Annotated in this window: 52 protein-coding genes, 1 tRNA gene and 1 pseudogene (1 of these 54 running past the window's edge); 21 read left to right on the top strand and 33 right to left on the bottom strand. The window is 71.9% G+C overall.

Translation table 11 applies throughout. The annotated features are described in order from the left end of the window. Window positions 1–129: 129 nt before the first annotated feature. Window positions 130–2,814, bottom strand: a complete 2,685-nt coding sequence (polA, locus tag ACZ4WV_RS18660; RefSeq protein WP_465748139.1) for a DNA polymerase I — start codon at window positions 2,812–2,814, stop codon at window positions 130–132. 243 nt (window positions 2,815–3,057) lie between these two features. On the opposite strand from polA, the gene ACZ4WV_RS18665 reads away from it, so the two are divergent. From ACZ4WV_RS18665 to ACZ4WV_RS18690, 6 genes are all read left to right on the top strand, one after another. After that, entirely contained in the window at window positions 3,058–3,522 is a 465-nt protein-coding gene (locus tag ACZ4WV_RS18665; protein WP_350749472.1) for a PaaI family thioesterase, read from the top strand. 593 nt (window positions 3,523–4,115) lie between these two features. After that, on the top strand, window positions 4,116–5,354 hold the full coding sequence (locus ACZ4WV_RS18670) for a branched-chain amino acid ABC transporter substrate-binding protein (RefSeq protein ID WP_465747951.1): 1,239 nt from the start codon (window positions 4,116–4,118) through the stop codon (window positions 5,352–5,354). A 182-nt stretch (window positions 5,355–5,536) separates the two neighbouring features. Next, window positions 5,537–6,466, top strand: coding sequence for a branched-chain amino acid ABC transporter permease (locus ACZ4WV_RS18675; protein WP_465747953.1), 930 nt, complete (start codon window positions 5,537–5,539; stop codon window positions 6,464–6,466). Between the two features lie 5 nt (window positions 6,467–6,471). Continuing rightward, entirely contained in the window at window positions 6,472–8,403 is a 1,932-nt protein-coding gene (locus ACZ4WV_RS18680) for a branched-chain amino acid ABC transporter permease (protein WP_465748141.1), read from the top strand. Between the two features lie 8 nt (window positions 8,404–8,411). Beyond that, window positions 8,412–9,233, top strand: a complete 822-nt coding sequence (locus tag ACZ4WV_RS18685) for an ABC transporter ATP-binding protein (RefSeq protein WP_465748143.1) — start codon at window positions 8,412–8,414, stop codon at window positions 9,231–9,233. Continuing rightward, window positions 9,230–9,946: an ABC transporter ATP-binding protein gene (locus tag ACZ4WV_RS18690; RefSeq protein ID WP_465747955.1), complete on the top strand. Its 717-nt coding sequence runs from the start codon at window positions 9,230–9,232 to the stop codon at window positions 9,944–9,946. The genes ACZ4WV_RS18685 and ACZ4WV_RS18690 overlap by 4 nt, the downstream gene beginning before the upstream one ends. A 68-nt stretch (window positions 9,947–10,014) precedes the next feature. Here ACZ4WV_RS18690 and ACZ4WV_RS18695 read toward each other — a convergent pair whose 3' ends face one another. Then, the gene (locus ACZ4WV_RS18695; RefSeq protein ID WP_465747957.1) at window positions 10,015–10,701 is read right to left on the bottom strand and encodes an ANTAR domain-containing response regulator; all 687 of its coding nucleotides are present in this window, start codon (window positions 10,699–10,701) and stop codon (window positions 10,015–10,017) included. Window positions 10,702–10,771: 70 nt separating this feature from the next. Here ACZ4WV_RS18695 and ACZ4WV_RS18700 point away from each other — a divergent pair. Continuing rightward, a tRNA-Leu gene (locus ACZ4WV_RS18700) sits at window positions 10,772–10,844 on the top strand. Window positions 10,845–10,963: 119 nt separating this feature from the next. Beyond that, window positions 10,964–11,752, top strand: a pseudogene (locus ACZ4WV_RS18705) (helix-turn-helix domain-containing protein). 43 nt (window positions 11,753–11,795) lie between these two features. On the opposite strand, the gene pyk reads toward ACZ4WV_RS18705, so the two are convergent. Next, on the bottom strand, window positions 11,796–13,226 hold the full coding sequence (pyk, locus tag ACZ4WV_RS18710) for a pyruvate kinase (protein ID WP_465747959.1): 1,431 nt from the start codon (window positions 13,224–13,226) through the stop codon (window positions 11,796–11,798). Window positions 13,227–13,536: 310 nt separating this feature from the next. Here pyk and ACZ4WV_RS18715 point away from each other — a divergent pair, with 310 nt between their 5' ends. The 7 genes from ACZ4WV_RS18715 (at window position 13,537) to ACZ4WV_RS18745 (ending at window position 21,564) form a co-directional block, all read left to right on the top strand. Then, the gene (locus ACZ4WV_RS18715) at window positions 13,537–14,616 is read left to right on the top strand and encodes a hypothetical protein (RefSeq protein ID WP_465747961.1); all 1,080 of its coding nucleotides are present in this window, start codon (window positions 13,537–13,539) and stop codon (window positions 14,614–14,616) included. Continuing rightward, window positions 14,613–16,259 (top strand): extracellular solute-binding protein, encoded by a 1,647-nt coding sequence (locus ACZ4WV_RS18720; protein WP_465747963.1) that lies wholly within the window; start codon window positions 14,613–14,615, stop codon window positions 16,257–16,259. The genes ACZ4WV_RS18715 and ACZ4WV_RS18720 overlap by 4 nt, the downstream gene beginning before the upstream one ends. Beyond that, the gene (locus ACZ4WV_RS18725) at window positions 16,246–16,779 is read left to right on the top strand and encodes a hypothetical protein (protein ID WP_465747965.1); all 534 of its coding nucleotides are present in this window, start codon (window positions 16,246–16,248) and stop codon (window positions 16,777–16,779) included. Before ACZ4WV_RS18720 ends, ACZ4WV_RS18725 begins: the two co-directional genes overlap by 14 nt. 259 nt (window positions 16,780–17,038) lie before the next feature. Continuing rightward, window positions 17,039–18,874, top strand: a complete 1,836-nt coding sequence (locus ACZ4WV_RS18730; protein ID WP_465747967.1) for a bifunctional metallophosphatase/5'-nucleotidase — start codon at window positions 17,039–17,041, stop codon at window positions 18,872–18,874. Between the two features lie 86 nt (window positions 18,875–18,960). After that, entirely contained in the window at window positions 18,961–19,521 is a 561-nt protein-coding gene (locus ACZ4WV_RS18735; protein WP_465747969.1) for a Uma2 family endonuclease, read from the top strand. 135 nt (window positions 19,522–19,656) lie between these two features. Further along, window positions 19,657–20,583 carry an NADP-dependent oxidoreductase gene (locus tag ACZ4WV_RS18740; protein WP_465747971.1) on the top strand — a complete coding sequence of 309 codons (927 nt, stop codon included), beginning with the start codon at window positions 19,657–19,659 and terminating at the stop codon, window positions 20,581–20,583. Window positions 20,584–20,604: 21 nt separating this feature from the next. Further along, window positions 20,605–21,564, top strand: a complete 960-nt coding sequence (locus ACZ4WV_RS18745; protein WP_465747974.1) for an AraC family transcriptional regulator — start codon at window positions 20,605–20,607, stop codon at window positions 21,562–21,564. 58 nt (window positions 21,565–21,622) lie between these two features. On the opposite strand, the gene ACZ4WV_RS18750 is transcribed toward ACZ4WV_RS18745, so the two are convergent. The 19 genes from ACZ4WV_RS18750 to hisI form a co-directional block, all read right to left on the bottom strand. Next, window positions 21,623–23,080, bottom strand: coding sequence for an aldehyde dehydrogenase family protein (locus ACZ4WV_RS18750; protein ID WP_465747976.1), 1,458 nt, complete (start codon window positions 23,078–23,080; stop codon window positions 21,623–21,625). A 48-nt stretch (window positions 23,081–23,128) separates the two neighbouring features. Further along, window positions 23,129–23,995 (bottom strand): helix-turn-helix domain-containing protein, encoded by an 867-nt coding sequence (locus ACZ4WV_RS18755; protein ID WP_465747978.1) that lies wholly within the window; start codon window positions 23,993–23,995, stop codon window positions 23,129–23,131. 440 nt (window positions 23,996–24,435) lie between these two features. After that, window positions 24,436–25,896 carry a glutamate synthase subunit beta gene (locus ACZ4WV_RS18760; RefSeq protein WP_465747980.1) on the bottom strand — a complete coding sequence of 487 codons (1,461 nt, stop codon included), beginning with the start codon at window positions 25,894–25,896 and terminating at the stop codon, window positions 24,436–24,438. Continuing rightward, window positions 25,889–30,520, bottom strand: a complete 4,632-nt coding sequence (gltB, locus tag ACZ4WV_RS18765; RefSeq protein ID WP_465747982.1) for a glutamate synthase large subunit — start codon at window positions 30,518–30,520, stop codon at window positions 25,889–25,891. The genes ACZ4WV_RS18760 and gltB overlap by 8 nt, the downstream gene beginning before the upstream one ends. Before the next feature lie 430 nt (window positions 30,521–30,950). Further along, window positions 30,951–31,673, bottom strand: coding sequence for a VIT1/CCC1 transporter family protein (locus tag ACZ4WV_RS18770; protein WP_465748145.1), 723 nt, complete (start codon window positions 31,671–31,673; stop codon window positions 30,951–30,953). A gap of 150 nt (window positions 31,674–31,823) precedes the next feature. Next, window positions 31,824–32,918 carry a prolipoprotein diacylglyceryl transferase gene (gene lgt / locus ACZ4WV_RS18775; protein WP_465747984.1) on the bottom strand — a complete coding sequence of 365 codons (1,095 nt, stop codon included), beginning with the start codon at window positions 32,916–32,918 and terminating at the stop codon, window positions 31,824–31,826. Between the two features lie 131 nt (window positions 32,919–33,049). Further along, window positions 33,050–33,913 (bottom strand): DsbA family protein, encoded by an 864-nt coding sequence (locus ACZ4WV_RS18780; protein ID WP_465747986.1) that lies wholly within the window; start codon window positions 33,911–33,913, stop codon window positions 33,050–33,052. A 65-nt stretch (window positions 33,914–33,978) separates the two neighbouring features. Then, window positions 33,979–34,497 (bottom strand): MauE/DoxX family redox-associated membrane protein, encoded by a 519-nt coding sequence (locus ACZ4WV_RS18785; protein ID WP_465747988.1) that lies wholly within the window; start codon window positions 34,495–34,497, stop codon window positions 33,979–33,981. A 138-nt stretch (window positions 34,498–34,635) separates the two neighbouring features. Continuing rightward, on the bottom strand, window positions 34,636–34,881 hold the full coding sequence (locus ACZ4WV_RS18790; RefSeq protein ID WP_465747990.1) for a hypothetical protein: 246 nt from the start codon (window positions 34,879–34,881) through the stop codon (window positions 34,636–34,638). Between the two features lie 255 nt (window positions 34,882–35,136). After that, a complete protein-coding gene (gene trpA / locus ACZ4WV_RS18795; RefSeq protein ID WP_465747992.1) occupies window positions 35,137–36,006 on the bottom strand; it encodes a tryptophan synthase subunit alpha in 870 nt (289 codons plus the stop codon). Between the two features lie 2 nt (window positions 36,007–36,008). After that, complete coding sequence (trpB, locus tag ACZ4WV_RS18800; protein WP_465747994.1) at window positions 36,009–37,259, bottom strand: tryptophan synthase subunit beta; 1,251 nt, start codon at window positions 37,257–37,259, stop codon at window positions 36,009–36,011. A gap of 53 nt (window positions 37,260–37,312) precedes the next feature. Beyond that, window positions 37,313–37,462: a tryptophan biosynthesis modulator TrpM gene (trpM, locus tag ACZ4WV_RS18805; RefSeq protein ID WP_355673186.1), complete on the bottom strand. Its 150-nt coding sequence runs from the start codon at window positions 37,460–37,462 to the stop codon at window positions 37,313–37,315. 10 nt (window positions 37,463–37,472) lie between these two features. Further along, window positions 37,473–38,279, bottom strand: coding sequence for an indole-3-glycerol phosphate synthase TrpC (gene trpC / locus ACZ4WV_RS18810; RefSeq protein WP_465747996.1), 807 nt, complete (start codon window positions 38,277–38,279; stop codon window positions 37,473–37,475). A 193-nt stretch (window positions 38,280–38,472) separates the two neighbouring features. Next, complete coding sequence (locus tag ACZ4WV_RS18815) at window positions 38,473–38,913, bottom strand: DUF2752 domain-containing protein (RefSeq protein ID WP_465747998.1); 441 nt, start codon at window positions 38,911–38,913, stop codon at window positions 38,473–38,475. A gap of 149 nt (window positions 38,914–39,062) precedes the next feature. Beyond that, window positions 39,063–39,338, bottom strand: coding sequence for an HGxxPAAW family protein (locus ACZ4WV_RS18820; RefSeq protein WP_465748000.1), 276 nt, complete (start codon window positions 39,336–39,338; stop codon window positions 39,063–39,065). A gap of 191 nt (window positions 39,339–39,529) precedes the next feature. Then, window positions 39,530–40,120, bottom strand: coding sequence for a TIGR02234 family membrane protein (locus ACZ4WV_RS18825; protein ID WP_465748002.1), 591 nt, complete (start codon window positions 40,118–40,120; stop codon window positions 39,530–39,532). Further along, window positions 40,117–40,608, bottom strand: a complete 492-nt coding sequence (locus ACZ4WV_RS18830; protein ID WP_465748004.1) for a Uma2 family endonuclease — start codon at window positions 40,606–40,608, stop codon at window positions 40,117–40,119. The genes ACZ4WV_RS18825 and ACZ4WV_RS18830 overlap by 4 nt, the downstream gene beginning before the upstream one ends. A gap of 65 nt (window positions 40,609–40,673) precedes the next feature. Continuing rightward, window positions 40,674–42,197 (bottom strand): anthranilate synthase component I, encoded by a 1,524-nt coding sequence (locus ACZ4WV_RS18835; RefSeq protein WP_465748006.1) that lies wholly within the window; start codon window positions 42,195–42,197, stop codon window positions 40,674–40,676. A gap of 52 nt (window positions 42,198–42,249) precedes the next feature. Continuing rightward, window positions 42,250–42,621, bottom strand: coding sequence for a phosphoribosyl-AMP cyclohydrolase (gene hisI / locus ACZ4WV_RS18840; RefSeq protein ID WP_350741272.1), 372 nt, complete (start codon window positions 42,619–42,621; stop codon window positions 42,250–42,252). A 122-nt stretch (window positions 42,622–42,743) separates the two neighbouring features. Between hisI and ACZ4WV_RS18845 the strand changes: the two genes are divergently transcribed. The 3 genes from ACZ4WV_RS18845 to ACZ4WV_RS18855 all read left to right on the top strand — a co-directional run bounded on the left by ACZ4WV_RS18845 (window position 42,744) and on the right by ACZ4WV_RS18855 (window position 45,137). Next, on the top strand, window positions 42,744–43,313 hold the full coding sequence (locus ACZ4WV_RS18845) for a hypothetical protein (protein WP_465748008.1): 570 nt from the start codon (window positions 42,744–42,746) through the stop codon (window positions 43,311–43,313). 167 nt (window positions 43,314–43,480) lie between these two features. Continuing rightward, window positions 43,481–44,125, top strand: a complete 645-nt coding sequence (locus ACZ4WV_RS18850; protein WP_465748011.1) for a TIGR03085 family metal-binding protein — start codon at window positions 43,481–43,483, stop codon at window positions 44,123–44,125. Between the two features lie 232 nt (window positions 44,126–44,357). Further along, a complete protein-coding gene (locus tag ACZ4WV_RS18855; protein ID WP_465748013.1) occupies window positions 44,358–45,137 on the top strand; it encodes a VOC family protein in 780 nt (259 codons plus the stop codon). A 75-nt stretch (window positions 45,138–45,212) separates the two neighbouring features. Here ACZ4WV_RS18855 and hisF read toward each other — a convergent pair whose 3' ends face one another. Genes hisF through hisD form a run of 8 tightly spaced genes read right to left on the bottom strand, consistent with a single transcriptional unit; the run spans window position 45,213 to window position 50,970 of the window. Next, on the bottom strand, window positions 45,213–45,983 hold the full coding sequence (gene hisF / locus ACZ4WV_RS18860) for an imidazole glycerol phosphate synthase subunit HisF (RefSeq protein ID WP_465748015.1): 771 nt from the start codon (window positions 45,981–45,983) through the stop codon (window positions 45,213–45,215). Beyond that, window positions 45,980–46,411: a Rid family hydrolase gene (locus tag ACZ4WV_RS18865; protein WP_465748018.1), complete on the bottom strand. Its 432-nt coding sequence runs from the start codon at window positions 46,409–46,411 to the stop codon at window positions 45,980–45,982. The genes hisF and ACZ4WV_RS18865 overlap by 4 nt, the downstream gene beginning before the upstream one ends. Further along, window positions 46,408–47,130, bottom strand: coding sequence for a bifunctional 1-(5-phosphoribosyl)-5-((5-phosphoribosylamino)methylideneamino)imidazole-4-carboxamide isomerase/phosphoribosylanthranilate isomerase PriA (gene priA / locus ACZ4WV_RS18870; protein ID WP_465748020.1), 723 nt, complete (start codon window positions 47,128–47,130; stop codon window positions 46,408–46,410). The genes ACZ4WV_RS18865 and priA overlap by 4 nt, the downstream gene beginning before the upstream one ends. A gap of 20 nt (window positions 47,131–47,150) precedes the next feature. Next, window positions 47,151–47,786 carry an imidazole glycerol phosphate synthase subunit HisH gene (hisH, locus tag ACZ4WV_RS18875; RefSeq protein WP_465748022.1) on the bottom strand — a complete coding sequence of 212 codons (636 nt, stop codon included), beginning with the start codon at window positions 47,784–47,786 and terminating at the stop codon, window positions 47,151–47,153. A gap of 30 nt (window positions 47,787–47,816) precedes the next feature. Beyond that, entirely contained in the window at window positions 47,817–47,969 is a 153-nt protein-coding gene (locus ACZ4WV_RS18880; protein ID WP_465748024.1) for a hypothetical protein, read from the bottom strand. Beyond that, window positions 47,966–48,559: an imidazoleglycerol-phosphate dehydratase HisB gene (gene hisB, locus ACZ4WV_RS18885; RefSeq protein WP_189915019.1), complete on the bottom strand. Its 594-nt coding sequence runs from the start codon at window positions 48,557–48,559 to the stop codon at window positions 47,966–47,968. Before hisB ends, ACZ4WV_RS18880 begins: the two co-directional genes overlap by 4 nt. A 6-nt stretch (window positions 48,560–48,565) precedes the next feature. Continuing rightward, window positions 48,566–49,666 (bottom strand): histidinol-phosphate transaminase, encoded by a 1,101-nt coding sequence (locus ACZ4WV_RS18890; RefSeq protein WP_465748027.1) that lies wholly within the window; start codon window positions 49,664–49,666, stop codon window positions 48,566–48,568. Then, window positions 49,663–50,970 carry a histidinol dehydrogenase gene (hisD, locus tag ACZ4WV_RS18895; RefSeq protein ID WP_465748029.1) on the bottom strand — a complete coding sequence of 436 codons (1,308 nt, stop codon included), beginning with the start codon at window positions 50,968–50,970 and terminating at the stop codon, window positions 49,663–49,665. Before hisD ends, ACZ4WV_RS18890 begins: the two co-directional genes overlap by 4 nt. A gap of 90 nt (window positions 50,971–51,060) precedes the next feature. Here hisD and ACZ4WV_RS18900 point away from each other — a divergent pair, with 90 nt between their 5' ends. The 3 genes from ACZ4WV_RS18900 (at window position 51,061) to ybaK (ending at window position 54,082) form a co-directional block, all read left to right on the top strand. After that, window positions 51,061–52,638, top strand: coding sequence for an oxidoreductase (locus ACZ4WV_RS18900; protein WP_465748031.1), 1,578 nt, complete (start codon window positions 51,061–51,063; stop codon window positions 52,636–52,638). Window positions 52,639–52,796: 158 nt separating this feature from the next. Further along, window positions 52,797–53,534, top strand: coding sequence for an LON peptidase substrate-binding domain-containing protein (locus ACZ4WV_RS18905; RefSeq protein ID WP_465748147.1), 738 nt, complete (start codon window positions 52,797–52,799; stop codon window positions 53,532–53,534). 53 nt (window positions 53,535–53,587) lie between these two features. After that, window positions 53,588–54,082, top strand: coding sequence for a Cys-tRNA(Pro) deacylase (gene ybaK, locus ACZ4WV_RS18910; protein ID WP_465748033.1), 495 nt, complete (start codon window positions 53,588–53,590; stop codon window positions 54,080–54,082). 110 nt (window positions 54,083–54,192) lie between these two features. Here ybaK and ACZ4WV_RS18915 read toward each other — a convergent pair whose 3' ends face one another. The 3 genes from ACZ4WV_RS18915 to ACZ4WV_RS18925 form a co-directional block, all read right to left on the bottom strand. Then, window positions 54,193–54,906, bottom strand: coding sequence for a hypothetical protein (locus tag ACZ4WV_RS18915; RefSeq protein WP_465748035.1), 714 nt, complete (start codon window positions 54,904–54,906; stop codon window positions 54,193–54,195). Window positions 54,907–54,994: 88 nt separating this feature from the next. Beyond that, on the bottom strand, window positions 54,995–55,804 hold the full coding sequence (locus tag ACZ4WV_RS18920; protein WP_465748037.1) for an ABC transporter permease: 810 nt from the start codon (window positions 55,802–55,804) through the stop codon (window positions 54,995–54,997). Further along, on the bottom strand, window positions 55,801–56,627 hold the 3' portion of the coding sequence (locus ACZ4WV_RS18925) for an ABC transporter ATP-binding protein (RefSeq protein WP_465748039.1). 172 nt of this gene lie beyond the right edge of the window; the window shows 827 of its 999 coding nt (coding positions 173–999); its start codon lies off the right edge, out of view — the gene reads right to left on this strand; its stop codon occupies window positions 55,801–55,803. The genes ACZ4WV_RS18920 and ACZ4WV_RS18925 overlap by 4 nt, the downstream gene beginning before the upstream one ends.

The raw sequence follows: 56,627 nt of genomic DNA on the forward strand, positions 1-56,627 counted from the left end.
CGCCCCCACCCCGCCCCCCTCGTGTCCTGCGGTGGGGGTGCGGTGCGTGGTGGACGGGGGGGGGGGGGGGGGGGGGGTGGGAGGCGCGACCCCCCCCCCCCCCCCCCCCCCGCCGAGAACCGCGGCGCGTCAGTGGGCGGCGGCCTCCCAGTTGGGGCCGACGCCGACGGAGACGTCCAGGGGGGCGCGCAGCGGGTAGGCGCCGGCCATCTGGTCGCGGACGATCGCCTCGACCTGTTCGCGTTCGCCCGGGGCCAGTTCGAGGACGATTTCGTCGTGGACCTGGAGCAGCATCCGGCTGGTGAGGCCGGCGGTGCGCAGGGCGTCGTCCACGCGGAGCATGGCGATCTTGACGATGTCGGCGGCCGAGCCCTGGATGGGGGCGTTGAGGGCCATCCGCTCGGCCATCTCGCGACGCTGGCGGTTGTCGCTGTTGAGGTCGGGCAGGTAGCGGCGGCGGCCGAGGAGCGTCTCGGTGTAGCCCGTCGCCCGGGCTTCGTCGACGACGCGGCGCAGGTAGTCGCGCACGCCGCCGAAGCGTTCGAAGTAGGTGTCCATGAGGCCCTGTGCCTCGGCCGGCTTGATGCCGAGCTGCTGGGAGAGCCCGTACGCGGACAGGCCGTACGCCAGGCCGTAGGACATCGCCTTGATCTTGCGCCGCATCTCGGCGTCGACGGCGGTGCCGGGGACCTCGAAGACCTGGGAGGCGACGGTGGTGTGCAGGTCCTCGCCGGTGGCGAAGGCCTCGATCAGCGCGTCGTCCTCGGACAGGTGCGCCATGATGCGCAGCTCGATCTGCGAGTAGTCCGCGGTGAGCAGCGACTCGTAGCCCTCGCCGACGATGAAGGCGCGGCGGATCGCGCGGCCCTCCTCGGTGCGGACGGGGATGTTCTGCAGGTTCGGGTCCTGCGAGGAGAGCCGGCCGGTGGCGGCGACCATCTGGTTGAAGGTGGTGTGGATCCGGCCCTGGGGCGAGACGGTCTTGAGCAGGCCCTCGACGGTGGTGCGCAGCTTGGCCTGGTCGCGGTGGCGCAGCAGGATGACCGGCAGTTCGTTGTCGGTCTGGGTGGCGAGCCAGGTGAGCGCGTCGGCGTCGGTGGTGTAGCCGGTCTTGATCTTCTTGGTCTTGGGGAGGGCGAGTTCGCCGAAGAGGATCTCCTGGAGCTGCTTGGGCGAGCCGAGGTTGAACTCGTGCCCGGCGGCGGTGTGGGCCTCCTCGACGCAGCGCTGGATCTCGGCGGCGAACTGCCCCTCCAGGCGGGTGAGCCACTCGCGGTCGGCGGCGATGCCGTAGCGCTCCATGCGGGCGAGCAGGGCGGCGATGGGCAGTTCCATGTCGTGCATCAGGCCGGCGGCGCCGACCTCGCCGAGGCGGGTGTCGAAGAGCGCGGCGAGGTCGAGCACGGCGCGAGCCTGGAGCATCAGCGCCTGGGCGTGCGCGGTCGGGTCCTCCTCCGGAGCGTCGAAGGCGAGTTGGCCGCTCTCGGCGGCGGGGGCCGGGGTGAGCGAGCGGGCCAGGTACTCCTCGGCGAGCACCTCCAGGGTGAAGGTGCGGCGGCCGGGCTTCTCCAGGTAGGCGGCGAGCGCGGTGTCGGCGGCGACGCCCTCGATGGTCCAGCCGCGCTCGGCGAAGGCGCGCATGACCTGCTTGGCGATGTGCAGGGCCTTGGGGGCGGCCGGGTCGGCGAGCCAGCCGGCGAAGGCCCGCTCGTCCTCCTCGGCGAGCAGCGCCGGGTCGAACCAGGCGGCCGTCTCGCCCGCGGCGAGGGCGACTTCGGTGACCTCGCCGGTGCCGAGCGCCCACTGGTAGACGGCGGCCAGGGCGACGGTGGTCTTGCCGTCGGAGGCGTGCTCGCGCAGCCAGGCGGCGAGCGTGCCCGGGTCGGTGAGCAGTTCGCCGTCGACCTCGACGCCGGGGGCGAGTTCGGCGGCCTCCTCCTCGCCGACGGCCGGGTCGATGCCGAAGACGCGGTCGCGGAAGTTGGCGTTGCGGAACTCCAGCGACTCCATCAGGGTGCCGACGGCGGCCTTGTCGAACGGCCGACGGCCCAGGTCGGCGATGCCGAGCGGGAGTTGGACGTCGCGGACCAGCTCGGTGAGCACCCGGTTGCGCTTGACGGAGTCGAGGTTGTCGCGCAGCTTCTCGCCGATCTTGCCCTTCACCTCGTCGGCGCGGGCGACGAGTTCGTCGAAGGAGCCGAACTGGTTGACCCACTTGGCGGCGGTCTTCTCGCCGACGCCGGGGATGCCGGGCAGGTTGTCGGACGGGTCGCCGCGCAGGGCGGCGAGGTCGGGGTACTGGCGCGGGGTGACGCCGTACTTCTCGGTGACCTTCTCCGGGGTGAAGCGGGTCAGCTCGGAGACGCCCTTGGTGGGGTAGAGCACGGTGACGTGGTCGGTGACCAGTTGGAGGGAGTCGCGGTCGCCGGTGACGATGTCGACGTCGTAGCCGGCCGCCTCGGCGGCGGTGGCCAGGGTGGCGATGATGTCGTCGGCCTCGAAGCCCTCGACGGTGAGGCGGGGGATGTTCATGGCGTCGAGGAGTTCGCCGATCAGGCCGACCTGGCTGCGGAACTCGTCCGGGGTCTTGGCGCGGTTGGCCTTGTAGTCGGGGAACTCGACGGAGCGGAACGTCTGCCGGGAGAGGTCGAAGGCGACGGCGAGGTGGGTGGGCGCCTCGTCCCGGACGGTGTTGGCGAGCATCGAGGCGAAGCCGTAGACCGCGTTGGTGGGCTGGCCGGTGGAGGTGTTGAAGTTCTCCACGGGCAGGGCGTAGAAGGCCCGGTAGGCCATCGAGTGCCCGTCGAGCAGCATCAGCCGGGGTCGCGGGCCGGCCCCGCCGCCACCCGTCGCGCCCTTGTCCGTACTCTGCGTAGCCACGTCAACGTCCGTTCCTGCCGATTCCACTACAGGCCACCGATCCTATGGCCCGGCACCGACAAAAGGGGCACGCCCGCGGCCGCGCCCGGAGCGGGCCACGGGCACTACCGGCGAGTAGGGCGGTCGTACCATCACAGGCAGCACGACGACGTGATCCCCGAGCGGCAGGAGTTCCCCATGACCGACGCGGCCCCCGGCACCGCCCCCGTCCTGAAGGTCCCGCAGGACGTGCTGGACCACTTCGCCAAGCTCGGGGTGAGCCCGGAGACGTTCTCCGGCGGCCACCTCGGCGAGAAGCTCGGCATCCGGATCGTCGAGGCCTCCGGCGACCGCGTGGTCGGCACCATGCCGGTGGAGGGCAACCAGCAGCCGTACGGGCTGCTGCACGGCGGCGCTTCGGCGGCGCTCGCCGAGACGCTGGGGTCGATCGGCGCGATGCTGCACGCGGGCCCCGGCCGGTACGCGGTGGGCGTGGACCTCAACGCCACCCACCACCGCTCGGCCACCTCCGGCCTGGTCACCGGGGTGGCGACGGCGGTGTTCAAGGGGCGCACCGCGGCCACGTACGAGATCGCGATCACCGACGACACCGGCAAGCGCGTCACCAGCTGCCGACTGACCTGCATGCTGCGGGATTTGTAATACCGGCTGGCCAAGAACGGTGCGGCCACCGACAGTTGTGTCCCAGCCGACTCAAAACCCTTTTCCGCCCCCTTGTTTGACCTCGCGCCCCACTGGGCAGGCGTTGGTCGGGACGAGGGGGCGGCGGCATGTCCAGGGGGTGGTCGAGACGCCCCGACCCCGTAACGGTGCGTAACAGACAGGGCATCCACAAGACGGCGGTCCCGGGGCCTCCAGGCGCCCCGGGGCCCCTTCGCCGCGCACCTCCTGTCCGAAATCCGGACGCGTACGGCCGAAAGCAGCGCATCGGACGGTCATGTCCGATTACCGACGTTGCCAGCTGCAACCCGCATTTCTGGCCCTTACATAGTCCTGCCAGCACGTAAACGCCCGAAAGTCGGGGATCGGTCGGGCCGGAACGGCCACATGCTGAGACAAATGCTCCGTGTGCTCATAACAAGAGAATCACAGCCTGCCCACAGCACTGCCGAGCCGCCCCGACGACGCCTAGAGTCACGGCCAGTCACCGCGCCATCCGGAATGGGCCAGGCCCTCCGCGCACTCCGGCTCCCGCCACTTTGGCGCGGGCGCCTCCTGACCCGAAGGGGACCCTCGTGCGTCACCGTTCAGCAATTGTCGTGAGCATTGCCGTGATCGGCGCCCTCAGCCTCAGCGCCTGCGGCTCCCGCGGTTCCAAGTCCGGCGACAACGCCGGCGGCAAGGGCGACAGCGCAAGCACCGTCGTCATCGGCGTCGACGCCCCGCTCACCGGCGACCTCTCCGCCCTCGGCCTCGGCATCCGCAACTCCGTCGACCTCGCCGTCAAGAAGGCCAACGAGACCAACGAGGTCCCCGGCGTCAAGTTCGAGATCAAGGCCCTCGACGACACCGGCAAGCCCGCCCCCGGCCAGCAGAACGCCACCCAGCTCGTCGCCGACGACAAGGTCCTCGGCGTCGTTGGCCCCCTCAACTCCAGCGTCGCCCAGTCCATGCAGCAGATCTTCGACGACAAGAACCTCGTCGAGATCTCCCCCGCCAACACCGGCGTCGCCCTCAGCCAGGGCGAGAAGTGGGCCAGCGGCGACAAGAAGCGCCCCTTCAAGTCCTACTTCCGCACCGCCACCACCGACGCCGTCCAGGGCCCCTTCGCCGCCCAGTTCCTCTACAACGACGCCAAGAAGAGCAAGGTCTTCCTCATCGACGACCAGAAGACCTACGGCGCCGGCCTCGCCGCCACCTTCAAGGGCGAGTTCACCAAGCTCGGCGGCACCCTCGCCGGCGAGGAGCACGTCAACCCCGACGACCGCGACTTCGCCGCCATCGTCACCAAGGTCAAGAGCTCCGGCGCCGACGCCGTCTACTACGGCGGCGAGTACCCCGCCGCCGGCCCGCTCTCCCTCCAGCTCAAGGAAGCCGGCGTCAACATCCCCCTCATGGGCGGCGACGGCATCCAGAGCGGCGACTTCATCAAGCTCAACCCCAAGAGCCAGGGCGACTTCGCCACCGCCGTCGGCCTGCCCGTCGAATCCCTCGACACCGCCAAGAAGTACATCGCCGACTACAAGGCCGCCGGCTACAAGGACGCCTACGAGACCTACGGCGGCTACTCCTACGACAGCGCCTGGGCCATCATCGAGGCCGTCAAGAACGTCGTGAAGGACAAGGGCAAGCTGCCCACCGGCGCCGACGCCCGGACCGCCGTCCGCGACGCCGTCCAGAAGGTCTCCTTCGACGGCGTCACCGGCAAGGTCTCCTTCGACGAGTTCGGCGACACCACCAACAAGCAGCTCACCGTCTACACGGTCAAGGACGGCAAGTGGGCCGTCGAGAAGTCCGGCACCTTCAACGGCTGACCCAACGGCCGGTCCGACGGCCAGTCCAGCGGCCAGTCCAAGGGCCGGTCACGGGCCGGTCCGACGGCCGACGGACCTCACCCACACCACCACCAGCGCGCGGGGGCGCCACGAGTGCCCCCGCGCGCCCCCACATCCACCACCCACGCGGACACCCCCGAACGCACAACGGAGGCCCAGCGGTGCACGACCTACCGCAGCAGCTGGCCAACGGCCTGATCCTCGGCGCCCTCTACGGACTCGTCGCGATCGGCTACACGATGGTCTACGGCATCGTCCAGCTCATCAACTTCGCCCACGGCGAGATCGTCATGGTCGGCGGCTTCGGCGCCCTGACCGCCTACCTCGCCCTCCCCGGCGGCACCACCCTGTGGCTGGCCCTACCCCTCATGCTGATCGCCGGCATCCTGGTCTCCACCCTCACCGCCGTCGCCGCCGAGCGCTTCGCCTACCGGCCCCTGCGCAACGCCCCCCGCCTCGCCCCGCTCATCACCGCCATCGGGCTCTCCATCTTCCTCCAGCAACTCGTCTTCTCCTTCTACCCCGACGCCAAGAAGGCCCGCGTCTTCCCCAAGATCCCCGGCGACCCCTTCAACCTCGGCTCCGTCACCATCCAGCGCAGCGACCTCTTCCTCATCATCGCCGCCCCGCTGTGCATGCTCGCCCTCGGCTGGTTCGTCACCCGCACCCGCTCCGGCCGCGCCATGCAGGCCACCAGCCAGGACCCCGACACCGCCAAGCTCATGGGCATCGACACCGACCGCATCATCGTCCTCGCCTTCGCCATCGGCGCCGCCTTCGCCGCCGTCGCCGCCGTCGCCTACGGCCTGCGCAGCGGCCAAGTCGACTTCCGCATGGGCTTCATCCTCGGCCTCAAAGCCTTCACCGCCGCCGTCCTCGGCGGCATCGGCAACATCTACGGCGCCATGCTCGGCGGCATCGCCCTCGGCCTCGCCGAAGCCCTCGCCACCGGCTACATCCAGCACCTGCCCGGCATGCACCTCTTCGGAGGCGGAGCCTGGAAGGACGTCTGGGCCTTCGTACTCCTCATCCTCGTGCTCCTCGTCCGGCCCCAAGGCCTGCTCGGCGAGCGCGTCGCGGACAGGGCGTGACCACCATGACCACCACCACCGAGACCACCCCGGTCATCCCCCTGCCGGCCCCCGCCGCCACCGCCCTCACCGGCCTCGGCGCCCTCGCCGTCGCCGCCTCCGCCGCCATGTCCTGGACCTGGACCAGCGACTTCCCCGGCGACCTCACCTACGACGGCTCACCCGCCGGCCTCCAATGGCTCGCCCTCGCCGCCGGCGTCCTCACCCTCGCCCTCCTCCTCGCCGCCCGAGGCGTCCCCGGCCTGCGCTGGGCCGCCCCCACCCGCAGCAACAACACCGTCCTCTACGCCGCCACCGGCGCCCTCGCCGTCGCCGCCTACTCCGTCGCCGCCATCTCCGTCGAACTCGGCGGCCTCGCCAACCTCGAACCCGGCGGCTGGATCCTCGCCGCCGGCGGCCTCACCACCGTCCTCGGCGCCCTCGGCCTCCCGCTCGACCGCCGCACCCACGTCCCCCTGCGCACCCTCGACAAGCGGCTCTTCCTCCTCGTCCCCGCCGCCCCCATCGGCTGGTTCGCCGCCCACGCCATCCCCGACGACCAGCCCGTCGCCCCCGTCATGACCGCCCTCGCCGCCGCCCTCGCCATCGCCACCGGCGCCGTCCTCATCCTCCAACTCGGCCACCTCGCCAACAGCGCAATACGCCTCGGCACCATCGAGCGCCCCCTCCCCGCAGCCCGCGAACTCCCCTCCTGGGCCGAGGTGCTGCTCATCGTCCTGGCCTTCGGACTCGGCCTCTACGCCATCACCTTCGGCATCGACACCGAATACGGCGAACTCTTCACCGGCTACCTCCTCCTCACCGCCTTCACCATCGCCGCACTCGCCAAATCCGGTCTGCTCGCCCGACTGCGCGCCCTCACCGTCAAATACCGCCCCGTCACCACCGGCGCCGCCTTCGCCGCCGCCGCCAGCTTCCCCTTCACCCAGAGCAGCGACCAGTACACCTCCGTCGCCACCAACATCCTGATCTTCGCCACCGTCGCCCTCGGCCTCAACATCGTCGTCGGCCTCGCCGGCCTGCTCGACCTCGGCTACGTCGCCTTCCTCGGCGTCGGCGCCTACGCCGCCGCCCTCGTCTCCGGCTCCCCCGCCTCCCCCATCCACGTCCAGTTCCCCTTCTGGGCCGCGATGCTCACCGGAGCCGTCGTCTCCATGATCTTCGGCGTCCTCATCGGTGCCCCCACCCTGCGGCTGCGCGGCGACTACCTCGCCATCGTCACCCTCGGCTTCGGCGAGATCTTCCGCATCACCATGCTCAACCTCAACGGCACCACCGGCCCCAAGATCACCAACGGCTCCAACGGCATCCCCCGCATCCCCGACCTGCAGATCCTCGGCTTCGACCTCGGCAAGACCCACACCATCGCCGGCATCGAACTCGGCCGCTTCTCCAACTACTACCTGCTGATGCTGCTCGTCACCGCCCTCGTCGTCCTCGTCTTCGCCCGCGTCGGCAACTCCCGCATCGGCCGCGCCTGGATCGCCATCCGCGAAGACGAAACCGCCGCCGAAGCCATGGGCATCAACGGCTTCCGCCTCAAACTCCTCGCCTTCGCCATGGGCGCCTGCCTCGCCGGCCTCGCCGGCACCGTCCAAGCCCACGTCAGCTACACCGTCACCCCCGACCAGTACACCTTCGCCGAAGCCCTCCCCCCCAACTCCGCCTTCCTCCTCGCCGCCGTCATCCTCGGCGGCATGGGCACCATCAGCGGACCCCTCGCCGGCGCCACCCTCCTCTTCCTCATCCCCAAGAAACTCGAATTCCTCTCCGACTACCAGCTCCTCGCCTTCGGCGCCGCCCTCATCGTCCTCATGCGCGTCCGCCCCGAAGGCCTCATCCCCAACCGACGCCGGCAACTCGAATTCCACGAAGCCGCCATCCCCGCCCAAACCACCGGCGACGACGCCACCGCACTCACCACGGCAGGGGCGTGACCCACCAGATGACCACCACGGCTGCTCCCCTGCTCGAAGTCACCGGCGTCACCATGCGCTTCGGCGGCCTCACCGCCGTCAACGACGTCTCCCTCACCGTCGGCGAAGGCGAGATCATCGGCCTGATCGGCCCCAACGGCGCCGGCAAGACCACCTTCTTCAACTGCCTCACCGGCCTGTACGTCCCCACCGAAGGCACCGTCCGCTACCGCGACACCCAACTGCCGCCCAAACCCCACCTCGTCACCCAGGCCGGCATCGCCCGCACCTTCCAGAACATCCGGCTCTTCGCCAACATGACCGTCCTCGAGAACGTCCTCGTCGGCCGCCACACCCGCACCAAGGAAGGCGTCCTCTCCGCCATCCTCCGCGGCCCCGGCTACAAGCGCGCCGAAGCCGAGAGCCGCGCCAGGGCCATGGAACTGCTCGCCTTCACCGGCCTCGCCGACAAGGCCGACCACCTCTCCCGCAACCTGCCCTACGGCGAACAGCGCAAGCTGGAGATCGCCCGCGCCCTCGCCTCCGACCCCGGCCTGCTCCTGCTCGACGAACCCACCGCCGGCATGAACCCCCAGGAAACCCGGGCCGCCGAGGAACTCGTCTTCGCCATCCGCGACAAGGGCATCTCCATCCTCGTCATCGAGCACGACATGCGCTTCATCTTCAACCTCTGCGACCGGACCGCCGTCCTCGTCCAAGGCCAGAAGATCGTCGAAGGCGACCGCGAAACCGTCCAGAACGACGAACGCGTCATCACCGCCTACCTCGGCGCCCCGCTCGAAGCCACCAGCCCCGCCGCGCCGGAGACCGTTACGGAGAACGACCAGTGACCGCACTCCTCGAGGTCGAGGACCTCCGCGTCGCCTACGGCAAGATCGAAGCCGTCAAGGGCATCAGCTTCACCGTCAACCAGGGCGAGGTCACCACCCTCATCGGCACCAACGGCGCAGGCAAGACCACCACCCTGCGCACCCTCTCCGGCCTGCTCAAGCCCACCGCCGGCCGGATCACCTTCGACGGCCAGGACCTCACCACCGTCCCCGCCCACAAGATCGTCGCCCTCGGCCTCGCCCACTCCCCCGAGGGCCGGCACATCTTCCCCCGCATGACCATCGAGGAGAACCTCCTCCTCGGCGCCTTCCTCCGCTCCGACACCGCCGGCATCACCGCCGACGTCGAACGCGCCTACACCCTCTTCCCCATCCTCGGCGAACGCCGGAAGCAGGCCGCAGGCACCCTGTCGGGCGGCGAACAGCAGATGCTCGCCATGGGGCGGGCGCTGATGTCCCGGCCCAAGCTGCTCATGCTGGACGAGCCCTCGATGGGGCTCTCGCCGCTGATGATGCAGAAGATCATGGCGACCATCGTCGAACTCAAGGCCGGCGGGACGACCATCCTGCTGGTCGAGCAGAACGCCCAGGCGGCGCTGTCGCTGTCCGACCGCGGCTACGTCATGGAGACCGGCCGCATCGTCCTCTCCGGCACCGGCACCGACCTCCTGCACGACGAGTCCGTCCGCAAGGCGTACCTCGGCGAGGACTGAGGCCCCCGGTACGGGAAAGGGCCCGGCGGACGCTGTCCGCCGGGCCCTCCTTCTTTGTCCTGTCCGCGCTACTCGGACGTGCCCTCGTCCGCCTTCTTGCGGTCCTGGGCCTCGCCCTCCTCGATGACCGCCTCGGCCACCGCGGCCATCGTCATCCGCCGGTCCATCGAGGTCTTCTGGATCCACCGGAACGCGGCCGGCTCGGTCAGCCCGAACTTCGTCTGCAGCACGCCCTTCGCCCGGTCCACCAGCTTCCGGGTCTCCAGCCGCTGGGTGAGATCCCCGATCTCCTTCTCCAACGCCCGCATCTCGGTGTACCGCGACACCGCCATCTCGATCGCCGGGACCAGATCCGACTTGGAGAACGGCTTCACGATGTACGCCATCGCCCCGGCGTCCCGAGCCCGGTCCACCAGCTCCCGCTGCGAGAACGCCGTCAGCATCAGCACCGGAGCCAGGTGCCGCTCGTGGATCCGCTCAGCCGCGGAGAGCCCGTCCAGGACCGGCATCTTCACATCGAAGATCGCCAGATCCGGCTTCAGCTCCTCCACGAGCTTCACCGCCGTCTCCCCGTCCCCCGCTTCGCCGACGACGGTGTACCCCTCCTCCTCGAGCATCTCCTTGAGGTCAAGGCGGATCAACGCCTCGTCCTCGGCGATCACGATCCGGGTGATCTGGGGCGTATCGGTCTCAAGCGGCTGTGCCTGCTCGTCGGCGGTGCTCACTGCGCTCCTAGTTCCGGCGGGGTACTGCATGCACGAGGGTACCTAGACAAGGTATGTTTGAACTCGGCAGGGTCGGGGGGCAACCTTCGAATCTGCGGATGCCCCGGTAGTCCAGCGGAAGAGACACGGCGCTCAAACCGCCGCCAGCGTGGGTTCGAATCCCACCCGGGGTACTTTTCCTTCGATTTCAAAGTCACTTAGGGTCGCCTGACCATTGGTGATCTTCATCCGTTCGGATGGCAACTACGTCATTCGTCCGCGCGTTCGGCCTGCGGTGTTCAAGATCACCCATGTGGCAGTCCGATCCACTCGCGAAGAAGCCGTTCTCCTACTCCGGCGAGGCGTCCGCAACGCCGAGGTGGCCCGTCGGCTCGGCGTCCCGAAAGGGACCGTCGGCGCCTGGAAGCACCATGACCGCGCCAGGCACGGCAAGCTCCCCGGCCGCAAACGCTCCACCTGCCCGCACTGCTACGGCGACCAGCTGAACCGCCCCATGTACGCCTATCTCCTGGGCCTCCACCTCGGCGACGGCCACATCCTGCTCCCCAACGAATACCGCAGGACCCAGAGCCTCCAGATCACCTGTGACGAGAAGTGACCAGGAATCATCGGCTCCGTCGAGCACGCCATGCGGAGAGTCCTCCCCAACAACACCCCTTGCCTGGTCCGCCGGACCGGCTGCCGCGACGTCAAGGTCTACTCGAACCATCTCACCTGCCACTTCCCGCAGCACGGCCCCGGCAAGAAGCACGAGCGCACCATAGCCCTGGAACCCTGGCAGCAGGAGATCGTCGACGCCCACCCCTGGGAGTTCCTGCGCGGACTCATCCACTCCGACGGCTGCCGCATCACCAACTGGGCGACGAAGACCGTCGATGGTGTCGTCCGCCGCTACGAGTACCCGCGGTACTTCTTCACCAACACCTCGACCGACATCATCGGCCTCTTCACGGCCGCCCTCGATGCCGTCGGCGTCCAGTGGAAGGCCTCGATCCCCCGCTCCACCGGCCAGGTCAACATCTCCATCGCCCGCAAGGACTCCGTAGCCCTCATGGACGCCCACATCGGCCCCAAGTACTGACAGCGGCGCGGCCCCTGGCGAGGCCGCGCCGCCCTGAGGAATCTCAGTCGTCCAGGGTGCCCACGTGGTGGACGCGGACGAGGTTGGTGGAGCCGGCGAGGCCGGGGGGTGAGCCGGCGGTGATGATGACGATGTCGCCCTTCTGGCAGCGGCCCAGGGACAGCAGGGCCGCGTCGACCTGTTCGACCATCTGGTCGGTGGTGGGGGCGAAGGGGCCGAGGAAGGTCTCGACGCCCCAGGTGAGGGCGAGTTGGCTGCGGACGGCGGGTTCGTAGGTGAAGGCGAGGACGGGGATGGGTGAGCGGTAGCGGGTGAGTCGGCGGGCGGTGTCGCCGGACTGGGTGAAGGCGATGAGGTACTTGGCGTGCAGGAAGTCGCCGATCTCGGCGGCCGCGCGGGCGACGGCGCCGCCCTGGGTGCGGGGCTTGCTGCCGGTGGTGAGCGGGGGCAGGCCGGCGGCGAGGATGTCGTTCTCGGCGGCTTCGATGATCCGGCTCATGGTCTTGACCGTCTCGACGGGGTACTTGCCGACGGAGGTCTCTCCGGAGAGCATCACCGCGTCGGTGCCGTCCAGGACGGCGTTGGCGACGTCGGAGGCTTCGGCGCGGGTCGGCCGGGAGGCGTTGATCATCGAGTCGAGCATCTGGGTGGCGACGATGACCGGCTTGGCGTTGCGCCGGGCCAGCTTGACGGCGCGCTTCTGGACGAGCGGGACCTGTTCGAGGGGCATCTCCACGCCGAGGTCGCCGCGGGCGACCATGATGCCGTCGAAGGCCTCGACGATGGAGTCGAGGTTGTCGACGGCCTGCGGCTTCTCGATCTTGGCGATGACGGGGACGTGCCGTTCTTCCTCGGCCATCACCCGGTGGACGTCCTCGACGTCGCGTCCGCTGCGGACGAAGGAGAGGGCGATCAGGTCGGCGCCGGTGCGCAGTGCCCAGCGCAGGTCGGCGATGTCCTTGTCGCTGAGTGCGGGGACGGAGACGGCGACGCCGGGGAGGTTGAGGCCTTTGTGGTCGGAGACGAGGCCGCCTTCGATGACGAGGCATCGGACGTGTGGTCCGTCGACGGCGAGGACTTCGAGGGTGACGCGTCCGTCGTCGACGAGGATGCGTTCGCCGCGGGTGACGTCGGCGGCGAGGCCGGGGTAGGTGGTGCCGCAGATGTCCTTGTCCCCCACGACGCCGTTGTCGGTGGAGATGGTGAACTCGTCGCCGCGTTCGAGGAGTACGGGCCCGTGGGCGAAGGTGTCGAGCCGGATCTTCGGGCCTTGAAGGTCGACGAGGATGCCGACGCTGCGGCCGGTTTCGTCGGCGGCCTTGCGGACGTGGCGGTAGCGTTCTTCGTGTTCGGCGTGGGAGCCGTGGCTGAGGTTGAACCGGGCGATGTCCATTCCGGCGTCGACCAGGGTTTTGATCCGGTCGTACGAGTCGGTGGCGGGCCCGAGGGTGCAGACGATTTTTGCTCGGCGCATACAGCTGAGGGTAGGCATTACCGGCGCGTAACCACGACGTGGGTCCGGGCTGCGGGATGACCTTTGCGGTAAGGCGAGTTGAACAATCTGACACGTACTCGGACCGGTGTGCGACGGCGGTGCGGGGAGTCGGCCGGGGTGCCTGCCGGGGTTGCTCCGTCGATGCGATTCCGTGAAACGGTGTTCACCTCCGGTTCACCGTTCCTTCCGTCGGTGCTCCCCGCCCGGCGGGACGCTCGTCACCCCGGGTGACCACCCGGATGACGGAGCGGACGAGGGGGAGGTGCTCGGCATGAGACGCGCTCTGGGGGTGCTCGCGGCCTTGGTGTTGTTGGGCGGAGTGACGTACGCGTTGATCCCGGATGACGGGCCGGGTTCCGGCAAGCCGGTCACGGTCACCGGGCTGATCGGTTCGGAGAAGCGGGCGTTCTTCGAAAGTCCTGAGGTGAAGGCCGAGTTGGCGAAGCAGGGGCTGGAGGTGCACGCCGACTCGACCGGGTCCTGGACGATGAGCGAGCAGGCGCAGAGCAGTTCGGGGCTGGATTTCGCGTTCCCGGCGAGCACGGCGCCGGCGCGCGAGATCCAGCGCAACTGGGGTCAGCAGGACTCGCCGCTGGTGCCGTTCTACTCACCGCTGGTGGTGGTGGCGCACGCGCCGGTCGCGCAGATCCTCCGGGACAACAAGCTGGCCGCCCAGGACGAGCCGTCGGGCGTGTGGACGTTCAGGATGGACGAGTACGTCAACGCCCTGAAGGCGAAGCGCAAGTGGCAGGATCTGGTGAACGTGCAGGGTCACGGTGAGCTGTCCGGCCCGATCTTCGTCACCACGACAGATCCGGAGAGTTCCTCCTCGGGTGCGCTGTACATCGCGTTGCTGTCGTACGTACTGAACGGCGACCTGGTGGTGTCGGACGATGCGGGGGTGGACGCCGCCCGCCCGTGGCTGTACCAGGCGACGGCCTTGCAGGGTGGGCAGAAGAGCAGCAGTGACGAGCCGTTCCGGGATTTCCTGGCGGGTGTCGGCAATCCGCTGATCTTCGGCTACGAGTCGCAGGTCGCCGCGATGGCGGTGCAAGGGCAGCCGACCGGGGACATGGTGGTGATGTATCCGGACACGACGGCGTACTCGGACCACACGATCATCGCCCGGACGGAGAACGGGCGGAAGCTCGCCGGCCTGTTGCAGAACGACGTGGCGCTGCGGGCCCTGGAGGTGAGGTTCGGTTTCCGTCCGCAGGCCGGGGGTGAGGCTTTCGCCGGCCAGGTGCGGGGCATCAGGCAGCCGGTGTTCGCGCAGGACCTGAACGCGGCGAAGGTGAGGCAGGCGACGGTGCCGTCGTTGGACAACCTGCTCAAGCTGACCAGGGCGGCGAAGGGGAGCGCGAAGTGAACGTCTGCTTGAAGCATCGCGGTTGGGGCGCGGCGGTGGTGGCGGCCGTGCTGGCGGCGGTATCGGCGTGCACGTCCTCGGGCGTGAATCCGGATCCGGGGCCGACTCCGGGCCCGTCGGCGAGGGCGGGGGTGTTGCGCGTCCTGGCGGGCAGTGAGCTGCAGGATCTGCAGCCGGTGCTGGACGAGGCGCGGAAGGCGACCGGTGTGACGGTGCGGTTCGCCTGGACGGGCACGCTGGACGGCGCGGACGCGGTCTCCTCGGGCCGGGCGGACGGCAAGTACGACGCGGTGTGGTTCCCGTCGAACCAGTACTTGCGGCTGGATCCGGCGGGGAGGTCCAAGGTGCTGTCGGAGACCCCGGTGATGGTGTCGCCGGTGGTGGTCGGGGTGCGTTCCTCGGTGTTGGGTGATCTGGGCTGGGGGGACGGTTCGAAGGTCACCTGGGCGCAGATCGGCGATGCGGCGGCGGCGGGGAAGCTGTCGTACGGGATGTCCGATCCGTCGCGTTCGAATTCGGGTTTCTCGGCGCTGGTCGCGGTGGCGGCCGCGTTCTCGGGCGCGGGCGCGGCGCTGACCGATGCGGACGTGCAGAAGGCGACGCCGCAGTTGAAGCAGTTCTTCGCCGGTCAGAAGCTGACCTCGGGGTCGTCGGGGTGGCTGGCGCAGGCGTACGCGAAGGCGGAGCCCGGCAAGGTGGGCGCGTTGGTGAACTACGAGTCGGTGCTGTTGTCGTTGAACCGGACGTTGCCGGCGGCGCAGCAGCTGACGGTGGTGCGCCCGCAGGACGGGGTGGTGTCGGCGGACTATCCGCTGTCGCTGCTGTCGTCGGCGGCCCAGGGCGAGCGGGAGTCGTTCCAGCGGCTGACGTCGTACTTGCTGAGGCCGGAGGTGCAGCAGCGGATCTCGGAGTCGACGTTGCGCCGTCCGGTGGCGGCGGGTGCTTCGCCGGCGGCGGGGCTGCCGACGGATCGCCGTCGTGAGCTGCCGTTCCCGGGGACGCGGGCGGTGGCGGACGGCTTGTTGGCGTCGTACCAGAACGAGCTGCGGCGCCCGTCGCGGACGGTGTACGTGCTGGACACTTCGGGGTCGATGGAGGGTTCGCGGCTGGATGCGCTGAAGGCGGCGTTGAGCCGGCTGACCGGTACGGACGACACGCGTGGGGTGCGCCGGTTCCGGGACCGCGAGGAGGTGACGCTGCTGTCCTTCGCTTCCAAGGTGAAGTGGGTGAAGACGCACGCCGTTCCGGCGTCCGGCAGTCAGCCGGGTCCGGCGGCGGAGTTGGCGGCGATCAACGGGGACGTGCAGTCGTTGTCGGCTTCGGGGGGTACGGCGGTGTACGACTCGTTGGAGGAGGCGTACCGGGTGATCGAGCGGCAGCAGAGCGCGGCGAACGACGACCGGTTCACCTCGATCGTGCTGATGACGGACGGGGAGAGCAACGAGGGTGCCTCGGACGGCGACTTCAAGCGTTTCCATGACGCGTTGCCGGCGGCCGAGAAGTCGATTCCGGTGTTCCCGATCAAGTTCGGCGAGGCGGCGGTCGGCCAGTTGCAGGGGGTGGCGGATCTGAGCGGCGGGAAGCTGTTCGACGGCTCGGGGTCGCTGGACGGGGTGTTCGAGGAGATCCGTGGCTACCAGTGACGGGGTGGGCCGGCTGGTCCTGCGGTACCTGGAGTCGACCCGGAACCTGGTCGGCTGTGCGGGTGGCGCGGTCGGTCTGGGGCTGCACTTCGCCGGGTTGGGCGGGGCGTGGTGGCCGGGGGTGGTGGCGGGGCTGTACGGGATCGGCGCGCTGCTGACCCCGTCCCCGCCGCCTGCACCGCCGCCGTCGTCGCCACGGCCTTCGCCGCCGCCTCCGCAACCCGGACCGCCGGTACCGGAGTCGGTGCCCGCGGTGCCCCGGCCCGAGCTGGAGGCGCTCGCCGACTACCTGGGCACCGTCCCGTTGCCCGCCTCCGCCGGGGTGGACGCGCTGCTGGCCGCGTTGCGCGGGGCGGGCTCCGGCCCGGTGGCGGAGCGGATCGTCGGGTACCGGCTGCCGGTCGCGGTGGACGGCTACCTGAGGGCGCGCACCTGGCTGCCGTGGGCGGGCCCGGACGCGCCGGATCCGGCGGTGCAGCTCGGCCGTGAGGTGCGGCGGCTGGCCTCCGAGCTCGACTGACCGGGCGCGTTCCGGTCGGGCCGGTTTCGACCGTCCCGACCGGATACCGCCCCCTTTCCCCTGCGCCCGCGTCATGAACGAGTCGCCAAGATCTCACCTGTTGGACGCGTCGAGGGGCTATCCATTCCCCGGGCCCGCACGGCACACTTCTACGCGCGTCCTTCTACGCGCGTCACCGCATCCGCGTCCGCGCCACGGGCCCCGTACGTACACCAGTTGACGGCGCATCCGCCGTCGTCCCCCCTCGGGAGAGTCATCCATGCCCCTGAACCGCCGTGACTTCGTCACCCGGTCCGCGGCCACCGCCGCCGGCGCCGCCCTGACCGGCGGAGCCGTCGTCGCCGCCGCCCCCGCCGCCGCGGCCGCCGAGCCGGACGCGGCGGCCGCCAAGGGCACCGAGCGCAAGCCCCGCCGCCAGGCCTTCACCGTCATGGGCACCACCGACCTGCACGGCCGGGTGCTCAACTGGGACTACTTCACCGACGCCGAGTACGTCGACCAGGCCCACAACGCGGTCGGCCTCGCCAAGATCTCCACCCTGGCGAACCAGGTGCGCGAGGAGAAGGGCTGGGACCGCTGTCTCCTGATCGACTCGGGTGACATCATCCAGGGCACCCAGCTGACCTACTACTACGCCCGCATCGAGCCGATCGCCACCGACGGTGACAACGTGCCGGACCACCCGATGGCCGTCGCCATGAACCTGATGGGCTACGACGCCGCCGCGCTCGGCAACCACGAGTTCAACTACGGCATCCCGACCGTGAAGGCCTTCGAGGACCAGTTGGAGTTTCCGCTGCTGGGCGCCAACGCGCTGCACGCGAAGAACGAGAAGCCGGCCTTCAAGCCGTACGTGATCAAGGAGGTGTGGCTGGACGAGGACACCCCGCTGAAGGTCGGCATCCTCGGACTGACCAACCCGGGCATCGCGATCTGGGACAAGGCCAACGTCAGCGGCAAGATGGTCTTCCCGGGCATCGTGGAGACCGCCGCCAAGTACGTGCCCCGGATGAAGGCGGCCGGCGCGGACGTCATCGTCGTCTCCGCCCACTCGGGCATCGACGAGCCGACCACCTACGGCGACCAGCTGCCCTGGCCCGAGGACGCCTCCGGCGAGATGGCCGCGACCGTCCCGGACATCGACGCGGTGCTGGTGGGCCACACCCACAAGGAGGTCGCGCAGCGCCTCATCGTCAACAAGAAGACCGGCAGGACGGTCGTGCTCTCCGAGCCGCTGTGCTGGGGCCAGCGCCTGAGCTGCTTCGACTTCGAGGTCGAGTTCGCGGACGGCCACTGGAAGGTCGCCTCGGTCTCCTCCCGGGTGCTGAACTCCAACACCGTGCCGGAGAACCCGGAGATCGCCGACGCGATCCTCGGGCAGCACAAGAAGGTCGTCGAGTACGTCAACCAGAACATCGGCACCAGCAAGATCGAGCTGTCGATCGCCGAGGCCCGGTTCAGGGCCACCCCGATCATCGACCTGATCGGCAAGGTCCAGGCGGACGCCGTGAAGACCGCGTTGGCGGGCGGGCAGTACGCCAACCTCCCGGTCCTGGCCCAGGCCGCCCCGTTCAACCGCACCGCGCTGATCCCGGCCGGCCAGGTCAAGCTGCGCGACGCCGCGGGCCTGTACATCTACGAGAACACCCTGGAAGCCCGCATCCTGACGGGCGCCCAGCTCAAGGACTACCTGGAGTTCTCCGCGAAGTACTACTACCAGCTCGCCCCGGGTGCCCCGGTCGACAAGGCGGCCATGACCGGCGCCGAGACCACCCCGGACTACAACTACGACTCGGTCTACGGCCTGAGCTACGACATCGACATCGCCCAGCCCAAGGGCCAGCGGATCGTCAACCTCAGCTACCAGGGCAAGCCGGTCGACCCGGCCGCCCAGTTCGTGCTCGCCGTCAACAACTACCGCGCCAACGGCGGCGGCAACTTCCCGCACGTGGCCAGCGCCAAGGTGGTCTGGTCGAACTCGGACGAGATCCGCAACACCATGATCACCTGGGTCAAGGCCAAGGGCACCATCGACCCCGCCGACTTCTTCACCGACTCCTGGCGCCTGGTCCGCGCCGGCCAGCCGGTGTTCTAGGCGAACCTCCCGCGAAGGCCGCCGACGCCGGACGAGCAGTCCCGCGCCGACGGCCTTCGCGCCGTCCTCGGTGGAAGGATGACTCCATGAGCGAGTTCCGGATCCCCGAGCGCCACGCGCGGCTGCTGGCGTACGCGCAGAGCCTGACGCCCCCCGCCGGATGGAAGATCGAGATCTCGGGCGACGAGATCATCATGATGGCCGGGCCGCCGGTGATCCATCAACGCAACCTCCTGCTGATCCGCCGGCAGTTCGAGGCGCACGAACCCGCCGACATGATGCCGAGCGAGAACACCGACCTCGCCTCGCCGAACGTGGGCAAGCTGCGCAACCCCGACCTCGCCTACATCCCTCTGGAGTCGCGCGGGAGCCAGGTGCCGGCCGAGCAGGCCGCCATCGCGGTGGAGATCGTCTCGCCGTCGAACCCGGAGAACGACCTGGTCGGCAAGGTCCGCGACTACCCACTGATGGGCATCCCGCTGTACCTGCTGATCGACCCGCGCGAGGGCGACATCACGCTGTACTCCGAGCCCTCCGAGACCGGCTACCACCAGCAGTGGAACGGCAAGTTCGGCGACCGCGTGCCCGTCCCGGCGCCCTTCGACTTCGAGCTCGCCACCGACGGCCTCGTCCGTTACTCCGACTGATCCGCTCGCTTCGCGAGACGTTCGGACATCCATCCGAGACTGGAGGATATTCATCCGCTCACTCGATCTTCCTATCGTTGAGGGCATCGAGCACGGCCCCGCGGGGGCCGGTGGTGACCGGATGAGGAGAGTTCGATGCGCGCGATCATGCAGACGGAGTTCGGCGGGCCCGAGGTCATGCAGGTGGCCGAGGTGGAGCGGCCGGAGCCGTTGAGCGGTGAGGTGCTGGTGCGGGTGAAGGCCGCCGGGGTGAACCCGGTGGACCTGATGGTGCGGGCGGGGACGTTCCCACTGCTGGGCGAGCCGCCGTTCACCGTGGGCTGGGACATCTCCGGGGTGGTCGAGGAGGTCGGCCCGGGGGCCCGCTACCGGGTGGGCGAGGAGGTCTACGGGATGCCCTTCTTCCCGCGCTCGGCCGGCGGCTACGCCGAGTACGTCACCTCGCCCTCCCGCCAACTGGCCCGCAAGCCCGCCACCTTGGACCACACGGAGGCCGCCGCGCTGCCGCTGGCCGCGCTGACCGCCTGGCAGGGCCTGGTGGACCTGGCCCGCATCGGCGAGGGTCAGCGCGTGCTGATCCACCGGGCGGCGGGCGGCGTCGGCCACCTCGCCGTGCAGATCGCCAAGGCCCACGGCGCGTACGTGATCGCGCTGGCCAGCGAGCCCAAGCACGCCTTCCTCAAGGAGCTCGGCGCCGACGAGCCGATCGACTACCGGACCACCGACTACACCCAGGCGGTCAAGGACGTCGACATCGTCTTCGACTCCTCCTCCGAGGGCACCCGCGCCCTGGAGGTGCTCAAGCCGGCCGGCGTGCTGGTCAGCATCATGGAGCACGGGAACCGGGAGCTCGCCGCCGCGATCGAGGCCGCCGGGCGGCGCTTCGCCGGCGTCTTCGTCGAGCCCGACTACACCTCGCTGGAGGCGATCGCCGCCCTGGTCGACGAGGGCCGGATCCGCCCGCACGTCGCCGCGGCCTTCCCGCTCGCCGAGGCCGGCCGGGCGCACGAGCTGGTGGGCTCCGGTACCGTCCAGGGCAAGGTCGTGCTGACCGTTGACTGACGAGACCGCTGGGGGCGGGCGATGGACATCCTGACCGAGGCACTGGGTTCGATGCGGACGGCGCACCCGGCGTCCGTCCGCACGGACGGCCGGGCGCCCTGGGCCCTGCGCCTGCCCCCGGTTGCCGGGGCCGGCTTCCACGTGGTGCTGTACGGCACCTGCTGGCTGGTCCCGGCGGGCCCCGTCGCTCCGGCGTCGGCTGCTCCGGTGGCCGGCCGCGGGCCCGTCCCGCTCAGCCCGGGGGACGTGGTGTTCCTGCGGGACGGCCGCGGCCACGTCCTGGCCGACCACCCGGACACCCCGGCGGTGGACGCCGAGAGCTGCCGGGTCGACGGCGGCTCGCCGATCGGCACCATCTCCCTGGGCGGCGACGGCGCCCGCACCACCCTGGTGTGCGGCAACTACCACCTGGACCAGGGCCGCCCCCACCCGATGGTCCGGCAGCTGCCCGAGCTGATCCACCTGCCGACCCGGCACGGACGGCACCCGGAACTGGCGGCCGCCGTCGAACTGTTGGGCTCCGAGCTGGAGAACCCGCGGATCGGCTCGACCGGGATCGTCCCGGCGCTGATCGACTCGCTGCTGCTGTACATCCTGCGGGCCTGGTTCGAGGACCAGCCCGCCGCGACCGCCGCCGGCTGGGCGGCGGCGCTGCGGGACACGGCCGTGGCGCCCGCCCTGACGGCGATCCACGAGGCCCCGGCCACCCCGTGGACGGTGGAGTCCCTCGCGGACCGGGCGGGCCTGTCCCGGGCGGCGTTCGCCCGCCGGTTCACCTCGATGGTGGGCGAGCCGCCGATGGCGTACCTGACCCGGTGGCGGATGACCACCGCCGCCCGGCTGCTGCGCGAGTCGGAGGCGCCGCTGACGGCGGTGGCGGCGCAGACCGGGTACGGCTCGGAGTACGCGTTCGCGAAGGCCTTCAAGCGGGAGTTCGGCCGGGCCCCCGGCAGCTACCGCCGGGAGGCCCGGGCCGCGTGACTCCTCACGGCAAGTCCTGGAACGGGAGCCCTGGAACGGGAGCCCTGGAGCAGGAGCGCTAGAACGGGAACGGCGCCCGCCCGTGCTGCACGGAGATCCACTTCACGGTGGTGAAGGCGTCCACCGTGGACTCGCCGTTGAGCCGGCCGACGCCGGAGTTCTTCTCGCCGCCGAAGGGCACCCCCGGCTCGTCGGCGATCGTCCCGCCGTTGACGTGGATCATGCCGGTCTCGATCCGCTGGGCGACCCGCACGCCGCGCTCCACGTCCGCGGTGTGCACCGCGCCGCTGAGCCCGAAGGGCGTGTGGTTGGCCAGCCGGACGGCCTCCTCCTCGCCGTCGAAGGGCACCAACAGGACGACGGGCCCGAAGAGTTCGCGCTGCAGGATGGGCGCGTCCGCGGGCAGGTCGGTGAGCACGGTCGGTGCCATCAGGCTGCCGGTGGTGGCGCCGCGCAGCAGTGCGGTGGCGCCGCCGGCGATCGCCTGGTCGACCTGGGCGGTAATGGTGTCGGCCTGGACGGAGTTGATCAGCGGGCCGATGTGGGTGGCCGGGTCCCTGGGGTCGCCGACGGTCAGCGAGGCGGTCTTGGCGACGAACTTCTCGGTGAACTCGGCGAGCACCGCGCGGTCGACCAGCACCCGGTTGGCGGCCATGCAGACCTGGCCCTGGTGGATGAAGCGGCTGAACACGGCGGCGTCCACGGCGTAGTCGAGGTCGGCGTCGTCCAGCACGACCAGCGCGCTGTTGCCGCCGAGTTCCAGCACGGTCCGCTTGAAGTGGGCGGCGGCCACGGTGGCGACGTGCCGGCCGATCCGGTCGGAGCCGGTGAAGGAGATCACCTTGGGCACGGGGTGTTCGATGAAGCTGTCGCCGATCTCCGCGATGTCGGTGATCACGACGTTCAGCAGGCCGGGCGGCAGGCCGGCGTCCTCGAAGATCCTGGCGATCAGGGAGCCGCCGACGACCGGGGTCTCCTGGTGCGGCTTGAGCACGACGCCGTTGCCGAGGGCGAGCGCCGGGGCGACGGCCTTGAGGGCCAGGAACAGCGGGAAGTTGAACGGGCTGATCACGCCGACCACGCCGACCGGCAGCCGGTAGAGCCGGTTCTCCTTGCCGGGGGCGGGCGAGGGCAGCAGCCGGCCCTCCGCGGCCACCGACAGGTGCAGGCACTCGCGCAGCAGGTCCTTCACCAGGGACAGTTCGAAGCCGGCCTTGAGCGCGGTGCCGCCGAGTTCGGCCGCGATCGCCCGGACGATCTCCGCCTCGCGCTCCTCCACCAGCCGCAGCGCGCGCTCGAAGACGAGTCGGCGCTGGTAGGGGTTGGTGGCGGCCCAGCCGCGCTGGGCGCGCTCGGCGGCCCGGTAGGCGCGGTCGACCTCGGCGACGGTGGCGACGGTGATGGTGGCCAGTTTGTCGCCGGTGTAGGGGTCGACGTCGACGATGTCCCAGGAGCCGCTGCCGCTGCACCATTCGCCGTCGATGTACTGCAGCGCCAACTCGGAGAAGTACGACATCTGATCCCTCTCGTGCCCGACCTGATGGGACCTCATCGTACTGACGTGTCAAAGCTCTTGGCGTACGGAGTGCAAAAGGTCGCGGGTCCTTTCGGGGCTGAGGCTCTCGGCCTGGAGGCCCTCCATCGCCTGGCGGTAGGAGGCGACTTCGGCGGGCTTGTCGACGTAGAGCGCGGTGGTGAACTGCTCCAGGTAGACCACGTCGGCGAGCTCGGCCTCGGCGAAGCCCAGCACGCTGAAGGCGCCGCTCTCGGCGGCGAGCCCGGCGGTGCCGAGCGGCAGCACCTGCAGCCGCACGTGGGGCAGTTCGGCGAGTTCGAGGAGCCGGTCGAGCTGGCCGCGCATCTGCGCGGGGCCGCCCCAGGGGCGGCGCAGCGCGGCTTCGTCCAGGACGGCGAGCAGGTGGGGCGGGTGGTCGGCGGTGAGCAGGTCCTGGCGCTTGAGGCGTACGTCGACCCGGCGTTCGATGTCCTCCTCGGGGACGCCGTGGCAGCCGGCGGTGATCACGGCGCGGGCGTAGTCGGCGGTCTGGAGCAGCCCGTGGACGAACTGGACCTCGTAGCTGCGGATCTCGGCGGCGGCTTCCTCCAGGCCCAGGTAGTTCTGGAACCAGGCGGGCAGCACGTCGCCGTACTCGTGCCACCAGGAGCCGGCGTTGGCGTCGCGGACGAGTCCGAGGATGCCGGCGCGTTCCTGTTCGGCGTCGACGCCGTAGAGGGTGAGGAGGTCGGCGACGTCGCGTTCCTTGAAGCCGACGCGGCCGAGTTCCATCCGGCTGATCTTCGATTCGGAGGCGCGGATCGAGTAGCCGGCCTCCTCGCGGCTGACTCCTCTGGCCTCGCGGAGTTTGCGCAGCTGGTTGCCGAGCAGCAGACGCCGTACCGTCGCGCCCCCGCCTGCCTGAGTCGTGCCCATCGAAGTCACCCTCCGCACTCGCGCAGCCCCCCGGCCGTCGGCGGCAGTCTGCCACCTGGCACCGACGAACAACAGCCCGTGCCGGGGGCTTTCCGGCGGGGGTGCCAAGGCTGGGAGAACGCTGGGAGCCGCCCTTCGGGGCGTGGACGAAAACGCTGGTGGGAGCGCTGGTGGGAGCCCGGGCGGGGGCGGAGGTGAGAGCCGGGTGAGAACACCCGGGGAACGGCCGGGAACGCACCGGCGCCGGGCGGGAACGCGACGGCGCCTCGAACGCGACCGCGCCGGGCCGGGAACGCGACGGCGCCCGCCCTCCGACTGGTCGGGGAAGAGGGCGGGCGCCAGGAGACCGCGTTGGCCCGGCGACGCTGGCGGGGGCAGCGGGTTGAGCTCCCGGCGATGCGGCACCGGGGGTTCGGGGGCCGGTCGGACCGTCCGTGCCGTCAGACCACCAGGGGGCGGTCCGTGGGCCGGATCGGGGCGGGAAGCGGGGTCTTGCCGCCCAGGTACTTGTCCACCGCGGCAGCGGCCGAGCGGCCTTCCGCGATGGCCCAGACGATCAGTGACTGGCCACGGCCGGCGTCTCCGCAGACGTACACGCCATCGACATTGGTGGCGAACCGGCCGTCGCGGGCAATGTTACCGCGCGCGTCGAGGTCGACGCCGAGCTGCTCGACCAGGCCGTTCCTGACGTCCGTCCCGGTGAAGCCCATGGCCAGGGTGACGAGCTGGGCGGGGATGGCGCGTTCGGTGCCGGGGACGGGCTCGAACCGACCGTCCTTGAACTCGACCTCGACGAGGTGGAGTTCCTGGACGTTGCCGTGCTCGTCGCCGGTGAGGTGGGTGGTGCTGACGGAGTAGATCCGCTCGCCGCCCTCCTCGTGCGCGGAGGTGACCTTGTAGGTCATCGGCATGGTCGGCCACGGCTGGTGGCCGGGGCGGTCCTCGCCGGGGCGGGGCATGATCTCCAGCTGGGTCACCGACAGGGCGCCCTGGCGGTGGGCGGTGCCGACGCAGTCCGCGCCGGTGTCGCCGCCGCCGATCACGACGACGTGCTTTCCCTTGGCGCTGATCGGCGATTCGACGAGGTCGCCCTCCTGCACCTTGTTGGCCAGCGGCAGGTACTCCATGGCCTGGTGGACGCCCTTGAGCTCGCGTCCGGGCACCGGCAGGTCGCGGGCCGTGGTGGCGCCGGCGGCGACGACGACGGCGTCGAAGCGCTCGCGCAGCTGCTGGCCGGTGATGTCCTCGCCGACGTGCACGCCGGTGCGGAACCGGGTGCCCTCCGCCCGCATCTGTTCGATGCGGCGGTTGATGTGGCGCTTCTCCATCTTGAACTCGGGGATGCCGTAGCGCAGCAGCCCGCCGATGCGGTCGGCGCGCTCGTACACCACCACGGTGTGTCCGGCGCGGGTGAGCTGCTGGGCGGCGGCGAGGCCGGCCGGGCCGGAGCCGATGACGGCGACGGTCTTGCCGGAGAGCCGTTCCGGGATCTGCGGGGTGACCCCGCCGCGGTCCCAGGCCTTGTCGATGATGGTGACCTCGACGTTCTTGATGGTCACCGCGTCCTGGTTGATGCCGAGCACGCAGGCCGACTCGCAGGGCGCCGGGCACAGCCGCCCGGTGAACTCCGGGAAGTTGTTGGTGGCGTGGAGACGCTCGATGGCGCCGGTCCAGTCGTCCCGGTAGGCGAGGTCGTTCCACTCGGGGATGAGGTTCCCGAGCGGGCAGCCGTTGTGGCAGAACGGGATGCCGCAGTCCATGCAGCGGCCGGCCTGCTTGCTGATGACCGGCAGGAGGCTGCGTTCGACGTAGACCTCGTTCCAGTCCTTGATCCGGACGTCGACCGGGCGGCGCTCCGCCAGCTGCTTGGGCGTGGTCAGGAAGCCCTTGGGGTCAGCCATTAGCCGCCTCCATCATCTTCGCGGTGGTCTCGGCCTCGGAGAGGCCGGCGCGCTCAGCGGCGTCCTTGGCGGCGAGCACTGCCTTGTAGTCGGTCGGCATGATCTTGGAGAAGCGGGAGACCCCACCGCCCCAGTCGGCCAGGAGTTCGGCGGCGACGGTGGAGCCGGTCTCCTCGTAGTGCTGCTGCACGGTCTCGCGCAGCCATTCGCGGTCGGCGGCGGTGGGGGCCTCGATGCCCACCATGCCGTCGTTGACGTTGGCGGGGCGCAGGTCCAGGACGTACGCGATGCCGCCGGACATGCCGGCCGCGAGGTTGCGTCCGGTCTCGCCGAGGATGACGACCCGGCCTCCGGTCATGTACTCCAGGCCGTGGTCGCCGACGCCTTCGACGACCAGGGTGGCACCGGAGTTGCGGACGGCGAAGCGCTCACCGGCCTTGCCGCGCAGGTGGATCCGGCCGGAGGTGGCGCCGTAGCCGATGGTGTTGCCGGCGATCACGTGGTTCTGCGCGTCGTTGCCGATGGCCGCGGCCTCGCGGGCGGGGCGGACCACGACGACGCCGCCGGAGAGGCCCTTGCCGACGTAGTCGTTGGCGTCGCCCTCGAGCCGCAGGGTGATGCCGCGGGGCAGGAAGGCGCCGAAGGACTGGCCGGCGGAGCCGGTGAAGGTGACGTCGATGGTGCCCTCGGGCAGACCCTCGCCGCGGTACCGCTTGGTGACCTCGTGGCCGAGCATGGTGCCGACGGTGCGGTTGACGTTGCGGATCGGCAGCTGGATGCGGACGGTCTCGCCGCGTTCGAGGGCGTCCTCGGCGAGCGTGATCAGCTGGTTGTCGAGCGCCTTGTCGAGCGCGTGGTCCTGGGTGGTGGTGCGGTGCCGGGGGGCGCCGTCGGGCAGCTGCGGCACGTGGAACAGCGGGGCCAGGTCGAGCCCGGCGGCCTTCCAGTGGTCGATGGCGGCCTGGGCGTTGATGTGCTCGGCGCGGCCGACGGCCTCCTCGATCGAGCGGAAGCCGAGGGAGGCGAGGATCTCGCGGACCTCTTCGGCGATGAACTCGAAGAAGTTGACGACGAATTCGGGCTTGCCGGAGAACCGCTCGCGCAGCACCGGGTTCTGGGTGGCGACCCCGACGGGGCAGGTGTCCAGGTGGCAGACGCGCATCATGATGCAGCCGGAGACGACCAGCGGCGCGGTGGCGAAGCCGAACTCCTCGGCGCCGAGCAGGGCGGCGATGACGACGTCGCGGCCGGTCTTCAGCTGGCCGTCGGTCTGGACGACGATGCGGTCGCGCAGCCCGTTCAGCAGCAGGGTCTGCTGGGTCTCGGCGAGGCCGAGCTCCCAGGGGCCGCCGGCGTGCTTGAGCGAGGTGAGCGGCGAGGCGCCGGTGCCGCCGTCGTGTCCGGAGACCAGGACGACGTCCGCGTGCGCCTTGGAGACGCCCGCCGCGACGGTGCCGACGCCGACCTCGGACACCAGCTTCACGTGGATGCGGGCGGCGGGGTTGGCGTTCTTGAGGTCGTGGATCAGCTGCGCCAGGTCCTCGATCGAGTAGATGTCGTGGTGCGGCGGCGGCGAGATCAGGCCGACACCCGGGGTGGAGTGCCGGGTCTTGGCGACCCACGGGTAGACCTTGTGGCCGGGCAGCTGGCCGCCCTCGCCGGGCTTGGCGCCCTGGGCCATCTTGATCTGGATGTCGTCGGCGTTGACGAGGTACTCGGAGGTGACGCCGAACCGGCCGGAGGCGACCTGCTTGATCGCCGAGCGGCGCTCGGGGTCGTACAGGCGGTCCGGGTCCTCGCCGCCCTCACCGGTGTTGGACTTGCCGCCGAGGCGGTTCATCGCGATGGCGAGGGTCTCGTGGGCCTCGCGGGAGATCGAGCCGTACGACATGGCGCCGGTGGAGAAGCGCTTGACGATCTCGGAGACCGGCTCGACCTCGTCGACGGGGATGGGCTCGCGGCCGAGGCCGTCCAGCTGGAACAGGCCGCGCAGCGTCATCAGGCGAGCGGACTGCTCGTTCACCCGGTCGGTGTACTGCTTGAAGATGTCGTACCGGCGGTTGCGGGTGGAGTGCTGCAGCCGGAAGACGGTGTCCGGGTCGAACAGATGCGGTTCGCCCTCGCGGCGCCACTGGTACTCGCCGCCGATGTCCAGCGCGCGGTGCGCGGCGGGGATGCCGGAGGCCGGGTAGGCCTTGGCGTGCCGGGCGGCGGTCTCCTTGGCGATCTCGTCGAGGCCGATGCCGCCGAGCTTGGTGGTGGTGCCGGAGAAGTAGCCGTCGACCAGTTCCTGGGAGAGGCCGATGGCCTCGAAGACCTGGGCGCCGCGGTAGGAGGCGACGGTGGAGATGCCCATCTTGGACATCACCTTGAGCACGCCCTTGCCGAGCGCCTTGATCAGGTTCCTGATCGCCTTCTCGGCCTCGATGCCCTCGATGCCCCCCTGGTTCAAATACGTACCCTGGGCGACGAGGTCCTCGACGGACTCCATCGCCAGGTAGGGGTTGACCGCGCCGGCGCCGTAGCCGATCAGCAGGGCGACGTGGTGCACCTCGCGGACGTCACCGGCCTCGACGAGCAGCGACACCTGGGTGCGCTGCTTGGTGCGGATGAGGTGGTGGTGGACGGCCGAGGTGAGCAGCAGCGAGGGGATCGGGGCGTGCTCGGCGTCGGAGTGCCGGTCGGAGAGCACGATGATCCGGGCGCCGTCGGCGATCGCGGCGTCGGCCTCGGCGGCGATCTCGGCCAGGCGTGCGGCCAGGCCCTCGCCGCCGGTGGCGACCTTGTAGAGGCCGGACAGCGTGACGGCCTTCAGGCCCGGTTGGTCGCCGTCGGCGTTGATGTGGACGAGCTTGGCCAGCTCGTCGTTGTCGATCACCGGGAAGGTGATGCCGACGGAGCGGCAGGAGGCGGCTTCGGCGGCGAGCAGGTTGCCCTCGGGGCCGAGGTTGGACAGCAGCGAGGTGACGAGTTCCTCGCGGATGGCGTCCAGCGGCGGGTTGGTGACCTGCGCGAAGAGCTGCACGAAGTAGTCGAACAGCAGGCGCGGCTTCTCGCTGAGCGCGGCGATCGGGGAGTCGGTGCCCATCGAGCCGAGCGCCTCGGCGCCGGTGCGGGCCATCGGCGCCAGGATGACGCGCAGTTCCTCCTCGGTGTAGCCGAAGGTCTGCTGGCGGCGGGTGACGGAGGCGTGGGTGTGGGCGATGTGCTCGCGCTCGGGCAGCTTGGCGAGCTGGATCTGCCCGGCGGCGACCCACTCCGCGTAGGGGTGTTCGGCGGCGAGGGCGGACTTGATCTCCTCGTCCTCGACGATGCGGCCCTCGGCGGTGTCCACCAGGAACATCCGGCCGGGCTGCAGGCGCCCCTTACGGGTGACCTTCTCCTGCTCGATGTCGAGCACGCCGACCTCGGAGGAGAGGACGACCAGGCCGTCCTCGGTGATCCAGTAGCGGGCGGGGCGCAGGCCGTTGCGGTCGAGCACGGCGCCGATCTGGGTGCCGTCGGTGAAGGTGACGCAGGCGGGGCCGTCCCAGGGCTCCATCAGGTTGGAGTGGTACTGGTAGAAGGCGCGGCGGGCGGGCTCCATGGTGGCGTGGTTCTCCCACGCCTCCGGGATCATCATCAGCACGGAGTGCGGCAGCGAGCGGCCGCCGAGGTGGAGCAGCTCCAGGACCTCGTCGAAGGAGGCGGAGTCGGAGTGGTCGGGGGTGCAGATCGGGAAGATCCGCTCCAGGCCCCGGCCGTTCGCGTCGGCCGGGATGAGGTCGGTGGCGAGCTGGGATTCGCGGGCGCTCATCCAGTTGCGGTTGCCCTTGACCGTGTTGATCTCGCCGTTGTGCGCGACGAAGCGGTACGGGTGGGCGAGCGGCCAGCTCGGGAAGGTGTTGGTGGAGAAGCGCGAGTGCACCAGGCCGATCGCGGACGCGTAGGTGCGGTCCGACAGGTCGGGGAAGAAGGGCTCCAGCTGGCCGGTGGTCAGCATGCCCTTGTAGACGATGGTGCGGGCGGACAGCGACGGGAAGTAGACGCCGGCCTCGCGCTCGGCGCGCTTGCGGACCACGAAGGCGATCCGGTCCAGCTCGATGCCCGTCCGGTCCGGGTGGGACAGGAAGAGCTGGCGGAAGCGCGGCATCACGCTGCGCGCGGTGGCGCCGAGGAGGTCCGGAGTCACCGGGACGTCGCGCCAGCCGAGGACGGTGAGGTTCTCCTCGGCGGCGATGGCCTCGATCCGGGTGACGGCGGCGGCGTCGGCCGCGTCCTCGTCGGGCAGGAAGGCGATGCCGACGGCGTAGGAGCCGGCCGCCGGGAGTTCGAAGGTGACCTTGCCGCGCAGGAAGGCGTCGGGGATCTGGGTGAGGATGCCCGCGCCGTCGCCGGAGTCGGGCTCGGCGCCGGTGGCGCCGCGGTGCTCCAGGTTGCGCAGGACGTTCAGCGCCTGCTCGACGATGGTGTGGTCGGCGATGCCGGTCAGCGTGGCGACGAAGCCGACGCCACAGGCGTCGTGCTCGTTTCGCGGGTCGTACAGGCCCTGAGCAGCAGGTCGCGCATCCGGCACGAGCGCGTAGGGCGGGCGGGGGGCGCCGGCCTGGGGCTCGTTGGCGGAGTGCATGGATGCAGACAGCATCGGCTCTCCCGTCGTCGTCTTTCGGCAAGTTGGTGCAAGTAGGGACGACGTTGGCCCTGATGCGGTGGTGCGGTGGGGGTGGTGCGATGGTGCGGTGGTGGTGCAAGTTACATGATGCCCAGGATCCCGAGAAGCGGAATATCCCGTCCACATGGCGGACGGATGCGCAGGTCAGGCGGGGGGAAGGGGGGACGTGCCACGGCGCACGTCCAGACGATTGTGCCCAACCGTCAGCGGCCTGAAACAGGGGCGAAACCGGTTCGCCACACAAGCCGATCACGGGTGCCTGCGAATCCAATTCCGGAGCCCGGTCCGCGGATGCGAATCCGCGGCCGTCGGGGCTCGGATGATGAGACTATGCCGGGCACCGCGAGGACGCCCATGTGTGAAACGTCACGCGTTGCCCGGCATAATCATGCAGGCTTTCGGGTCATCCCACATGCCCGCCGATCAGCGAGCCGAGCAGGTAGGTGACCCCGGCCGCGGCGCCGCCGAGCACCAGCTGTCGCAGTCCGCTGAACCACCAGCTGCGCGCGGTGACGCGGGCCACCACCGCGCCGCAGGCGAACAGGCCGACCGCGGCGAGCAGCAGCGCGGGCAGCAGCGAGGTCGCTCCCAGCAGGTACGGCAGCAGCGGCAGCAGCGCGCCGAGCGCGAAGCACAGGAACGACGAGCCCGCCGCGACCAGCGGCGAGGGCAGATCGTTGGGGTCGACGCCGAGCTCCTCGCGGGCATGGATCTCCAGCGCCAGTTCGGGGTCGCGGGACAGCTGCCGGGCCACCTCGTGGGCCAGCTCCGGGTCCACTCCGCGCGAGACGTACAGCTGCGCCAGCTCCGCCAGCTCCCCGTGCGGGTTGCGGCTCAGCTCCAGCCGCTCGGCCTCGATCTCGGCCTGCACCAGCTCCCGCTGCGAGGCCACCGAGGTGTACTCCCCCGCCGCCATCGAGCAGGCACCGGCCGCCAGGCCGGCCAGTCCGGTGAGGATCACCGTGCCGTTGGACGCCGCGCCGCCGACCACACCGGTCATCAGCGCGAAGTTGGAGACCAGGCCGTCCACGGCGCCGAACACCGCGGGCCGCAGCCAGCCGCCGTTGACGTCCCGGTGGTGGTCCGCCGCGGGTATCCGCGGGTGGTGGGCCGGTTCGGCTTCCAGGGTGGTCGTACTCACGGTTCTTCCCCTCGTCTTCGTTCGTCGCCTCGACCGTAGCCCGCTTGACCTGGGCATTTCCAGCAAAGTAAGGCTGTCCGAACAGCACTGAGGCCACCCTTGGCGAGGGTGGCCTCAGTCGGGGGAAGCCGCAGGTCAGACCGGGTTCTCGGCGTCCTCGCCGCCCTTGCCGCCCGGGTCGGCGACCGCGGCGGCCGGTTCGGCGGGCTTCCTCTCGTCCACGGGCTGAGACGACTTCGCCGGCTGGGACGGCTTCTCCCCGACCGCCGTGCGCTCGGCCTCGCCGGCCTTCGTCCCGCCCTCGCCGTCAGCCGGGCCGTCAGCCGGGCCATCAGCCGGGCCGTCGGCCTTGTCCTCGGCCCCGCCCGCCGGGTCGTCCGCCAGCTCGTTCGCCAGCTCGTACGCCGCCGGGTCGATGCTCGCCGGGTCCTCGCGGCCGGGCCGCGTCCTGCCGACGATCACGAAGTACGCCACGGCCCCGATGAACACCACGATCGAGGTCCAGTCGTTCAGCCGCAGGCCGAAGTAGACGTGCGCCTCGTCGATGCGCAGCCACTCGGTCCAGAACCGGCCCACCGTGTACGCGGCCACGTACAGCGCGAAGGCCCGGCCGTGGCCCAGCTTGAACCGGCGGTCCGCCCAGATCACCAGCAGGGCGACGGCCACGTCCCAGATCGACTCGTACAGGAAGGTCGGGTGGAAGACGCCGTCGACGACCGTGCCGTCGGGCAGCGTCTTGTGGATCTCCAGGCCCCACGGCAGGGTGGTCGCCCGCCCGTACAGCTCCTGGTTGAAGTAGTTGCCCCAGCGGCCCAGCGCCTGCGCCAGCGCGATGCCGGGCGCGATGGCGTCCGCGTACGCGGGCAGCGGCACGCCCCGGCGGCGGCAGCCGATCCAGGCGCCGACCGCGCCCAGCGCGACCGCGCCCCAGATCCCGAGGCCGCCCTCCCAGATCTTGAAGGCGTTCCAGGGGTCCTTGCCCTCGGCGAAGTACAGCTGGTGGTCGGTGAGCACGTGGTACAGCCGGCCACCGACCAGGCCGAACGGCACGGCCCAGACGGCGATGTCGCCGACGGTGTGCTTGGCACCGCCCCGGGCGACCCAGCGCTTGCTGCCGAGCCAGACGGCGGCGACGACACCGAGGATGATGCAGAAGGCGTAGGCGCGCAGCGGGATCGGTCCGAGGTAGAGGACGCCCCGCGACGGGCTGGGAATGTAGGCGATATCCATGGCGGTTCCGACGCTACAGGGTCCGACGCCCCGGTCGGACACCCCTGGGGTCACAGAAGCCGAACAACGGCGCCCGCGGTCACGTCACGCCCCCGCCCCCTCCGGGCGGGGGCGGGGGCGGCGCGGGGTGTTCAGCCGGCCGCGGGCGACGGGTTGTTGGCTTCCGAGGCGGTGCTGGTCGGTGCCGGGCTCTGGCCGTGGGAGCCGGCCGTGCCCAGCTGCTTGCCCTGGTTCGCGGCGTCCACCCACTTCACCAGGTTGGCCGGGGTGATCTCCTCGTCGCCGTTCTTCGGGTAGACCGGCTGGCCGTTGAGCAGCACCGTCGGCGTGGACTTGAAGCTGGACTTGTCGAAGTCCTGCTGCACCGCGGACACCCAGCCGCCGTACTTGTTGTCGTTGACGCAGGCCTGGAAGGCCGGGGTGTCCAGTCCGTCGACCTGCTTCGCGAGGTTGAGCAGGACGGCCTTGTCGCCGAAGGCGTCGCTGGTCTCGTCCGGCTGGTTGCGGTACAGCACGTCGTGGAAGTCGCGGAAGTGTCCGGCGTCCTGGGCGCAGGCGAGCGCGTTGGCGCCGGTCTTGGAGCCCTTGCCGGGCACCGCCCGGTCGATGAACGAGACGACGTGGACGTTGGCGTAGACCTTCCCGGCGTCCTCCAGCTGGTCGACGGTGGAGGAGAACTCGCGCTCGAAGATCCCGCAGGCGGGGCAGCGCGGGTCCTCGTACACCGTGAGGACGGAGGGCGCGTTGCTCGCGCCGACCGGGATGACCAGGTTCTTGTCGCCGATGGTCCCGGCCGGGGCGGCGGTCGGGGTCTCCGGCTTGGAGCGCTGGTCCTGCACCACGACGCCGACGACCACGGCGGCGGCGATCACCGCGAGCACGGCCCCGCCCACGATCAGCTTCTTCCTGCGCTTGGAGGTGGCCTCCTCGGCCGCCCGCTGCGCCAGCATCCGCTCGCGGGCGGTGCGCTTGCCTTCTCGGTTCTTCTCGCTCATTGCCTTGACATTCACGGTCGGGGAGCCTTCGTCGGGTGCGGGAGTGGGGGGCGGGGCCGGACGGGTCAGCTGGCCAGCCAGCCGTCGGCCGAGAGCCGGGTCCGGGGCCGCCGGAGCAGCCACCCGGCCAGCAGCAGGAACCCGGTGTCGCGCAGGATCTCCTGCAGGTACTCGGTCTGAGAGGCGTCGACGTGCCCGCCGCCGCCGAAGCAGCCGCAGTCGATCGAGATGCCGCGCGCCCAGGCCGAGGCGATCCCGGCGATGAAGGTGAGCAGGAGCAGCGCGGAGACCCCGGCGACCAGCCGGACGCCGAGTCCGATCACCAGCAGCAGGGCGAGCGCCAGCTCCAGGAAGGGCAAGCCGTAGCCGATCGGCTTGACCAGGCCCTCGGGCAGGATCTCGTAGGCGCGGACGGCCTGGGCCGCCTCCGCCGGGTCGGCGATCTTGGCCAGTCCGGCCCAGCCCCAGACCACGGCGAGGCCGAGCCGGACGGCGAGGCCGAACCACTCGCTCCAGGCGGGCACCGGCCGCCGCGCCGTCGGCTCCGGCGCCGGGTCGCCGGGCTGCGCTGCCGGGCCGGCCATCAGGGAACCCCCCTCGGGAAACTCGTTCACTTTCTGACGAACCGTAGGGGACGAGGGGTGGTTCCTCCGGATTCGCGAATTAAGCCTCATGGGTGACGCGACATGGTGTTCTGTCCGAATTCGGAGAACACCCGTGCGTCAGTGGCACCCCGGCATCCGCCCCGGGTCGAACAGCTCGGGGCGTCCCTCGCGCGGCGTCCGGGCGGCCCGCTCGGCCGCGTCCCACCGCGCCGCCTCCGCGCAGGCGACCGCCTCCCGCTCCGCCCGCTCGGCGCCGCGTTTGGCCAGCGCCTGCCCGACCTCGGTGTGCGCGCCGACCGCGGCGCCCAGAGCCAGCGCGGCGGCCGCCGCCCGCAGCAGCACGGCCCGATGAAGACCAGCCACCGACTCACCCCTTCGCTCGCTCGGCAGACCCCCGTGCACGTCGTTCGTGCAGTCGTCCCTCCACTCAACGCCGGTCAACCCCGGCTGGTGCGTGTCGCCGCCGCTGTTCACTCGTTCGGGGCTGTTCCCAGGCTGACGGCCGCTCATCCGCCCACGAAAAAAGGTGGCGGCCCGCCACCCCCGAGGGGTGGCGGGCCGTCACCTCATCCGCGCGTCGGCGCCTGGCGTCGGAGTCCGCGCGTCGGCGACCGCGGGTCAGCGCCTGCGCACGCCCTCGGCCAGCTCGCCCGCCAGCGCCCGCACCGCGTCCAGTGCCGCCGCCTCGTCGTCGCCCGCGTCGAGGATCCGCTTCACGAAGGCCGACCCCACGATCACGCCGTCCGCGAACCGGGCGACCTCGGCCGCCTGCTCGGCGTTGGACACCCCGAGGCCGACGCAGACCGGCAGGTCGGTGGTGGCCCGGGTGCGGGCGACCAGGTCCTCGGCCAGCGAGCCGACCGCCGAGCGGGTGCCGGTCACGCCCATCACGGCGGCCGCGTAGACGAAGCCGCTGCCCGCCGCGGTGACCTCGGCGAGCCGGGCGTCCTTGCTGCTGGGGGCGACCACGAACACGGTGTCCAGCCCGTGCGCGTCCGCCGCCTTGCGCCACTCCCCGGACTCCTCCACCGGCAGGTCCGGCAGGATGCAGCCCGCCCCGCCCGCCGCGGCCAGGTCGGCGGCGAACCGTGCCACGCCGTAGCGGTCGACCGGGTTCCAGTACGTCATGACCAGCACGGCCGTCCCGGGGTGCGCCGCGGCGACCTCCTGGACGGTGCGCAGCACGTCCTTGATCCGCACACCGCCGCGCAGCGCGATGTCGTCGGCGGTCTGGATGACCGCGCCGTCCAGGACCGGGTCCGAGTGCGGCAGGCCGATCTCGACGACGTCGCAGCCGCCCTCGATCAGCGCGTTGACGGCCCGGATGCCGCCGTCGACGCTCGGGAAGCCGGCCGGCAGGTAGCCGATCAGCGCGGCGCGGCCCTCGGCCTTGGCGGCCGCCAGGGCGCCCCTGAGCTTGCCGGCGCCGGGCTTGTCGAGACCGGCCTTGGCGGCGCCGGGCTCATCGGTACTGAGGTTCGAAGCCATGGTCACTTACCCCCATCGGCCGTGTCGCCGGCCGGCTCGTCGTACAGCCCGAAGTACTGGGCGGCGGTGTGCATGTCCTTGTCGCCGCGTCCGGAGAGGGAGACCAGGATGGTGGCCTCCGGTCCGAGCTCGCGGCCCAGCTCCAGGGCCCCGGCGAGCGCGTGGGCGCTCTCGATGGCCGGGATGATGCCCTCGGTGCGGGACAGCAGCCGCAGCGCCTGCATCGCGGCGTCGTCGGTGACGGGGCGGTACTCGGCCCGGCCGGTGTCCTTCAGCCAGGCGTGCTCCGGGCCGACGCCCGGGTAGTCGAGGCCGGCCGAGATGGAGTGCGACTCGATGGTCTGGCCGTCCTCGTCCTGCAGGACGTAGGTGCGGGAGCCGTGCAGCACCCCGGGGTCGCCCTTGGTGAGGGTGGCCGCGTGCCTGGGGGTCTCGGCGCCCTCGCCGGCCGCCTCGCAGCCGATCAGCCGCACGCCGGCGTCCGGGATGAACTCGTGGAAGATGCCCATCGCGTTGGAGCCGCCGCCGACGCAGGCGGCGACGGCGTCGGGCAGCCGCCCGGTGCGGTCCAGCACCTGCTGCCGGGCCTCGACACCGATGACCCGGTGGAAGTCGCGGACCATCATCGGGAAGGGGTGCGGCCCGGCGACGGTGCCGAACAGGTAGTGGGTGGAGTCGACGTTGGCGACCCAGTCGCGGAAGGCCTCGTTGATGGCGTCCTTGAGGGTGCGGCTGCCGGACTTGACGGCCACCACCTCGGCGCCGAGCATCCGCATCCGGGCGACGTTGAGCGCCTGGCGCTCGGTGTCGACCTCGCCCATGTAGATGGTGCAGTCGAAGCCGAACAGTGCGCAGGCGGTGGCGGTGGCCACGCCGTGCTGGCCGGCGCCGGTCTCGGCGATGATCCGGGTCTTGCCCATCCGCCTGGTGAGCAGCGCCTGGCCCAGCACGTTGTTGATCTTGTGCGAGCCGGTGTGGTTCAGGTCCTCGCGCTTGAGCAGGACGCGCGCGCCGCCCGCCTCGGCGGAGAAGCGGTGCACGTCGGTCAGCGGGCTGGGGCGGCCGGTGTAGTCCTTCAGCAGCGCGTCGAGTTCGGCGGTGAAGGCCGGGTCGGTCTTGGCCTTCTCGTACTCCTCGGCGACCTGCTCGACCGCGGCGACCAGCGCCTCGGGGATGAAGCGGCCGCCGTACGCGCCGAAGTAGCCGCGCGCGTCCGGCACCTGGGCGCCGGGCAGGTAGTCCTTCTCGGACATGGTGGATTTCCCTCGGGGAGATGTGGATGACGGTGACGTCCGATCGGCTGGATTCAGCCGAGCGTCACGCGCCATCGCCGCCCCGGCACCTGCCCCGGCTCGCAGCCGATCACGTACCGCACCCGACGCCCCAGCACCCGGCGTGCGGGCGCGCGGCAGCCGCGCGGGCGGCAGCCGGGGGCGAGTCGGGTGGCGATCTTCATCGGGCCGCGATCAGTCCTTGTGCCGGACGGCGGGGTGGGTCCCGGCCGCGACCAGGTCGGCCACCGCGGCGCGCGGGTCCTTGCCGGTCACCAGGGACTCTCCGACCAGGACGGCGTCGGCGCCCAGGTTGGCGTAGTTGATCACGTCGAGCGGGCCGCGCACACCGGACTCGGCGACCCGGACGACGCCGTCCGGGATGGCGTGCACGACGTTCTCGAAGGTCCTGCGGTCCACTTCGAGGGTCTTGAGGTTGCGGGCGTTGACGCCGATGATCCGCGCGCCGGCGTCCACCGCGCGCTTGATCTCCTCCTCGTCGTGCGCCTCCACCAGTGGCGTGAGGCCGATCGACTCGGCGCGCTCGATCAGCGACACCAGGGCCGACTGCTCGAGGGCGGCGACGATCAGCAGCGCGAGGTCGGCGCCGTGGGCGCGGGCCTCCCACAGCTGGTACGCGGTGACGATGAAGTCCTTGCGCAGCACCGGGGTGTCCACCGCGGCGCGCACGGCGTCCAGGTCGGCCAGCGAACCACCGAAGCGGCGCTGTTCGGTCAGCACGCTGATCGCGGCGGCGCCGCCGGCCGCGTAGTCGCGCGCCAGGGCGGCCGGATCGGCGATCGCGGCCAGCGCGCCCTTGGACGGGCTGGAGCGCTTGACCTCGCAGATCACCCGCACCCCGTCGCCCTTGAGGGCGGCGACGCCGTCCTTGGCCTCCGGGGCCTTGGCCGCGCGTTCCTTCAGCTCGTCCAGGGAGACCCGGGTCTGCCGCTCGGCGAGGTCCTCGCGGACCCCTTCGATGATCGAGTCGAGCACACTCACTCAGGAGCCCCCATCGTTTCTGCCAGTTCGCTCATCCGAGCCGGACGGGCTGGGGCCCGTCCGCTCTTCGATGGTATCGGCACCCGATGGACCACGGCGCATCCGCCCGGACCGCGTCTCGCGGACCGGGACCGCCCGTCCGGCGGCTGACCACCGCCCCCGCGCCCGGCACCCACCGCCGGAGCGGCCCTGCTCAGAACGGCTGCGGTGCCAGCCCCGCGCCGATTGGGAGGTTGCGCACCACCGCGAACACCAGGACCAGCAGGAGGACCAGCGCCCCGCGCCGGGCCCCGACCGAGACCCGCGGCGACGGTCCGCCGGTCAGCGCGGCCCAACCCCAGCGCAACCACAGCACCGCCAGCACGCCGAACAGCAGCACCGCGAGGGCGTTGTCGTGCAGGGCGGCGGTGAGGTCCCCGTGGGCCAGCGCGTGGACGCAGCGCAGGCCCCCGCAGCCGGGGCACCACCAGCCGGTGGCCGTCAGGAAGGGGCAGTCCGGGTAGTGCCCGGGGGCGTTCGGGTCCACCGCGGCGACGTACGCGGCGGGCAGGGCCGCCGCCGCCAGCGCGGCCAGCGGCGGGCCCAGGCGGCGCAGCACGGGCGGCGGGGCGGAGGCGGTGGGGGCGGCGTTCACGCCCCGATTGTGCCCGCGCCGGGCCCTGACAGAACGAAACGGCGGGCGTGGCGCGCCCGCCGTTCGGTTGTGCGAAAAGGACCCTCCGCTGAGCGGATCCGCGAGAGGCGGGACCCCGTCGTCAGGTGAGGACGGCCTCGCGACCGTCGTCAGGCGGTGACGGCCTCGCGACCCTCGAGGGCCGCCTTGCGGGCCTCGACCTGCTCCTCGGCCGACGCGTACACGTGGGTGCTCGCCTGCTTGCCCATGCCCGCCATCGACATGGCCTTGCCGACGATGCCGCCCACCAGGACGATCGCCAGACCGGCCCAGACCAGCAGCGGCGACGGCAGGATCATCGCGACGCCCGCGACGCCGAAGCCGACGAAGGAGATGACGACGCCGGTCCAAGCGGCGGGAGTGTGGCCGTGTGCAGCTGCTGACATCGATGGTGCTCCTAGGCTCTCGGGGCCCGGCCGGGCCTGCGGGGCCGCCGGCGGGTTGACGGGAACCATTGTGCCGGGCCACACACGGGCGGCCCAAAGCGGGTGGCGCGTCTATCGCGTCACATGCGCGCGGCCGGGGCGGCCGCCGGGCGGGGGCGGGGTCCTCGCCTGTGGACGATGGGCGTTCCGACCTAGCCGGCGGTGGGGTCCTCGCCGCGGTCCAGGGCCTTCCACAGGTCGCCGGGGGTGTCGGCCTTCGCCGGGGCCTTGCGGGTGGGCGCCTCGTAGCGGCTGCCCATGGCCGGCCAGCGACGGCCGCAGCGCAGGGTGATCAGCCCGGCCAGGGCCAGCAGCAGCCCGCCGGCCAGGGCCACCCAGGGCCAGGCGGTGTGCGAGACCTCCGTGGCCGCCGAGCCGGCCAGCGCCAGCTTGCCGGAGGCGGCGGAGTCCAGCGCGGCGGTGTCCGAGGCCCCGGCCACCGAGGCGGCGGCCGCGCCCAGCCCGGCCAGCAGGGTCAGCGCGCCGACCACCAGCCGGCCGGCGCCGCGCACCGCGAACACCGCGACGGCTGCGGCCAGGCCCACCAGGGCCAGCCCCCCGGGCAGTTCGGAGATCTTGCCGCCGGTGACGGACACGTCCAGGGTGCCGGCCCGGCCCTCGGCCCAGATCCGTCCGGCCGCGGTCAGCACCAGCACGGCGCTCAGCACAGTCAGCAGCAGCATCACGCCGAGCGTGCGGCGGCCGGAGGCGGCGGGGGCGGGGGTCTGGTCTGCAGCGGTCACCCGTCCACTATCCCCCGGCCGGCGCCCGGGCCCGTACCCGGGGTGGGGAACCCGTCCGTCCGCAGCACCGCAGTCCGGCCGTCGAGCGGCAGGAACAGGTCGTTGCCGAACGGCACCCGCTCGGCCTCCCGGTACACCCCGCCCGGGTCCGGGGCGGTGTGCACGGTGCACACCGCCTCCGCGGGGTCGACCACCACGTACAGCGGCACGCCGCTCTGCGCGCAGGCCCGCGCCCAGGCGTGGTCCCGGCCCTGGTGCGCCACCTCCAGCACCGCCTCGACCGCGTCCGCGCCGAACCGGCCGCGGGGGCCGCGGTCCGCCCCGGCGCGCAGCACCGCGAGGTCCGGGGCGACCGGGCCGGGCGCGGCCGGGAAGTCCACCGCCACGCCGGACAGCACCCGGCCGGCGCCGGCCTGCTGTTCCCCCAGCTGCACGGCGGCGCCGAACACGACCTCCCAGCGCAGCTCGTCGTAGGGAACCTCGGGCATCCCGGTCGCCTCCTCACGCCTCAGGGCGGTCCCGGTCAGAGCAGCCCCGGTCAGGGCGGTCCCGGTCAGGACAGTCCCGGCCTCCGCAGCGTATTGGCGGTGGCGACGGCCCGCAGCACGGCGGCCGCCTTGTTGCGGCACTCGGTGTCCTCGCCGTGCGGGTCCGAGTCGGCGACGACGCCCGCGCCAGCCTGCACGTACGCGGTGCCGTCGCGCAGCACCGCGGTGCGGATCGCGATGGCGGTGTCCGAGTCCCCCGCGAAGTCCAGGTAGCCGACGCAGCCGCCGTACAGGCCGCGCCGGGTGGGCTCCAGCTCCTCGATGATCCGCATCGCCCGGGGCTTGGGCGCGCCGGAGAGGGTGCCGGCCGGGAAGCAGGCCGTCAGCACGTCGAAGGCGGTCCGCCCCGGGGCGACCTTGCCGGTGACGGTGGAGACGATGTGCATCACGTGGCTGTAGCGCTCGATGTGCATGAAGTCGACCACCTCGACGCTGCCCGGCTCGCACACCCGCCCGAGGTCGTTGCGGCCGAGGTCGACCAGCATCAGGTGCTCCGCCCGCTCCTTCGGGTCGGCGAGCAGTTCGGCGGCCAGCGCCGCGTCCTCCTGCGGGGTGGCGCCGCGGTGCCGGGTGCCGGCGATCGGGTGCAGCATCGCCTCGCCGTCGGTGACCTTGACCAGCGCCTCCGGGCTGGAGCCGACCACGTCGAAGCCGCCCTCGGCGCCGCCGTCCGGGCCGGGGAAGCGGAACAGGTACATGTACGGGCTGGGGTTGGTGGTGCGCAGCACCCGGTAGACGTCCAGTGCGGAGGCCGGGCAGGGCGCCTCGAAGCGCTGCGAGGGCACGACCTGGAAGGCCTCGCCGGCCCGGATCCGCTCCTTGATCTCCTCCACGGCGGCCCGGTACGGCTCGCCGCCGAACGGAGAGCGCACCTCGCCCGGGCCGGCCGGGGTGAAGGTGGCCAGGCCCGGGTCGACCGGCTTGAGCAGGTCGGCCTCCATCGCGTCCAGCCGGGCCACGGCGTCCGCGTAGGCCTCGTCCACCCCGCTGGCCAGGTCGTTGTGGTTGACGGCGTTGGCGATCAGCAGCACCGTGCCGTCGGCGTGGTCGAGCACCGCGAGGTCGGTGGCCAGCAGCATGGTCAGCTCGGGCAGCCGGAGGTCGTCCGGGTTGAGGTCGGGCAGCTTCTCCAGGCGGCGGACGATGTCGTAGCCGAGGTAGCCGACCAGGCCGCCGGTGAGCGGTGGCAGGCCGTCGTCGGCGTGCCGCGGGGTGTGCAGCGCCTCCAGGGCGGCGCGCAGCACCTCCAGCGGGTCGCCGGTGGTGGGGATGCCGACCGGCGGGGTGCCGAGCCAGCGGGCGTTGCCGTCCGCGTCGGCGGTCAGCGCGGCGGCGCTGCGCACGCCGACGAAGGAGTAGCGCGACCAGCTGCGGCCCTGCTCGGCGGACTCCAGCAGGAAGGTGCCGGGCCGCTCCCCGGCGAGGCTGCGGTAGAGGCCGATCGGGGTGAGGCCGTCCGCGAGGAGCCTGCGGGTGACCGGGATCACCCGGGTGTCGACGGCGAGCTTGCGGAAGGCTTCGAGGTCCATGCGGGGCGGCACCTTCTGGAGTTGTGGACGGTCGGGGGGCAGGGGGTAGCGGTCAGGCGAGCGGGAGCACGTCGGCGTCGAAGCAGGTGCGGTCGCCGGTGTGGCAGGCCGCGCCGGTCTGGTCGACCTTGACCAGCAGGGTGTCGCCGTCGCAGTCGAGCGCGACCGACTTGACCGCCTGCACGTGGCCGGAGGTGTCGCCCTTCACCCAGTACTCGCGGCGGCTGCGGCTCCAGTAGGTGCAGCGGCCGGTGGTGAGGGTGCGGTGCAGCGCCTCGTCGTCCATCCAGCCCAGCATCAGCACCTCGCCGGTGTCGTACTGCTGCGCGATGGCCGGGAGCAGGCCGTCCTCGGTGCGCTTGAGGCGGGCGGCGATCGCCGGGTCGAGGGCGGTGGTGCCGGGGGCGGCGGGTGTGGTGGACATGGGGCCATTGTGTCAGTCCGGCCCCGGCGGCCCCACGGACGAGTGGTTCGCAGACGGCCCGTTCGGGGCGAGTTCGGCCAACCGCCTGCCGGGCGGCGGCCGGGTGGGCCATCCTCGTGGCCATGACCTCCGAGCAGCCGCCGCCCGCAGCCGCCGCCTCCACTCCGTCCCGGGGCCTGGTGATCACCGCCATCGCCGTCCTGGCCGTGCTGCTCGCGGTGGTCGCCACCGTGCTGCTCTGGCCCGAGGACAAGAAACCGGCCGCCGCCCCACCCCCACCCTCGGCGACCCCGACCCCCACCCCCACACCGACCCCCACCCCCACCAAGCCCCAGCCCCCGTACGCCTTCTTCCCGGTGGGCACCTGCTTCGACCACCCCCAGCTCAGCCCGGTGATCACCCACGCCGAAGAACGCCCCTGCACCGGCAACCACGACGGCGAAGTCATCGCCAACCTCAAACTGCCCGACGGCCTGACCGGCGAGATCCCCATCGCCCTCGCCATGCGCGACGGCTGCAAGGACGCCGAAACCACCGCCAAGGCCCACCAAACCGACGGAAAGCCCTACTACCCCCGCCAGTTCGGCCCCGCCACGGCCAACTACCAACAGGGCTGGCGCGACTACACGTGCACCCTCACCGCCGGCAACAAACAGGGCGGCCCCAAGCTCACGGAAAAGCTCCACCCATAGCGAAGAAACCCGGTGCGGGTGCGCAAAAGACTTGATGCGGCGTCCCCTCGGCCCAGCGGAGGGGACGCCGCTTCAACAGCGTCACCAGACTCGGACATCGACTGCGGCAGGCAACCAAGAGGGTGACCCAGAGCTCACCGGCCGGTTCCACCCCTAGGCTTGCGACCATGTCGAACCACGCCCTCGCCGAACGCCACCGCCTTGCGGAACTCCTCACCGCCGCAGGGCCGGACGCGCCCACCCTCTGCGCCGGATGGACCACCCGGGACCTCGCCGCCCACTTGGTGATCCGCGAGCGCCGGCCCGACGCGGCGGCCGGCATCCGGGTCGGCGCCCTGGCCGGCCGGACGAAGCGGGTACAGGACCAGTACGCCTCCCGCCCGTACGAGGAACTGGTCCGGCTCTTCCGCGCCGGACCGCCGCTCTACTCCCTGTTCGCCCTGCCCGGCGCGGACGAAGCGGCCAACACCGTCGAGTACTTCGTCCACGCCGAGGACATCCTCCGGGCCGGTGATGACTGGACCGCCAAGCCCGTCCCGCCCGGCCGCGCCGAGGCCCTGTGGCGCCGCCTCCCGATGATCGCCCGCCTCGAAGCGGGCCGCCGCTCCCCGGTCCGCCTCACCCTCGGCCGCCCCGACGGCCAGTCCCTCACCGTCGGCCCGGCCGGCGCCCCCACCGTCCACCTCACCGGCGACCCCGGCGAACTCGTCCTCTTCACCTACGGCCGCGGCGCCCGCACCACCCTCACCGTCGACGGCGCCCCGGACGCCGTCGAAGCCCTCCAACACGTCCTGCCGCTGCCCGCGCGGTAGGACACAGAACGACAGCGGTTCCCATGATCCGCTCTTCTGGGGAGCATGGTTGACCGTTCAACGGACCGTCCAGCCCGGCCCCCACCGGCCTCGCAACCCCGACGGCCGGGGGCGGGCGCTCTCCGGCTGCGGATGTCGGTGGGCGGGTGCAGACTCGCAGGTGGCCGGGGAGGGGCGTGTGTGCGCCCGGTGGGGCTGCCGCGGTCAGTTTCCGTCGAAGGGGCACCACCTCATGCTCACCACCGACTTCCCCATCGGCTCGCCCTGCTGGATCGACCTGGGCAGCCCGGACATCGGGGCCACCGCCGGGTTCTACGGCAAGGTGTTCGGCTGGACCTTCCAGGAGATCCCGGATGCGATGGGTTACGGCTTCCTGCAGCTGAACGGCAGGAACGTCGGGGCGATCGGCCCGCTCGACGCGGGTGACCGGTCGTCGTGGACGACGTACTTCCGCACCGCCGACGTGGACGCCACGGTCAGCGCCGCCGAGGGCGCGGGTGGCCGGGTGCTGGTCCCGGCGGCGGATGTGATGGACGAGGGCCGGATGGCCCAGCTCGCCGACCCGCAGGGCGCGCGGTTCGCGCTCTGGCAGGCCGGGAACACCGTCGGTCTGGACGTCGTCTCGGAGGACAACGCGCTGGTCTGGGCCGAGCTGCACACCTCCGACCAAGAGGGTGCCGTCGCGTTCTACCGGCGGCTGTTCGGCTGGCGGACGGAGGACTTCGAGCCGTCGCCGGGCATGAGCTACCGGGTGATCTCCACGGCCGAGGGCGACCAGCGGCAGACCGGCTTCGGCGGCATCGCGCCGACCATGTCCCCGGAGCAGCCCTCCGCCTGGACGCCGTACTTCGCCGCCTCGGACGTGGACGCGCTGGTCGCGAAGGCGACGGCGGCCGGCGGCTCGGTGATGATGCCCGCCGAGGACGTCCCGAACGTCGGCCGGATCGCCTGGCTGGTGGACCCGAACGGCGCACCGTTCGCGCTGATCAAGGGCGAGCCGCAGGAGTCCTGAGCCCGCACGGGGGCCCGCCGTCCGCGACCGGGGCGACCGGGGCGGACGACGGGCCCTCCGAGCGTGGGAGCGGCGTCACCGCACCGGGTGTCCGGCCTCCCGGAGCGCGTTCTTGACCTCGCCGATCCGCAGGTCCCCGAAGTGGAAGACGCTGGCCGCGAGCACCGCGTCCGCGCCCGCCTCCACGGCCGGCGCGAAGTCGGCGAGCCTGCCCGCGCCGCCGGAGGCGATCACCGGCACCGAGACGGCCTTGCGCACCGCCTGGATCATCTCCAGGTCGTAGCCGTCCTTGGTGCCGTCCGCGTCCATCGAGTTGAGCAGGATCTCGCCCGCTCCCAGCTCGGCGGCGCGGCCGGCCCATTCGACGGCGTCCAGGCCGGTGCCCCGGCGTCCGCCGTGGGTGGTGACCTCGAAGCCGGAGGGCGTCTGCGTGCCCTCGGCGCAGCGCCGGGCGTCGACGGAGAGCACCAGTACCTGGCGCCCGAACCGCCGGGCGATCTCGCGGACCAGTTCCGGCCGGGCGATCGCCGCGGTGTTGACGCCGACCTTGTCGGCGCCGGCCCGCAGCAGCTTGTCCACGTCCTCGACGGCGCGGATGCCGCCGCCGACGGTGAGCGGGATGAACACCTGCTCGGCGGTACGGCGGACCACGTCGTAGGTGGTCTCGCGATCGCCGGAGGAGGCGGTGATGTCGAGGAAGGTCAGTTCGTCGGCGCCCTCGGCGTCGTAGAGCTTGGCCATCTCGACCGGGTCGCCGGCGTCGCGCAGGTTCTGGAAGTTGACGCCCTTGACCACCCGCCCGGCGTCCACGTCGAGGCAGGGGATGACACGTACTGCGAGGGTCACGGCTGTTGGCCTTCCAGGGTCTTTGCCAGCCCGGCACGGTACGCGTCGATCTCGACCTCGACCATCATCCGGGAGTCGATCAGCCCCTCGACCACCACCATGGTGGCCACCGGGCGTACGGCGTCGAAGAGTTCGCGGTGGGCGCGGCCCACCTCCTCGGCGTCGCGGGCGTGGGTGATGTACATCCGGGTGCGGACCACGTCGTCCGCGGTCAGACCGTACGCGGCCAGGGCCGTGAGCCCGGCGCCGAACGCGGCGAGGGCCTGCTGGTACGGGTCCCCCTCGTGCTCGATCCGGCCGTCCACCCAGGGGGTGGAGCCGGCCACGTGCACGTGGTCGCCCGCGGCGACCGCCCGGGAGCAGCCGAATTCGTCCTCCCGGGGGGAGAATCCGCCGACCCTGCCGCGTACGATCCGGCCGTCCGTCATCCTGAAACCGCCTCCAGGGCCTCTTCGAGGGTGAACTTCTGCTCGTACAGTGCCTTGCCCACGATGGCGCCCTCGACACCCTCGCCGACGAGCGTGGCGATGGCGCGCAGGTCGTCCAGCGAGGAGACGCCGCCGGAGGCGACGACCGGGCGGTCGGTGGCGGCGCAGACGTCGCGCAGCAGTTGCAGGTTGGGGCCGGTCAGGGTGCCGTCCCGGTTGACGTCGGTGACGACGTAGCGGGCGCAGCCCTCCTGGTCGAGCCGGGCGAGCACCTCGAAGAGCTGGCCGCCGTCGCGGGTCCAGCCGCGGCCGCGCAGGGTGGTGCCGACGACGTCGAGGCCGACGGCGATCTTGTCGCCGTGCTCGGCGATGGCCTTGGCGACCCACTCGGGGGCCTCCAGGGCGGCGGTGCCGAGGTTGACCCGGGTGCAGCCGGTGGCGAGGGCGCGGGCGAGCGACTCGTCGTCGCGGATGCCGCCGGACAGCTCGACCTTGAGGTCCAGCCGGCCGGTGACCTCGCGCAGCAGCTCGTAGTTGCTGCCCGTGCCGAAGGCGGCGTCCAGGTCGACCAGGTGCAGCCACTCGGCGCCGGCGTGCTGCCAGGCGAGGGCGGCGGCCAGCGGCTCGCCGAAGGAGGTCTCGGTGCCGGAGGCGCCCTTGACCAGGCGGACGGCCTGACCGTCCCGGACGTCGACGGCGGGCAGCAGTTCGAGGCTCATCAGATCCAACTCTCAGACAGTCAGAGGGTGTTGACCCAGTTGGTCAGCAGGGCGGCGCCGGCGTCGCCGGACTTCTCGGGGTGGAACTGGGTGGCCCACAGCGGGCCGTTCTCCACGGCGGCGACGAACGGCTGCCCGTGGGTGGCCCAGGTGACCAGCGGCGGGTCGATCCGCGCGCTGTGGGTTTCCAGGTCCCAGTGCCGCACCCCGTAGGAGTGCACGAAGTAGAACCGGGTCTGCCGGTCCAGGCCGGCGAACATCCGGCTGCCCTCGGGCGCGTCCACGGTGTTCCAGCCCATGTGCGGGACGACCGGGGCGTCCAGCGGCTCGACGGTGCCGGGCCACTCGTCGCAGCCGGCGGTCTCCACGCCGTGCTCGACCCCTTTCTCGAAGAGGATCTGCATGCCGACGCAGATGCCCATGACCGGCCGGCCCCCGGCGAGGCGGCGGTCGATGATCCAGTCCCCGCGGACGGACTTCAGCCCGCGCATGCAGGCCTCGAAGGCGCCCACGCCGGGGACGAGCAGGCCGTCCGCGGCCATCGCGGTGTCGTAGTCGGAGCTGACCGTGACGTCCGCCCCGGTCCGCTCCAGGGCGCGCTGCGCGGAGCGGAGGTTGCCGGAGCCGTAGTCGAGGACGACGACGTTCTTGCCCATGTTCAGGTGTCCAGTCTCTCTACGGCGGGTCTAGAGGCGCATGAGGCCGGAGGCCAGGCACGTCACGGAGCCGAAGGCCAGCACCAGGATGACGCCCTTCGGCAGCTTCTGCTTCCAGAAGGAGATCACTCCGCCGGCCAGGAAGAGGCCGACGAACAGGAGGATCATCGCGGTCTTGCTCACAGCGCACCCTTGGTCGAGGGGAGGATTCCGGCCGCGCGCGGGTCGCGCTCGGCGGCGTAGCGCAGCGCCCGGGCCAGCGCCTTGAACTGGCACTCCACGATGTGGTGCGCGTTGCGTCCGTACGGGACGTGGACGTGCAGCGCGATCTGCGCCTGGGCGACGAAGGACTCGAGGATGTGCCGGGTCATCGTGGTGTCGTAGGCGCCGATCATCGGCGCCATGCCCTCGGGCTCGGTGTGCACCAGGTAGGGCCGGCCGGAGAGGTCGACGGTGACCTGGGCGAGCGACTCGTCCAGCGGCACCGTGCAGTTGCCGAAGCGGTAGATGCCGACCTTGTCGCCGAGCGCCTGCTTGAAGGCGGCGCCGAGGGCGAGGGCGGTGTCCTCGATGGTGTGGTGGGTGTCGATGTGGAGGTCGCCGTCGGTCTTGACGGTGAGGTCGAAGAGACCGTGCCGGCCGAGCTGGTCGAGCATGTGGTCGTAGAAGCCGACGCCCGTGGAGATGTCGGTCTTACCGGTGCCGTCGAGGTCTATCTCGACCAGGACGGAGGTCTCCTTGGTGGTGCGCTCGACGCGTCCGATGCGGGACATTCGGGGTTACAGCTCCTTGATCACGAATCGGACGGCGTCCAGGAAGGCGTCGTTCTCGGCGGGCGTGCCGGCGGTGACGCGAAGCCACCCGGGGACGCCGTTGTCTCGCACCAGGACACCCTGGTCGAGGATGGCCTGCCAGGCGGCGTGGGTGTCGGGGAAGCGGCCGAACTGGACGAAGTTCGCATCCGAGTCGGTCACCTCCAGGCCCATCGCCCGCAGCGCGTCGACCAGCCGGTCGCGTTCGGCCTTGAGCCGTCCGACGTACCCGAGCAGGGTGTCGGTGTGCTCCAGGCAGGCCAGCGCGGTGGCCTGGGTGACGGCCGACAGGTGGTACGGCAGCCGCACCAGCTGGACGGCGTCGACCACGGCCGGGTCGGCGGCCAGGTAGCCCAGGCGCAGTCCGGCGGCGCCGAAGGCCTTGGACATGGTGCGGCTGACCACCAGGTGGGGGCGGCCGTCGATCAGCGGCAGCAGCGAGGCGCGGTGCGAGAACTCGACGTACGCCTCGTCGACGACCACCAGGCTGGGCCGGGCGGCCTGCGCGGCCTCGTACAGGCGCAGCACGGTGTCGGCGTCGACGGCGGTGCCGGTGGGGTTGTTCGGCGAGCAGACGAAGACCACGTTCGGCCGGTGCTCGGCGATGGCCTCGACGGCGGCGTCCACGTCGATGGTGAAGTCGTCGCGCCGCGGGCCGGAGATCCAGGTGGTGCCGGTGCCCCGGGAGATCAGCGCATGCATGGAGTACGAGGGTTCGAAGCCCAGCGCGCTGCGGCCGGGGCCGCCGAAGGTCTGCAGCAGTTGCTGGAGCACCTCGTTGGAGCCGTTGGCGGCCCACACCTGCTCGCGGGTGACCGGGAAGCCGGTGGTGCGGGTCAGGTAGCCGGCGAGGCCCTCGCGCAGTTCGACGGCGTCCCGGTCGGGGTAGCGGTTCAGGCCCCGGGCGGCGTCGGCGACGCGCTCGGCGATCCGGGCCACCAGCTCCTCGGGGAGCGGGTACGGGTTCTCGTTGGTGTTCAGCTGGACGGGGACGTCCAGCTGCGGCGCGCCGTACGGGGACTGGCCGCGCAGCTCGTCCCGGACGGGGAGGTCCTCAAGAGCGGTCACGAGCCGGGAACCGTCCAATCGAAGCGGGCCTTGATGGCGTCGCCGTGGCCCGGGAGGTCCTCGGCGTCGGCCAGGTTGACCACGTGGGCGGCGACGTCGGCGAGCGCGTCCCGGTCGTACTCGACGACCTGGACGCCGCGCAGGAAGGTCTGGACGGAAAGCCCGGAGGAGTGGCAGGCGCAGCCGCCGGTGGGCAGCACGTGGTTGGAGCCGGCCGCGTAGTCGCCCAGCGAGACCGGGGTCCAGCGGCCGATGAAGACGGCTCCGGCGTTGACGACCCGGGCGGCGACGGCGTGCGGGTCGCGGGTCTGGATCTCCAGGTGCTCGGCCGCGTACGCGTTGACCACGGCGAGGCCCTGGGTCAGGTCGTCGACCAGGATGATGCCGGACTGCCTGCCGCCGAGCGCCTCGGCGACCCGCTCGCTGTGCTTGGTCCTGGCGACCTGCACGGCCAGCTCGGCCTCGACGGCGTCGGCCAGCGCCGGGGAGTCGGTGACCAGCACCGAGCCGGAGGTGGGGCCGTGCTCGGCCTGGCTGATCAGGTCGGCGGCGACGTCGGAGGGCAGCGCGCTGTCGTCGGCGAGGACGGCGATCTCGGTCGGGCCGGCCTCGGAGTCGATGCCGATCCGGCCGGCGAACAGCCGCTTGGCGGCGGCCACGTAGATGTTGCCCGGGCCGGTGACCATGGTGACCGGCGCGCATTCCTCGGTGCCCAGGGCGAACATGGCGACCGCCTGGGCGCCGCCGACGGAGTAGACCTCGTCCACGCCGAGCAGCGCGCAGGCCGCCAGGATGGTCGGGTGGACGCGGCCGCCGAACTCGCGCTGCGGCGGGGAGGTGACCGCGATGCCCTTGACGCCCGCCTGCTGGGCCGGCACCACGTTCATCACCACGGAGGACGGGTAGACCGCCAGCCCGCCCGGCACGTACAGCCCGACCCGCTCGACCGGCACCCAGCGCTGGGTGACCGTGCCGCCCGGCACCACCTGGGTGGTGTGCCCGGTGCGGCGCTGGTCCGCGTGGACGGCCCGGGCCCGGCGGATGGACTCCTCCAGGGCGGCGCGCACCTTCGGGTCCAGCGTCTCCAGGGCCTCGGTCAGCTGCTCGGCCGGGACACGGGTCGATTCCAGCCGGACGCCGTCGAAGCGGTCGGTGATCTCGATCAGCGCCGCGACCCCGCGATGGCGTACGTCCTCGGCGATCGGCCGCACCTTCTCCAGTGCGGCCGCCACGTCGAACTCGGCACGGGGCAGCAGGTCACGCGGGTCGTCGAGCGAGCCGCGGAGGTCGATTCGAGAGATCACGCCACCCAGTGTAAGGAGTGGCCGGAACCGCTGGTCCCGCATTTCAGTCCGTGATACGAAAGGCGAGACGACCGGGGGGACGGGGAAAGCATGGCTGATCGCGCTCCGGAGGGCTGGACGGACACGGAGCGGGAGCTCTGGGAGGCCTTCCGACAGGGGAACGTCTTCGACCGCCGCAGTGGCCGCTCCGCCGACGACGACCCCTTCGGGGACGTCCCGTGGGGGCCCGACCGGACGGTGAGCGCCGCGGCGCTCGCCCACCTGCTGCTGGCCGGCCCGGAGGCGGCGCCGGGGCGGGTCGCCTCGCTGCGGATGAGCGGGGTGACCGTCACCGGCGCGCTGAACCTGGCCGGCGGCCGGATCCAGCAGTACGTCGAACTGCACGGCTGCCGCTTCGAGCACAAGGTGCTGATCTCCGAGGCCGAGGCCAGCACCATCCGGATGGTCGACTGCCTGGTCCCCCGGATCGAGGCCTCCCGGCTCACCACCACCGGCGACCTCCACCTGGCCCGCTGCCGGATCCCCGAGGGGCTGCGGCTCACCGACGCCAAGATCGGCACCGACCTGCTGCTCAACCTGGCCGTCATCGGCAGCGACCGCTACGGCCGCGCCGTCTCCGCCGACGGGATGACCGTCCACCAGGACTTCGAGGCCGAACGCGTCGAGGTGCGCGGCGAGTTGAGCATCCGCACCGCCCGGATAGGCGGCCGGCTGTCGCTGCGCGGCGCCCAGCTGCGGGCCGATCCGCAGAACGGCGTCTGCCTCAACGCCGTCCGGATCGTCGTCGGCCACACCCTCTACCTGACCAGCTCCTCCGACGACGGCTGGGCCGGCTCCCGCAGCTACTACGGCTCCGGCTACGGCCAGAACCCCCAGCCCGGCTCGGCCAGCACGCCCTTCCGCGCCTACGGCCAGGTCCGGCTGTCGGACGCCCGCTTCGAGGCCGCCTGCCTGATCACCGGCGAATTCCACCTGGGGGGTGACGACGAGCTCTCGCTGCGCCGCATCCACACGCCCGAGCTGCGCTTCGCCTGCCCGATGCGCCCCACCGGCAGCGTCTCGCTCTCCCGGGCCCGGGTCGGCAACCTGGTCGACATCCCCGAGGCCTGGCCGCTCGGCAAGCACCTGGGGCTGACCGGCTTCGTCTACGAGAACCTGCGCCCCGTCACGCCGTTCACCGTCCAGCAGCGGATCTCCTGGCTGGAGGGCTCCTCGGTGGACTTCCAGCCGGAGTCCTACGAGCAGCTCGCCGCCGCCCTGCGCCGCGACGGCGCCGACGACGACGCCCGCGAGGTGCTGTACGCCAAGCAGCGCCGACGCCGGCAGACCCTACCGCTGCCCTCCCGGGTCTGGGGGCGGATCCAGGACGTCACGGTCGGTTACGGCTACCGCCCCGGCCGGGCGGGGCTGTGGCTGCTGCTCGCCTGGGCCCTCGGCAGCGTCTGGTTCGCCACCCACCCGCTGAAGCCGCTCAAATCGGACGAGGAGCCGCACTGGAACCCGGTGCTGTACACCCTGGACCAGCTGCTGCCGATCGTCGACCTCAACCAGGGCGCCTGGAACCCCGGCGGCGCCGCCCAGTGGATCTCCGCCGGGCTGGTGGTGATCGGCTGGGTGCTCGCCTCCACCGTGGTGGCGGGCGCCACCCGGCTGCTGCAACGGGGCTGAACGGGTGAGCGCGCGGCTGCGACCCGGCCGGGCGGTTCAGCGGGCGGTTCGGCGGGCGGTTCAGTACGCGGCCGCACCGCGCCCCGGCCGCCGGCGGCGGTCCGCCGACAGGGCTGAGCGGTTAACCGCGCGACAAGGCCGGGGCCCGGGGAACTACGCTGTCCGCCGTGACAGAACGGCTGCCGCTCTTCCCGCTGACCACCGTGCTCTACCCGGGCCTCGTGCTGCCCCTGAACGTCTTCGAGGAGCGCTACCGCCGTCTCGTCGCCGACCTGCTCGAACAGCCCGAGGACGCGCCGCGCCGGTTCGGCGTGCTCGCCATCAAGGACGGCCGCGAGGTCGCCCCGGTCCGGCCCGAGGAGGGCCCGGCCGGTCCGCTCGACGGCCTGGGCACCGTCACCGGCGACCCGCTGGAGGCGCTGTTCCACATCGGCTGCGTCGCCGACGTCTCCTCCGTCCAGGAGCAGCCCGACGGCCGCTACGAGCTGCTGGTCACCGGCACCACCCGGTTCCGGCTGCGCTCGGTGACCGTCGCCGGTCCGTACCTGACCGGCGAGATCGAGCCGATCGAGGAGCTGTCCGGCGAGGGCTCCGGCGCCCTGGCCGCCGAGGTCGAGCGGGCCTTCCGGGTGTACCAGAAGCGCCTGGCCGGGGCCAAGGAGGCCAGCACCGTCGGCCGCCCGCAGCTCCCGGACGACCCCCAGGTGCTGTCCTACCTGGTCGCCGCCGCCTCGGTGTTCGAGACCCCGGTCAAGCAGCAGCTGCTCGCCTGCCCCGACACCGCCCAGCGGCTGCGCACCGAACTCGACCTGCTGCGCCGTGAGAGTTCCGTGCTCAGCTGGCTGCCCTCGCTGCCCGCGGTCGACCTCACCCGCCAGTCCTTCAGCCCCAACTGACCGCAGCCGACCGCGACTGCCCGCAGCCGACCGCCACCGACCGAGGACCCCGCATGGCCAAGAAGACCAGGAAGGGCGGTCAGGGCACCCCGGCCACCGTCGCCCTGGAGACCGCCGCCGTCCCCTTCACCGTGCACGCCTACGACCACGACCCGGCGGCGGCCTCCTACGGCGGCGAGGCCGCCGAGGCCCTCGGCGTCGCCCCGGAGCGGGTGTACAAGACCCTGGTCGCCGACGTGGACGGCACCCTCACCGTCGGCGTGGTCCCGGTCGCCGGCCAACTGGACCTCAAGGCGCTCGCCGCGGCCGTCGGCGGCAAGCGCGCCGCCATGGCCGACCCGGCCGCCGCCGAACGCAGCAGCGGCTACGTCCGCGGCGGCATCTCGCCGCTCGGCCAGCGCCGGCCGCTGCGCACGGTGGTGGACGCCAGCGCGCTCGGCCACCCGACCGTCTTCGTGTCGGCGGGGCGCCGGGGCCTGGAGGTCGAGCTGGCCCCGGCCGACCTCATCACCCTGACGAAGGCCGACACCGCGCCGATCGCCCGGTAGCGCCGCGAGCGCCCGGCGGAAGGCCCGGCTCGTACCGGACCGGCCGCCTTCCGCCTCGCCCGCGAACCTCAGCTCCGGAACCTCGGCCCTGGAACCTCGGCCGTGGAACCTCAGCCCGCCCGGCGGTCCTCCGGCGCCGCCGCCGGGGGCTCCTCGCCGGGGCCCCCGTAGGTGCCCGCCGGAGCGCCCCAGTACGGCGGCGGGTCCTCCTCCCGCTTGCCGAACGCCGCCGACAGCGCCAGCAGCACCACCATCGCCGCCATCGGCCACACCAGCAGCGCCCCCAGCGCACCCAGGTCGATGCTCGCGTCGAAGTGCCCGCCGTTGCCGACCCGCCGAGCCTCACCGATCAGGTCGTCGCTCGGCCCGAGCCAACGCCCGATCCGCCAGGCGCCGATCGACCCGAGCAACCCGCCGACGGCCAGCCCCAGCGCGACCGCGATCCCGCCGCCGCGCTTGCGGGTCACCAGGAAGGCCCCGAGCGCGGTCACGATCCCCGCGCCCAGCGCGATCAGCACGAACACCGCGTCGGCGCCCGCGCGCTGCTCGCCCTCCGGGTCCGCGTAGAGGATCCGGTCACCGTCCACCAGCAGCGGCACCTTCGGCGCCAGCCAGACCCACAGCCCGGCCATCACCACGGCGGCGACGAGACAGGCGACCACGACGCCCGCCCCGATCCGCACCTCCGGCAGCAGCCGCCGCCCCACCGAGGGGACGGGCGCGTCCTCGGCCGCGGGTGGCGGCGCGAACGGGTCGGGCACGGCATCCGTGGTCGCGTGCACCTCGGCGCGGGCGGGATCCGGAGGAGTGTTCGGTACGGTCACGGGTCCCATCGTTTCACGACGGCCGCCCGAACGGCCCCACCGCCCACGCCCCGGGCCGCGCACCGGCGGGGCATCAGCCGCCACCGGCCTACCGGGCGACCGCGCGCCGGTACGCCCAGGTGGCCAGCGCCAGCGACACCACGCCGACCGCCGCGCAGACCCCCAGGTCCGCCGCGACCACCGCCCAGTCCGGGTCCGGCGCGAAGGTCCGGGCGAACGCCTCCACCCCGTACGTCGAGGGCAGCAGGTCGCGCAGCCACAGCACCGGCTGCGGCAGGTGGTCCACCGGCAGCACGCCGAGCAGCAGCGCCGCCGACATGCCGAGCTGCCCCAGCATCGTGGCGATCTCCGGCCGCGGCGCCAGCAGCCCGCAGGCCGCGCCCAGCCCGGCCAGCGCGGCCCCGGCCAGCGGCACCACCGCGAGCAGCACCCACAGCTGCCCGAGCGGCAGCCCGAACATCACCGCGCCGATGCCGGCCGTGACCAGCGTCCCCGGCAGGGTGAACGAGGCGTACGCGGCGGCCGCGCCGAGCACCACCGAGGCGGCCGGCACCGGCAGCGTGCCGTAGTGGTCCAGCCCCCCGTCGGCCCGCAGCTTGCCGAAGTACTGGGCGAGCAGGTTGAGCGCGACGAAGGCCACCACCAGCACGCTCGACCCGGCGACCACCGACCGCGCCGCCGAGGTCTGCCCGGCGTCCACGACGCCCCGCATCATCACCAGGATGCCGACCGACTGGAAGGTCGCCACGAACAGCAGCGGGATGCGCGCCACCTTCGCCCGGGCCAACTGCGCCCGGTAGACCGCGGCGAGGGAGGGCAGCAGTCGGGCGGCGGGGGCGAGCGGGGCCGGCCCGGCCGTCGACCGGTCGGTCCGCGGGGGCACCGAGAGCAGGGTCACTTGGCCAGTCCTCCGTGGCGGCCGCCCAGCTTGAGGTAGGCGTCCTCAAGGCTGGGCGTGGCGAGGGTGAAGTCGTCGAGCGCCGCGAAGGCCGGGCCGGTGGTGACGGCGGCGACCAGTTCCCGGGCCTGCTCGGGGGTGGTGCGGACGGTCCAGCGGCGCCCGGTGCGCTCGGCCCGTTCGGCCAGCGCGGCGACGGCGGGGACGCCGACCGGCGCCTCGTCCCGCCAGACCAGGTCGAGCCGCACGGCGCCGTCCACCAGCGCCTTGAGGCCGCCCGGGGTGTCGCAGGCGATCACCCGGCCCTCGTCCACCACGGCGACCCGGTCGAGCACGGTCTCCGCCTCGATCACGTTGTGGGTCACCAGCAGCACGGTCGTCCCGCGCTCGGCCCGCCGCCGGTCCACGGCCGACCACACGGCCCGCCGGGCGACCGGGTCCATGCCTGTCGTCGGCTCGTCCAGCACGAGCAGCGGCCGCTCCCCCACCAGGGCGGCCGCGAAGCAGGCGAGCCGGCGCTGCCCGCCGGAGAGCTTGGCCAGCGGCCGGGAGGCGATCGGCTCCAGCCCGAGTTCGGTGAGCACTTCCGCCGCCTCGGCCCGGGCCCGCGCCCGGGTGAGCCCGCGCAGCCGGCCGGTGGTCTCGGCGGCCAGCACCACGCTCAGTTCGTCCAGCGCGGTGGACTCCTGTCCGAGGTAGCCGAGCAGCCGCGCCGCCCGCTCGGGGTGGCGCACGATGTCGTGGCCGAGCAGGTCGATCGAGCCCGAGTCCGGCCGCAGCAGCCCGGTGAGCTGGCGCACCAGGGTGGACTTGCCGGCGCCGT

The sequence above is a fragment of the Kitasatospora sp. NPDC029312 genome (genome assembly GCF_055569215.1).

Coding starts and splice junctions, on each gene's coding strand:
- ACZ4WV_RS18855 (WP_465748013.1), top strand. CDS start 44,358: ATGCTCACCACCGACTTCCCCATCGGCTCGCCCTGCTGGATCGACCTG.
- trpM (WP_355673186.1), bottom strand. CDS start 37,462: ATGAAGATCGCCACCCGACTCGCCCCCGGCTGCCGCCCGCGCGGCTGC.
- trpA (WP_465747992.1), bottom strand. CDS start 36,006: ATGGCTTCGAACCTCAGTACCGATGAGCCCGGCGCCGCCAAGGCCGGT.
- polA (WP_465748139.1), bottom strand. CDS start 2,814: ATGCTGCTCGACGGGCACTCGATGGCCTACCGGGCCTTCTACGCCCTG.
- ACZ4WV_RS18785 (WP_465747988.1), bottom strand. CDS start 34,497: ATGGCCGGCCCGGCAGCGCAGCCCGGCGACCCGGCGCCGGAGCCGACG.
- ACZ4WV_RS18695 (WP_465747957.1), bottom strand. CDS start 10,701: ATGCAGTACCCCGCCGGAACTAGGAGCGCAGTGAGCACCGCCGACGAG.
- priA (WP_465748020.1), bottom strand. CDS start 47,130: ATGAGCCTCGAACTGCTGCCCGCCGTCGACGTCCGGGACGGTCAGGCC.
- ACZ4WV_RS18760 (WP_465747980.1), bottom strand. CDS start 25,896: ATGGCTGACCCCAAGGGCTTCCTGACCACGCCCAAGCAGCTGGCGGAG.
- ACZ4WV_RS18780 (WP_465747986.1), bottom strand. CDS start 33,913: ATGAGCGAGAAGAACCGAGAAGGCAAGCGCACCGCCCGCGAGCGGATG.
- ACZ4WV_RS18830 (WP_465748004.1), bottom strand. CDS start 40,608: ATGCCCGAGGTTCCCTACGACGAGCTGCGCTGGGAGGTCGTGTTCGGC.
- ACZ4WV_RS18755 (WP_465747978.1), bottom strand. CDS start 23,995: ATGGGCACGACTCAGGCAGGCGGGGGCGCGACGGTACGGCGTCTGCTG.
- pyk (WP_465747959.1), bottom strand. CDS start 13,226: ATGCGCCGAGCAAAAATCGTCTGCACCCTCGGGCCCGCCACCGACTCG.
- ACZ4WV_RS18850 (WP_465748011.1), top strand. CDS start 43,481: ATGTCGAACCACGCCCTCGCCGAACGCCACCGCCTTGCGGAACTCCTC.
- ACZ4WV_RS18845 (WP_465748008.1), top strand. CDS start 42,744: ATGACCTCCGAGCAGCCGCCGCCCGCAGCCGCCGCCTCCACTCCGTCC.
- gltB (WP_465747982.1), bottom strand. CDS start 30,520: ATGCTGTCTGCATCCATGCACTCCGCCAACGAGCCCCAGGCCGGCGCC.
- hisH (WP_465748022.1), bottom strand. CDS start 47,786: ATGGGCAAGAACGTCGTCGTCCTCGACTACGGCTCCGGCAACCTCCGC.
- hisI (WP_350741272.1), bottom strand. CDS start 42,621: ATGTCCACCACACCCGCCGCCCCCGGCACCACCGCCCTCGACCCGGCG.
- ACZ4WV_RS18835 (WP_465748006.1), bottom strand. CDS start 42,197: ATGGACCTCGAAGCCTTCCGCAAGCTCGCCGTCGACACCCGGGTGATC.
- ACZ4WV_RS18740 (WP_465747971.1), top strand. CDS start 19,657: ATGCGCGCGATCATGCAGACGGAGTTCGGCGGGCCCGAGGTCATGCAG.
- lgt (WP_465747984.1), bottom strand. CDS start 32,918: ATGGATATCGCCTACATTCCCAGCCCGTCGCGGGGCGTCCTCTACCTC.
- ybaK (WP_465748033.1), top strand. CDS start 53,588: ATGGCCAAGAAGACCAGGAAGGGCGGTCAGGGCACCCCGGCCACCGTC.
- ACZ4WV_RS18750 (WP_465747976.1), bottom strand. CDS start 23,080: ATGTCGTACTTCTCCGAGTTGGCGCTGCAGTACATCGACGGCGAATGG.
- ACZ4WV_RS18685 (WP_465748143.1), top strand. CDS start 8,412: ATGACCACCACGGCTGCTCCCCTGCTCGAAGTCACCGGCGTCACCATG.
- ACZ4WV_RS18865 (WP_465748018.1), bottom strand. CDS start 46,411: ATGACGGACGGCCGGATCGTACGCGGCAGGGTCGGCGGATTCTCCCCC.
- ACZ4WV_RS18665 (WP_350749472.1), top strand. CDS start 3,058: ATGACCGACGCGGCCCCCGGCACCGCCCCCGTCCTGAAGGTCCCGCAG.
- trpB (WP_465747994.1), bottom strand. CDS start 37,259: ATGTCCGAGAAGGACTACCTGCCCGGCGCCCAGGTGCCGGACGCGCGC.
- ACZ4WV_RS18820 (WP_465748000.1), bottom strand. CDS start 39,338: ATGTCAGCAGCTGCACACGGCCACACTCCCGCCGCTTGGACCGGCGTC.
- ACZ4WV_RS18900 (WP_465748031.1), top strand. CDS start 51,061: ATGGCTGATCGCGCTCCGGAGGGCTGGACGGACACGGAGCGGGAGCTC.
- ACZ4WV_RS18730 (WP_465747967.1), top strand. CDS start 17,039: ATGCCCCTGAACCGCCGTGACTTCGTCACCCGGTCCGCGGCCACCGCC.
- hisB (WP_189915019.1), bottom strand. CDS start 48,559: ATGTCCCGCATCGGACGCGTCGAGCGCACCACCAAGGAGACCTCCGTC.
- ACZ4WV_RS18680 (WP_465748141.1), top strand. CDS start 6,472: ATGACCACCACCACCGAGACCACCCCGGTCATCCCCCTGCCGGCCCCC.
- ACZ4WV_RS18745 (WP_465747974.1), top strand. CDS start 20,605: ATGGACATCCTGACCGAGGCACTGGGTTCGATGCGGACGGCGCACCCG.
- ACZ4WV_RS18735 (WP_465747969.1), top strand. CDS start 18,961: ATGAGCGAGTTCCGGATCCCCGAGCGCCACGCGCGGCTGCTGGCGTAC.